The organism is Candidatus Competibacter denitrificans Run_A_D11, from assembly GCF_001051235.1.
Taxonomy (GTDB): domain Bacteria; phylum Pseudomonadota; class Gammaproteobacteria; order Competibacterales; family Competibacteraceae; genus Competibacter_A; species Competibacter_A denitrificans.
Map to the genome: position 1 here is coordinate 1 of NZ_CBTJ020000083.1, position 42,492 is coordinate 42,492.

At 57.0% G+C, this 42,492-nt stretch carries 37 protein-coding genes and 2 pseudogenes; 15 read left to right on the forward strand and 24 right to left on the reverse strand.

What is annotated here, in order from left to right:
- Positions 1-301: 301 nt before the first annotated feature.
- Genes BN873_RS14665 through BN873_RS14685 form a run of 5 tightly spaced genes read right to left on the reverse strand, consistent with a single transcriptional unit; the run spans position 302 to position 5,958 of the window.
- The gene (locus BN873_RS14665) at positions 302-814 is read right to left on the reverse strand and encodes a HyaD/HybD family hydrogenase maturation endopeptidase (protein WP_048675287.1); all 513 of its coding nucleotides are present in this window, start codon (positions 812-814) and stop codon (positions 302-304) included.
- Positions 814-2,520 carry a nickel-dependent hydrogenase large subunit gene (locus tag BN873_RS14670; protein WP_048675290.1) on the reverse strand — a complete coding sequence of 569 codons (1,707 nt, stop codon included), beginning with the start codon at positions 2,518-2,520 and terminating at the stop codon, positions 814-816. The genes BN873_RS14665 and BN873_RS14670 overlap by 1 nt, the downstream gene beginning before the upstream one ends.
- Positions 2,521-2,531: 11 nt before the next feature.
- Positions 2,532-3,698 carry a Ni/Fe-hydrogenase cytochrome b subunit gene (gene hybB / locus BN873_RS14675; protein WP_048675294.1) on the reverse strand — a complete coding sequence of 389 codons (1,167 nt, stop codon included), beginning with the start codon at positions 3,696-3,698 and terminating at the stop codon, positions 2,532-2,534.
- Positions 3,695-4,780 (reverse strand): hydrogenase 2 operon protein HybA, encoded by a 1,086-nt coding sequence (gene hybA, locus BN873_RS14680; protein ID WP_071244318.1) that lies wholly within the window; start codon positions 4,778-4,780, stop codon positions 3,695-3,697. The genes hybB and hybA overlap by 4 nt, the downstream gene beginning before the upstream one ends.
- An 11-nt stretch (positions 4,781-4,791) precedes the next feature.
- A complete protein-coding gene (locus BN873_RS14685) occupies positions 4,792-5,958 on the reverse strand; it encodes a hydrogenase small subunit (RefSeq protein ID WP_048675401.1) in 1,167 nt (388 codons plus the stop codon).
- Positions 5,959-6,547: 589 nt separating this feature from the next.
- On the opposite strand from BN873_RS14685, the gene BN873_RS14690 reads away from it, so the two are divergent.
- On the forward strand, positions 6,548-8,020 hold the full coding sequence (locus BN873_RS14690) for a sensor domain-containing diguanylate cyclase (RefSeq protein WP_048675297.1): 1,473 nt from the start codon (positions 6,548-6,550) through the stop codon (positions 8,018-8,020).
- A 260-nt stretch (positions 8,021-8,280) separates the two neighbouring features.
- Here the strand turns inward: BN873_RS14690 and BN873_RS14695 are convergent, their stop codons facing one another.
- A complete protein-coding gene (locus BN873_RS14695) occupies positions 8,281-9,012 on the reverse strand; it encodes a Crp/Fnr family transcriptional regulator (RefSeq protein WP_048675300.1) in 732 nt (243 codons plus the stop codon).
- A 128-nt stretch (positions 9,013-9,140) separates the two neighbouring features.
- Between BN873_RS14695 and BN873_RS14700 the strand changes: the two genes are divergently transcribed.
- The 5 genes from BN873_RS14700 to hypF are packed head-to-tail and all read left to right on the forward strand — an operon-like array spanning position 9,141 to position 13,838.
- Positions 9,141-9,593 carry a c-type cytochrome gene (locus tag BN873_RS14700; RefSeq protein WP_048675303.1) on the forward strand — a complete coding sequence of 151 codons (453 nt, stop codon included), beginning with the start codon at positions 9,141-9,143 and terminating at the stop codon, positions 9,591-9,593.
- Positions 9,594-9,649: 56 nt separating this feature from the next.
- Positions 9,650-10,237: a HupE/UreJ family protein gene (locus BN873_RS14705; protein WP_048675306.1), complete on the forward strand. Its 588-nt coding sequence runs from the start codon at positions 9,650-9,652 to the stop codon at positions 10,235-10,237.
- 45 nt (positions 10,238-10,282) lie between these two features.
- Complete coding sequence (gene hypA, locus BN873_RS14710; RefSeq protein ID WP_048675309.1) at positions 10,283-10,624, forward strand: hydrogenase maturation nickel metallochaperone HypA; 342 nt, start codon at positions 10,283-10,285, stop codon at positions 10,622-10,624.
- Complete coding sequence (gene hypB / locus BN873_RS14715; protein ID WP_048675311.1) at positions 10,625-11,509, forward strand: hydrogenase nickel incorporation protein HypB; 885 nt, start codon at positions 10,625-10,627, stop codon at positions 11,507-11,509.
- 19 nt (positions 11,510-11,528) lie between these two features.
- Positions 11,529-13,838, forward strand: a complete 2,310-nt coding sequence (gene hypF, locus BN873_RS14720; protein ID WP_048675315.1) for a carbamoyltransferase HypF — start codon at positions 11,529-11,531, stop codon at positions 13,836-13,838.
- Between the two features lie 7 nt (positions 13,839-13,845).
- On the opposite strand, the gene BN873_RS19660 is transcribed toward hypF, so the two are convergent.
- Positions 13,846-14,370 (reverse strand): hypothetical protein, encoded by a 525-nt coding sequence (locus BN873_RS19660; protein WP_071244322.1) that lies wholly within the window; start codon positions 14,368-14,370, stop codon positions 13,846-13,848.
- A gap of 64 nt (positions 14,371-14,434) precedes the next feature.
- Positions 14,435-14,869, reverse strand: coding sequence for a DUF1877 family protein (locus BN873_RS14730; RefSeq protein WP_171820496.1), 435 nt, complete (start codon positions 14,867-14,869; stop codon positions 14,435-14,437).
- A 310-nt stretch (positions 14,870-15,179) separates the two neighbouring features.
- On the opposite strand from BN873_RS14730, the gene BN873_RS14735 reads away from it, so the two are divergent.
- From BN873_RS14735 to hypE, 3 genes are read left to right on the forward strand one after another with little or no spacing between them, the layout of a single operon-like run.
- Positions 15,180-15,419 (forward strand): HypC/HybG/HupF family hydrogenase formation chaperone, encoded by a 240-nt coding sequence (locus BN873_RS14735; RefSeq protein WP_048675321.1) that lies wholly within the window; start codon positions 15,180-15,182, stop codon positions 15,417-15,419.
- A complete protein-coding gene (hypD, locus tag BN873_RS14740) occupies positions 15,403-16,515 on the forward strand; it encodes a hydrogenase formation protein HypD (protein ID WP_048675324.1) in 1,113 nt (370 codons plus the stop codon). Before BN873_RS14735 ends, hypD begins: the two co-directional genes overlap by 17 nt.
- Positions 16,512-17,558, forward strand: a complete 1,047-nt coding sequence (gene hypE, locus BN873_RS14745) for a hydrogenase expression/formation protein HypE (protein ID WP_048675327.1) — start codon at positions 16,512-16,514, stop codon at positions 17,556-17,558. Before hypD ends, hypE begins: the two co-directional genes overlap by 4 nt.
- Positions 17,559-17,588: 30 nt before the next feature.
- Here the strand turns inward: hypE and pyk are convergent, their stop codons facing one another.
- The gene (pyk, locus tag BN873_RS14750) at positions 17,589-19,064 is read right to left on the reverse strand and encodes a pyruvate kinase (RefSeq protein WP_048675331.1); all 1,476 of its coding nucleotides are present in this window, start codon (positions 19,062-19,064) and stop codon (positions 17,589-17,591) included.
- Positions 19,065-19,436: 372 nt separating this feature from the next.
- Here pyk and BN873_RS14755 point away from each other — a divergent pair, with 372 nt between their 5' ends.
- Positions 19,437-21,566 carry a polysaccharide deacetylase family protein gene (locus tag BN873_RS14755; protein WP_048675334.1) on the forward strand — a complete coding sequence of 710 codons (2,130 nt, stop codon included), beginning with the start codon at positions 19,437-19,439 and terminating at the stop codon, positions 21,564-21,566.
- Between the two features lie 68 nt (positions 21,567-21,634).
- On the opposite strand, the gene BN873_RS14760 is transcribed toward BN873_RS14755, so the two are convergent.
- From BN873_RS14760 to BN873_RS21025, 4 genes and pseudogenes are all read right to left on the reverse strand, one after another.
- Positions 21,635-22,693, reverse strand: coding sequence for an NAD(P)-dependent alcohol dehydrogenase (locus BN873_RS14760; protein ID WP_048675339.1), 1,059 nt, complete (start codon positions 22,691-22,693; stop codon positions 21,635-21,637).
- 81 nt (positions 22,694-22,774) lie between these two features.
- Positions 22,775-23,014: pseudogene (locus BN873_RS21020) on the reverse strand (cupin domain-containing protein); the annotation flags it as partial.
- 37 nt (positions 23,015-23,051) lie between these two features.
- The gene (locus BN873_RS14770; protein ID WP_048675343.1) at positions 23,052-23,990 is read right to left on the reverse strand and encodes a nucleoside recognition domain-containing protein; all 939 of its coding nucleotides are present in this window, start codon (positions 23,988-23,990) and stop codon (positions 23,052-23,054) included.
- Positions 23,991-24,272: 282 nt separating this feature from the next.
- Positions 24,273-24,494 (reverse strand): annotated as a pseudogene (locus tag BN873_RS21025) (aldo/keto reductase); the annotation flags it as partial.
- A gap of 171 nt (positions 24,495-24,665) precedes the next feature.
- Here BN873_RS21025 and alaC point away from each other — a divergent pair.
- Genes alaC through recJ form a run of 4 tightly spaced genes read left to right on the forward strand, consistent with a single transcriptional unit; the run spans position 24,666 to position 30,035 of the window.
- Positions 24,666-25,886: an alanine transaminase gene (alaC, locus tag BN873_RS14780; RefSeq protein WP_048675350.1), complete on the forward strand. Its 1,221-nt coding sequence runs from the start codon at positions 24,666-24,668 to the stop codon at positions 25,884-25,886.
- Entirely contained in the window at positions 25,886-27,217 is a 1,332-nt protein-coding gene (locus tag BN873_RS14785; protein WP_048675353.1) for a homoserine dehydrogenase, read from the forward strand. The genes alaC and BN873_RS14785 overlap by 1 nt, the downstream gene beginning before the upstream one ends.
- Before the next feature lie 32 nt (positions 27,218-27,249).
- Positions 27,250-28,284 carry a hypothetical protein gene (locus BN873_RS14790; protein ID WP_048675356.1) on the forward strand — a complete coding sequence of 345 codons (1,035 nt, stop codon included), beginning with the start codon at positions 27,250-27,252 and terminating at the stop codon, positions 28,282-28,284.
- 32 nt (positions 28,285-28,316) lie between these two features.
- A complete protein-coding gene (recJ, locus tag BN873_RS14795) occupies positions 28,317-30,035 on the forward strand; it encodes a single-stranded-DNA-specific exonuclease RecJ (RefSeq protein ID WP_048675362.1) in 1,719 nt (572 codons plus the stop codon).
- Here the strand turns inward: recJ and BN873_RS18890 are convergent.
- The 11 genes from BN873_RS18890 to BN873_RS14850 all read right to left on the reverse strand — a co-directional run bounded on the left by BN873_RS18890 (position 30,032) and on the right by BN873_RS14850 (position 41,422).
- Entirely contained in the window at positions 30,032-31,987 is a 1,956-nt protein-coding gene (locus BN873_RS18890; RefSeq protein ID WP_053085395.1) for a diguanylate cyclase domain-containing protein, read from the reverse strand. The genes recJ and BN873_RS18890 overlap by 4 nt on opposite strands.
- A gap of 81 nt (positions 31,988-32,068) precedes the next feature.
- Entirely contained in the window at positions 32,069-32,887 is an 819-nt protein-coding gene (locus BN873_RS14805; protein WP_048675367.1) for an N-formylglutamate amidohydrolase, read from the reverse strand.
- A 62-nt stretch (positions 32,888-32,949) separates the two neighbouring features.
- Positions 32,950-33,822, reverse strand: coding sequence for a phosphoribulokinase (locus BN873_RS14810; RefSeq protein WP_048675370.1), 873 nt, complete (start codon positions 33,820-33,822; stop codon positions 32,950-32,952).
- Positions 33,823-33,941: 119 nt separating this feature from the next.
- Complete coding sequence (locus BN873_RS14815; protein WP_082161321.1) at positions 33,942-34,583, reverse strand: ABC-type transport auxiliary lipoprotein family protein; 642 nt, start codon at positions 34,581-34,583, stop codon at positions 33,942-33,944.
- Between the two features lie 73 nt (positions 34,584-34,656).
- Positions 34,657-35,643 carry an MlaD family protein gene (locus tag BN873_RS14820; RefSeq protein WP_048675376.1) on the reverse strand — a complete coding sequence of 329 codons (987 nt, stop codon included), beginning with the start codon at positions 35,641-35,643 and terminating at the stop codon, positions 34,657-34,659.
- Positions 35,633-36,421, reverse strand: coding sequence for an ABC transporter ATP-binding protein (locus BN873_RS14825; RefSeq protein WP_048675378.1), 789 nt, complete (start codon positions 36,419-36,421; stop codon positions 35,633-35,635). The genes BN873_RS14820 and BN873_RS14825 overlap by 11 nt, the downstream gene beginning before the upstream one ends.
- Positions 36,418-37,542, reverse strand: coding sequence for an ABC transporter permease (locus tag BN873_RS14830; protein WP_242434446.1), 1,125 nt, complete (start codon positions 37,540-37,542; stop codon positions 36,418-36,420). The genes BN873_RS14825 and BN873_RS14830 overlap by 4 nt, the downstream gene beginning before the upstream one ends.
- A gap of 23 nt (positions 37,543-37,565) precedes the next feature.
- Positions 37,566-38,159, reverse strand: a complete 594-nt coding sequence (locus BN873_RS14835; RefSeq protein WP_048675385.1) for a thermonuclease family protein — start codon at positions 38,157-38,159, stop codon at positions 37,566-37,568.
- Positions 38,156-38,986, reverse strand: coding sequence for an S-formylglutathione hydrolase (gene fghA / locus BN873_RS14840; protein WP_048675387.1), 831 nt, complete (start codon positions 38,984-38,986; stop codon positions 38,156-38,158). Before fghA ends, BN873_RS14835 begins: the two co-directional genes overlap by 4 nt.
- Before the next feature lie 12 nt (positions 38,987-38,998).
- Complete coding sequence (locus BN873_RS14845) at positions 38,999-40,108, reverse strand: S-(hydroxymethyl)glutathione dehydrogenase/class III alcohol dehydrogenase (RefSeq protein ID WP_048675389.1); 1,110 nt, start codon at positions 40,106-40,108, stop codon at positions 38,999-39,001.
- A 39-nt stretch (positions 40,109-40,147) separates the two neighbouring features.
- Positions 40,148-41,422, reverse strand: a complete 1,275-nt coding sequence (locus BN873_RS14850) for a bifunctional O-acetylhomoserine aminocarboxypropyltransferase/cysteine synthase (protein WP_048675392.1) — start codon at positions 41,420-41,422, stop codon at positions 40,148-40,150.
- A gap of 455 nt (positions 41,423-41,877) precedes the next feature.
- Between BN873_RS14850 and BN873_RS14855 the strand changes: the two genes are divergently transcribed.
- On the forward strand, positions 41,878-42,267 hold the full coding sequence (locus BN873_RS14855) for a hypothetical protein (protein ID WP_048675395.1): 390 nt from the start codon (positions 41,878-41,880) through the stop codon (positions 42,265-42,267).
- Positions 42,268-42,492 lie beyond the last annotated feature (225 nt).

Here is a 42,492-nt window from a genome sequence, read left to right on the forward strand (position 1 = left end):
GCTGGTTTGAGGCGAAACTCGCTATCATCCGCCCCGCCATCCGCACCTATCTGACTAATCCACTTTACAGGCTACCGGCAACTGCGTAACTCCTAAATCAATCACTTAGAATTTCAACTGCGTAACTCCTATATAAATAACCTTATGTTCTAAGGGCTAACAAGTGATTATATAGTTTCTACCTATCCACAGAATTTCTCACCACACAAAAGACAAGCAGCTAATTCCAATGAACTTTATCAACTTCATATCTTTACATGAAGCCACTTTCAAAGCCGATAAGCAGGCTCCAAATTCTACCCTACCCTCCACTACTCAGCGCAACAACCCCCGCCGGGCTGCTCCGCTCAAACCCACAACCCAACCCCCGCAACACTGCCACCATGTCTTCCACCGCCTTCCCCACCACTGCCCCCACTTCCGGCGACAATTCAATCCCCAATTCCATATCCAGCGGCACCACACCAATCAAGGTCACGCTACCCGGCGCTTCATCGGTCAAAGTCAGCGTGGCCAATACATCCGCCAAACCGAGTTGATGTGGTGAATAGCGGGTCTGAAAGAAGGTGGGAATTTCAGCATCAACCAGTTTAATCACCGTCCCTGGCGGCGCATCCTCCTTTACCGCATCGCAAATCAATAAATGATCGCAACTGGCGATGACGTTCAACAACTCCATCCCGGCGGTGCCACCGTCCACAACTTCAACCTCCGGCGGCAAGATATAACGCTCCGCCAGCGCCTCAATCACCCGCACCCCGACACCTTCGTCGCGCAACAGGATATTGCCGAGGCCCAGCACCACCACCCGCATCAGAGCGCCTTGACCTGCACAATAGGCCGTTTCTTGGCGTCCACCAGATGAATGGCGCAGGCCAGACACGGATCAAAGGAATGCACCGTCCGCAACACTTCCAACGGCAATTCGGTGTTGGCGATGGGATTATCCATCAGCGAGGCTTCATAGGGGCCGGGCACGTCGTTATCGTCACGCGGCCCGGCGTTCCAGGTGCTCGGCACTACGGCTTGATAATTCTTGATCTTGCCCTTTTCGATCACCGCCCAATGCGACAATACCCCGCGCGGCGCTTCGTGATAGCCAAAACCGCGAATCTCGCCCTTGGGAAATACCGGCCGATTGAAGGTATCAAAATCACCCTTGGCGATGTTATCAATCAGCAATTGCCATTGATTTTGCAGAGATTCCAGCAACACCGCGCAGCGAATCGCACGGGCGGCGATGCGGCCGATGGTCGAATGCAGGGCCGTGACCGGAATCGGGGTCTTGGCAATCGCACTGGCCACTTCCAGCACGCGGTTGACATGGCGCTTGGTCGGCTCGTGACCGGCGGCCACCATCCCTAGCACATTCGCCAGTGGCCCCACTTGCACCCGCTGGTCATAAAAGGTCGGCGCTTTGACCCAGGAATATTTGCCGTTGTCCTCAAAACCGGTATGCAGCGGCCGGGTCTGGCCGTCGTAGGGATGACGCGCTTTGTCATCGCCCTTGTACTCATACCAAGCGTGTTTGACGCTTTCCTTGACGCCATCCCGGAAGAAGCCGTCCTGATAGCTGGTAATCGGCTTGAAGGTGCTCAAATCGCCCTTGGCGATGAAACCGCCGGGCAGTTCAAAGCGGGTGCCTTTGGTGTCCAGCGGCAGATCGGGCACCGACAGATAATCGGTGATGCCCGCCCCGTATTTGGTCCAGTCAGCATACAGCGCCCCCACCGCCGCCACATCGTGCAGCATCGCCTTGTTGACGAATTCGCCCAGTTTGTCGATTTCGGCCTTGATGGCAAACAGCCGCTCCAGAGTCAGTGTCGATTGACTATCGGGATTGATCGGGTTGGCGACGCCGCCGACCGCGAGATTTTGGATGTGCGGCGTTTTCGAGCCGAGAATGGCGACGATGCGGTTGGCGATCCGCTGATATTCCAGTGCCTGCAAATAATGGGTCGCGGCCAGCAGATTGACATCGGGCGGCAACTTCATCGCCGGATGGCCCCAGTAGCCGCTGGCGAACACGCCCAATTGGCCGGTGCCGACAAAGGCTTTCAGCTTTTCCTGAACTTGGCGGATTTCCTGGACGCCATTGCGCCGGTAGTCGGACAGTGTGCCGCCCAGCTTGGACGCCCCTTCGGGACTGCCCGACAAGGCGGAGACGATATCGACCCAATCGAGCGCCGCCAATTGGTAGAAATGCACGATGTGATCGTGAATGCCGTGCGCCGCCACGATCATATTGCGGATGTACTGGGCATTGAGCGGCACTTCCAGATTCAGCGCGTTTTCAATCGCCCGCACCGAAACGATGGCGTGGACCGTGGTGCACACCCCGCAGATGCGCTGGGCGTAAATCCAGGCGTCACGCGGGTCGCGGCCTTGCAGGATGATCTCGATGCCGCGCCACATCTGGCCCGACGACCAAGCGTTGGTGACTTTGCCGTTGTTGACTTCGCAGTCGATGCGTAAATGGCCTTCGATGCGGGTAATGGGATCGATGGTGATGCGAGTCATGACGGCCTCTCCTAAGCTTTGGCGGTGCCGCCAGGCAACACCGGCAGCGTCTTGATGAACAGCAGGTACAGCATGATTTCCAGGCAGACGATACCGATGGTGATGAGCAGTTCCGGCGCGGACGGGAAATAGGTCCAGCCGTTGCCGGGTTGCAGGGTAATGAGATAAGAATCAAGACGATACAGCGAACCGGCGGCCAGAATGCACACCGCACCGAGGAACTGCCAGCGTTGGCTCCAGCGGCGCTCCGAGAGCAGGATAAACACCGGGGCGAGGAACAACACGGTTTCGAGCAGGAACAGATTGCCGTTCAAATCCCCGGCGAAGGCCAAATCAAGCTGGCCGCGAACCATCACATCGGCCCAGCGCAGCACCGAAAAGCCGATCAGCAAGCCAGCGGCGACTCTCGACAGCCGGGCGAACAGCCTCACTTCGGACGGCGTATTGAAGGCCCGGTTGACCAGCGTCGCTTCCAGCATCACCACCCCATAGCCCATCGCCAGCGCCGAACTCAGAAACAGCAAGGGCAGCCATTGGGTGTTCCACAGCGGCGGCAGCTTGTGGCCGAGAATCAGCAGCACCGTGCCGAGCGAAGATTGATGCATGGTCGGCAGCAGCACGCCGAGTGCGACCAGCACGTACATGTAGCGCTTCAGAAACGCCTGCAATTTGTCCAAACCGAACCGCCGCTTAAAGCCGAGCGGCATCCGCTCCAAAAAGGCCGGCCAGAACTCCAGCCACAGCACGGTGATGTAGGCCATCACGCACAAGCCGACTTCCAGAATCACCGAGTTCGGCTGCGCATACCAGGGCATGAGCAGATGAAAAGCGTGCCAGTAACGGCCCAGATCGACCATCACCGCCAAACCGCCCAGGGTGTAACCAAACACCCCGCCCAGCAGCGCCGGGCGCATCAACGGATGATAGGTGTGGCGGTTGAAAATATAGATCAGCAAGGCCATAGCGAAGCCGCCGCAACCGAACGCCGTGCCGATCACCACATCCAGCACCACCCAGGTGCCGATGGGGAAACCGTTGTTCATGTTGGACACGTCGCCCATGCCGAACAGAAAGCGGCGGATGATGAAATACGCGGAGATCAACACGAACAAGCCGAGAATGAGAAAAGGCTTGGTGACGATTTTGCCGCCGAGCGGCCGATGGATGATGGCGCTCATGATGACGACTCCTCCTCATGCGGGCCTTTCTCCTCGCCCTTGATGCTGCGCCGGGCCAACATCACCAAACCGCCCAGCAAGGCAATCGGCGCGATCATGCCTTTATAAAGGGTGTGCTGCACCCCTTCGGTGACGGCGGCCGAGGAATGATTGGGCAACACCGGCAAGCCCAATTTTTCGTGCGGCACGCCCGTCAAATAGCGCACCTGAGTCCCACCGGATTCCTTTTCGCCATAGATATGCGGCTTGTAGGCGCCGACCGGGGCGGTATTGGGCGCGCGGTCGCCACCGAGCAAGCCGCGCGGAAAGTCGTACATTTCGCCCGGCTTGAGCGCCATGCGCCGCTCCGCCTCGGCTTGCAAATCGTTGACCCAGCCAAACAGTGACGCGCCGGTCGGGCAGACATCGCAACAGGCCGGAATCCGGCTGTTTTTCCACAGTTCAGTCGCCGAGGTACCCGCTTGCGCCAGCGCCGCCTCGTTGTCGGTAAACAGCGGATTGTCCTGCAACAAATGCTGGCAAAACTGACACTTGGAAATCTGGCCGAGCGCCTCGTCAAACTGATAATGCGGCACGTTGAACGGACAGCCCAGCACGCAGTAACGACAGCCGATGCAGGCGTCGGGATCGTGGGTGACAACGCCGGTGAGCGGATTTTTTTGCATCGCGCTGACCGGACACACCGACACGCAGGACGGGTCGAGACAATGCAGGCAATGGCGTTTGACGAAGGCATAGCCATTCACCTCGTGGTCTTTCTCGGCCATCGTGCCGTGCTGATAGACCCGGATCACGTTCAGGGTCTTGCCGGACAAATCCTCGGCGGTGTCCCAAGTACCCTCGTTCCAACCTGCCAGGGCTTGCGGCTGTTCGACTGGCATCCCGTTGGCGTCCTTACAGGCGCTGACGCAGGCTTTGCAGCCGATGCACTGGGTCGAGTCATACAGCATCCCGATGGCTTTGGGCGGCAGCGGTTTGTTTTCGCGCGGCGCAAACGGCGCGGCGGCCTCCGCGACTGAAGCGGCGGCGGTGGCGACGGCCCCGGCCGCACCGCGTAAAAATTGTCGGCGGCTCAGACTCATGGCGCACCTCCTTAGCGTTTCTCGCTGGAATCGTCTTCGGACTTTGACGCGCCATCCATGCCGCGCAGGGCCATTGCCCCCGCTCCGACCGCCAAGCCCGCAACCCCGCCCAGCACGGCGGCCGCGCCGGGCGTCATGCCCTCACCCTTTGGCGAACCGACGGCCGGGAACGCGGTCGGCGGCGCATAGGTTTGCACGGTGGCCAGCGCGTGAATCGGCTTGGTGAAGCCGATGCCTTTTTCGGTGCAGCCGAAGCAGGGATGACCGATGCCGACCGGCCAGTTGCCCTCGCCGACATCGCCAAAACCGATGGACGGGCAATTGGCGTAAGTCTCCGGCCCCTTGCAGCCGAGTTTATAAAGACAGAAGCCCTGCCGATGGCCGTAATCGCCAAACTCCAGGGCAAAACGACCGGCGTCGAAGTGCGGACGCCGCTCGCAGTTCTCATGAATCAAGCGGCCGTAAGCAAATTTTGGCCGGTTCTTCGTATCCAGCGCGGGCGGTTTGCCCAAGGTCAGCAGATAGAGCACGGTGGACAGAAAGTTATAGGGATTGGGCGGACAACCGGGGATGTTGATGACGGTCTTGCCGGTCAGAATTTCATGCACCGGCTTGGCGTGGGTCGGGTTGGGATCGCTGGACGGGATGCCGCCCCACGAGGCGCAAGAACCGATGGCGATGATCGCCGCCGCCCCTTCCGCCGCTTCCTTGACCGCTTCCAGAATCGGCTTGCCCGCCACCATGCAATACACCCCGCCGTCCTTGGTGGGAATCGAACCGTCCACCACCAGGACGAACTTGCCCCAGTTCGCCTTCATCGACTTGGCTTTATAGGCTTCCGCCTGATGGCCCGCGCCCGCGCACAACGCCTCGTGATAATCCAGCGAGATCATATCGAGGATCAGCGTATCGAGCGTCGGGTGATAGGCGCGCAGCAGCGACTCAGTGCAGCCGGTGCATTCCTGCGCCGACAGCCAGATCACCGGCGGCCGGGTTTTGGCGGTGGCCGCTTCGGCGATGCGGATGCCCATCAGCGCGGACAAGCCCAGAGTCGCCGCGACCCCAGTGCAGTATTTGAGAAACTCGCGGCGGGTCAGCCCCCCCAACGCGCCTTCGTAACTATCGGGATTTTGGATCTCGTAAGTTTCAAGATCGACGATTTCGTTGACATCATGCATGACCATCTGCCCCTCGCTACCGCAGCAACTCTTAAAAAGCTAGTAAGGCATGAGGCCGATGCTTTGATAATCGTCAATTTTTTGGGGATTTTTTGTTAGGAGCAAATAAAGGCGATGGCGGTTTGGCATCTTCCCCACCCTCAATAACGGGGAGTTCTGACATCGCCATCAGGATTTTCTGTTTCACCGAGGCCGCCTATAGGGGCATCGGGCTTGGTTTTCGTACTTCACCACGCAGCGGGTTCTATGCGTGTTCCGCACTCAACCGCATTCCCACGGGGCCGACGCTTCTCTACAGTTATGGACGTTGTCAGCGTAAAAGCGGGTTGGATTTCAATCAAGCACTTATCATCGAAGGAAAACTGTAAAACACAATTTTTTTATAAAAGCAACAATGATCTTTATCAAGTATAGCATCTCATTTATCATTAATAATTAGCTCCCTCTATTTTACACAAGCATAATAACTTCAGAGGCTTTAAAAAACCTGATTAGCGGTTATTGCTACAGGCTTTTCTAAGCATGGCCATGTATGATATTTTGTAAACCGTTAGTGCTATTTTTCAGAAGATAAACCAGTGGAGATCCTATGGTCGATATCAATCGGCATCAACGCCATCTCTTTATCTTATTAACCTTGATTTTGACTATAGCCTTTATAACCACGATTAGCCTCTCTTATATTGTGGCCCGCAACAATATTCGGATAAATATTATTGAAAATGAATTACCGTTGACAGGTGACAGTATTTATTCAGAGATACAGCGGGATTTAATTAAACCTGTTTTTATAGCAGATCAGATGGCACACAATACTTTTTTACGTGATTGGATTGCCAGGGGTGAGCAAGATACCAGCGCAGTGATTCGCTATCTGGCTGAAATCAAGGTGCGCTATAATGCCTTTACCACATTTTATGCTTCTGAATATACGCGACGCTATTTCACTGCAAATGATATTTTAAGGCAAATTGACGAAAAGGATACCTGGTTTTTTCGGGTACGCTCGATGAAGGAGCCTTATGAAATCAATATTGACAGAGATGAGCGCAACGGTAATTGGCTCACCGTATTTATCAATTTTCGGATCGTTGATGATTTTGGCCGCTTCCTCGGTGTAACCGGTGTTAGCCTGTCCAGTGATGCTATCGTTAATTTAGTTGCTAATTATAATCGCAAGTTTAACCGGGAAATTGCATTCTACGATATGGCCGGTCATAATTCCCTTTATGATCCGATCAGTAATTCACGCCCTACACCACTCAATGAACTAACCGGCTTAAGCTCACTGACTCAAAGTATATTAAATCACTCTCCAATACAAACAAAGTTATCGTATCGAAATGAGGGTCACCATTCGCTGACCCATGTTAATTCCCGTTTTATTCCAGAATTAAAATGGTATCTCGTAATATCACAAGATGAACATGAATCCTTAAAGCCGCTTGGCCGGGTCTTATTCCTCAATTTGGTGATTGGACTCATTGCGACACTCGCGGTGCTGGTCCTCACCCTGTGGGTAGTCGCTCGTTATCAGCGGCGGTTATGGCATGTTGCCGTTACCGATAAGCTGACAGGCGTTGCCAATCGTTCGTCTGGAGACAACAAGTTTTTGCAAGTGCGTAACCATGCCCACGAGACAGCAGAACCGTTTTCAGTTATGGTGATCGACTGCGATAAATTCAAGCAAGTCAATGACGAATATGGGCATTTGGTTGGTGACCAGGTGATTGCCGGGTTGGCACAATTGATTCGCAACAACATCCGCAGCACCGACTGCGTGGCTCGTTGGGGCGGCGAGGAATTTATGGTGCTCATGCCGCAGGCGAATTGCGCCGGAGCTAAGATAAGGGCGGAAGCTTTACGGGTGGCAGTCGAACAGCATGTCTTTAACATCGGCACGCAAAGCTTCACCAAAACAGTCAGCATTGGCGTCGCGGAGTGGAACGGTACTGAAACCAATGAAATGCTATTTGCCCGCGCTGATCAGGCGCTCATGCAATCTAAACGCACGGGTAGGAATCGTGTGACTGTCAGCGAGGCCACAGCATCAAATCCTTGAGAACACTGCCTGAACCCATCTGATTATCCATATTTTTTACTTTATGACAATCAATCAGTTGATTAAATATTTGAGCTTCTAAGCAGGAGATTTGGTGAACATCGGTATCCAGCGATCAGGCACTTACGATAGTTTTTACTGATTTCAAAAAGACGAAGACGAATGCAATTGCTGGAAGCATAAATGATTGGGTACCCTCCAAAAAAGGCTGAATCTCTTCGCCGCGCCGCCGCCACCGGATAAAGCCAAGTCAATAAACCTCATTCCAACACTACCGGCCTGATCTCCTCCAACAAGGAATGCGGCTGCTTTACATGCACGGTTCGCCCCGAAAAACGGGCGATGCCATCTTCTTCAAGTCGGCTGATAATCCGCGACACGGTTTCATGGCGCGTACCGATCATTGAGGCCATATCACGGCGTGACAGCGGCAATTGCATGACTCGGCTGCCATCATTCGTCATCCGGCCATGCCGATTCATCAAGACCAATAATAAATGCAAGAATTTGGTACGGTTGGAAAAGGTGGCGTTTTCTACCAGCTTGGTATAGGCATTATCCAGATCGGTGGTCACACGCCGCAGAAACTGCAAACCCAGAGCCGGATTCTTATCCAACAGCGTATTCACCGCCTGCTTGTCGATAAAGCAAATCTTACTGGGGCCAAGCGCTTCTGCGCTGGAATTGCGATTTTCCCCCAACAGCAAGCCGCGATAACCTAAGGTATCCCCCGGATAACCCAATTGCACCAATACCGGATTACCGATGTTATCGATCTTGCGAATGGCCACCGTGCCGGATTTGACGCAATAAATTCCATAGCTGGGTTCACCTTCAGCAAACACTACCTCACCGGCATGATATGAACGGCATTTCTGGCTACGGGCGAGAAAATTCACTTCCTCTTCCCTCAACACCTGCCATTCATTACTCTGGCGCATCCGGCACTCGGTACAGTCACCACCCGGTATCGATCTGCGTTGCTCGACCATTCGCCTCCTCCTGCCATCCCACCTGATTTTTAATGCCGTGAATTTCACCTACTCCCGCTACGGGATTGAAATTCTTGGCTATAATTTTTATCAACTATAGTTCAGGAATGATCGAAGGGGGATACAGCATGACAAAGTACCCGTGGCAACCGCTATTAGGTCTTGCAATCGGCCTGCTGGTCTTGGTGGGAGTCTTATGGGTGGTCAGCCCGACCGCTGGCCCGTTCGCCCTGACGGAAGCTGATTCCGCTGAAGTACCCTATCGTTATGCAGCGACACCGGTCGGCCTGGATGGGCCTGCCGGACAATGTGTGGTTTGTCACAGCATCGAAAAAGGCGGCCCGCTGCGCTCGGCCCCGAATCTCTGGGGGGTGGTCGGCGCACCGAAAGGACGGGCCAAAGGTTATGGCTATTCGGTGGCGCTGGCCTCCGCCAGTGGGGTCTGGACGGAGAAGGAGCTAAATGATTATCTGACTGATCCGATCAAATTCATGCCGGGCACCAAGAAAACCCTGATCGGTCTGCCGAATGCGGATGAACGCGCCAAACTCATCAGCTTTCTGGCAACACTCAAAAACTGATCAAGCTATTAATTATATTATATTTTTTACCTCTTAAAACCATTGGGAGATTGATCATGCGATTCTACCTGTCTGATAAGCGCTGGTTACTGGGTTTGCTGCTGCTAGGGCTGGGAAACAGCGTTCAGGCCCATACTGGCGTCTCTCATAGCGATTTCTTTGCTGGACTCAGCCACCCTGTCAGCGGCCTGGATCATGTATTGGCCATGATCGCGGTCGGCTTATGGGCGACGCAATTGGGTAACCGGGCGCTTTGGTGCGCACCGCTAGCCTTCGTAGCGACGATGGCCTTAGGCGGCCTGCTCGGCTTGACGGGCATCCCATTACCGCTGGTGGAGCTGGGTATCGCCGGTTCGGTGCTGATTCTCGGCGGGCTGATCGCATTCGCTTCACGCCTGCCACTGGCGGCAAGCATGGTCTTGGTTGGGGTGTTCGCCCTGTTCCACGGCTACGCTCATGGCGCGGAAAGGGTGGCGGGATCGACCACTCTGTGGTACAGCGTCGGCTTCATGCTGACGACCGCACTGCTGCATGGCGCGGGTATCGGCAGCGGTCTGCTGGCGCAACGGGGGGTGTCCGCGCGTCTGTTACGGCTGGGCGGCGCGGCTATCGCGGCCAGCGGGATGTTGCTGTTGGTCGGCTAGCCGGATGGCGTTCTGAGCCTGATGTCGCCCGGTCATAGCTAGCTCATGCACGAGTTTTCGCTGGGCGAAAGCATCATCGAAACCATCACCAGCCAAGCCCGCCAACAGGGTTTTCACCATATCCGGCGGGTGTGGCTGGAAATCGGCGCGCTGGCGAATGTCGAATTGGAAGCGCTGCGTTTCGCTTTTGAAGCCGTGCGGGAGAATACGGTGGCGGCGCAGGCCGAATTGGAGATCATTACCCTGCCGGGACGCGCCTGGTGCCTGGATTGCGCCCAATCGGTAGAGATCAATCAATTATTCGATCCGTGCCCGCGCTGTGGCGGTTACCAATGGCGCTTGACCGGCGGTAATGAATTACGGATCAAAGAGATGGAGGTCGATTAAATGTGCGCTAATTGCGGCTGCGGCGAAACCGAAGCGGTCATTCATTCTCACGACCCTGACCACGATCAGGGACATCGCCATGAGCACCCGGCTGATCATCATCATGACGGTCTCCCGCACAGCCACACCCACGATGAAAAGCGGCGAGTCAGTCTTGAACAGGATATTTTGGCGAAGAATGCGGGATTCGCCGCCAGCAACCGGCATCTCTTTCTGGAATTGGGCGTTTTTGTCCTGAATCTGGTTTCCAGCCCCGGCTCCGGCAAGACCTCGCTACTGATCCGCACCGCGCAGCTATTGCGTGATGAATTTCCGGTGGCGGTCATCAGCGGCGATCAACAGACCGCCAACGATGCGGAGCGGATTAAGGCCGCTGGCGTACCGGCCTTGCAGATCAACACCGGCAAGGGTTGTCATCTGGATGCCCACGGTATCGGCCATGCGCTGGAACGGTTGCCGCTCCCGAAAGGCGGCGTGCTGTTCATCGAAAACGTCGGCAATCTGGTGTGTCCGGCCGATTTTGATCTGGGCGAGGCGGCGAAAGTCGTCATTCTGTCCGTGACGGAAGGCGAGGATAAGCCGCTGAAATATCCCAACATGTTCGCAGCCGCCAAGCTGATGTTGCTCAACAAAACCGATCTATTGCCCCATGTCGATTTTGATGTCGCCCAGTGTCTAGATAACGCGCGCCGGGTCAATCATCAACTGGACATCCTCCAGCTCTCCGCCCGCAGCGGCGAAGGACTGGAGGCATGGCTAGACTGGGTGCGGCAGGGTCGCCATGCGGCGTTGGCGGCGCAGATTGACCAGTTGGAAACCGAACTGGCGGCGGCGCGGGCGCATCTGATCCACGGTGGCGGCACCATTCGCCGCAGCGTCATTTAGCGGGTCTTTAGCCTGGCGCATGGCCGCGCTGCAACGCCACGCGATTCAGATTCGCGGCCAGGTGCAAGGGGTAGGCTTTCGGCCTTTCGTATACCGGCTGGCGGTGCGGCATGGCTTAAGCGGTTTTGTCCGCAATGATGGCGCGGGCGTCACTATTGAGGTACAAGGCCCGGCCCAAGCGGTGGCTGATTTTCTAAGTGACTTGCGCCAGCCGCCGCCGCTGGCGCGGATCGATACGCTGCTGATCGATGCCCTGCCGCCGGGTTCAACCGAGCCACCGTGCTCATTCCAGATCGCCGCAACCAGCGGCGGTGCAACCACTGCCGACATTACTCCCGATACCGCGATCTGTGCGGCTTGTTTAAGCGAGTTATTCGCTCCCCATGATCGCCGCTACCGTTATCCGTTCCTCAACTGCACCGATTGCGGCCCGCGCTACACCATCACCGCCCAACTGCCTTACGACCGCCCCAATACCAGCATGGCCGGTTTCGCGCTGTGTCCGGCGTGTGAGCGAGAATACCGCGATCCCGCCGACCGCCGCTTTCATGCTCAGCCCAATGCTTGCCCTGTCTGCGGGCCTCGCTTGCAACTGCTCGATGCCGCCGGTCAACCGCGCAACGTCGATGAAGTCATCGCCGCTGCCCTGGCGCGACTGCTGGCGGGCGAGATTCTGGCCATCAAGGGCTTAGGCGGTTTTCATCTGGTCTGTGATGCGCAAAACACGGCTACAGTGGCCCGCTTACGGCAGCGCAAACAGCGCGACGCCAAGCCATTCGCGCTGATGGTCGCCAACCTGGCGTCACTGACAGGCTGGGTTGAAAGCAGCGCTATCGAGCAACAGCTTTTGCAATCGCCACAGCGGCCTATTGTGTTGCTGCGCCAGTCGGCCGCCAGTATGCAAAATTTGGCCGATATCGCGCCCGGCCTGGCGCATCTGGGTGTGATGCTGCCCTATACGCCATTGCAGTATCTGCTGTTTCATGAAGCGGCGGGTCGGCCTGCCGGAACGGCCTGGCTGGGCCAACCGCACCCCCTGCGCTTGGTGATGACCAGCGCCAATCCCGGTGGCGAGCCTTTGGTGATGGGCGATGCCGAGGCCGTGCAGCGCTTGCAGGGCATTGCCGATGGCTTCGTCACCCATGATCGCGCAATTCTGGCCCGCTGCGACGATAGCGTGCTCGCGCTTGGCGCTGATAAGCCGTTTTTCATCCGCCGTGCACGGGGTTACACGCCGCAAGCCATCCGCCTACCCCACGCTGGGCCTTCGGTCGTGGCGCTGGGCGGGTTTCTCAAAAATACTGTGTGCCTGACCCGTGGGGATCGGGCTTACCTCTCGCCGCATATTGGCAGTCTCGACAATGCTGAAACCTGTCGAGCGCTGGAGGAGGCGGTGGCGCATTTGCAGGATATTCTGCACATCACGCCCGAACGGGTTGCCTGTGACCTGCATCCTGATTTTCCCAGTAGCCGCTTGGCGGCCGCCTATGCCGCAGAACGGCGTTTGCCCTGTATCGCCGTTCAGCATCATCATGCCCATATCGCGGCGGTGATGGCAGAGCATGGCTTGCAGGAGCCAATGTTAGGATTAGCGTTGGATGGCGTTGGCCTCGGTGCAGACGGCGGCATCTGGGGTGGGGAATTGTTGCAGGTCGATGGCGCGCATTGCCAGCGCCTGGGCCATTTACGGCCGTTGCCTCTGCCGGGCGGTGATCGCGCGGCGCGCGAACCGTGGCGGCTGGCGGCAGCGGCACTCCATCGCTTGGGGCGGCACGATGCCATGATTCAGCGCTTCGGTCCTAAAGCGGCATTGATCCGGCAAATGCTGGAACAAGGGATCAATACGCCCGAAACCAGCAGCGCAGGCCGCTGGTTTGATGCCACCGCCGCGCTGCTCGGTGTGCGCGAGATCACTGCTTATGAAGGCCAGGCAGCGATGGAACTGGAAGCCTTGGCGCATCAGCACGGCCCGATAACGCCACTGACAACGGGTTTTCTGCTCAGCGAGGCGGGCGTATTAGACCTTTTTCCTCTGCTCGATAGATTGAGTCAGGGAATAGCCGCCGCCGCGGGTGCCGCTTACTTTCATGCTACGCTCTCGCTTGCTTTAAGCGAATGGGTACATTGGGCGGGTGAACAATCAGGGATTCGGCAAATCGCGCTCGGCGGTGGCTGCTTTCTCAATCGGCTCTTGCTAACGCAGCTTCGCGCCCATTTAGAACAAAGCGGCTGGCAAGTCTTTAGCGCCCAACAAGCGCCACCGAATGATGGTGGTCTCAGTTTGGGACAAGCGTGGGTGGCAAGCCAGATTTCTACCGCTGAGGAATGAACAAGCATCAAGCGGGGCTTGTTTCTGGTTGCGCCATAAAAAACGCTACCAAATCGGCAACCGTTGTAATCCTGCTAAAATATGGATTGTGTTCAGCATTGCACAAAGACCGCCCTGCTCGAAAGGCGATATCCTCGGCAATCAGATCCAGATCTTCTGAATCCAGCTTCAGCCCATCATCGGAAAAAAGCGTGTCAGCGGCCCGCAAAGGAAAGAGGCGGTCTTTTGTACCGAGAAATCGACCCACTTCTTCATAAACTGCCCGAATAATTCGGGTATCGGTTTTTCGGTAGTCGAACGAACGGGCAAACTGACAAATACTCTCACCAGCCCGCCACTCGATCATTCGTTGCTTACGCCAAGAATCAAAAACTACTGAAGCTACAAGCAGCAGAATCCATAAACAGATGATGACCGGATAATTCCAGGCTGATAAAGCAAATGCCGTTAATAAAACCGCAAAGAAAAACCAAGCCAGAGGAGGCAGTTTACGGGTTGGCGCTGGCGGCATGTGTCGTGAAAATTTACGCATGGAGCACCTCTATAGCGGTTTCTTTGCCACGCACTGGGTTGCACCCGTTTCAGAAAACCCCACATCAGGCCACATAATGCAAAATCCCAAATCCATTTTTAGAGCACTCACTATAGAACTTCACCAGTTTATCAAATTCATTCAATAAACTTTGCTCATCCTCTTTGTAGCTATCTAATCGATACAAATCCGCACCCTCATCTAAATTCTGCAAATTCTCAATAATTTCCTCATGTGTCCAATTCGCCAAGTTTTCAGCTTGCTCGGCTGCATCCTCTGGAGAAACCAGGAAACAGCCCATGCTCAACGCATCTTCGATATGCTCCCCGACGTGAAAGCCATCACCATCCAGCACTTCGGCAAGCACATGCCAGGCATTTTCAACATCGGTCTCAAGCAGATACTTTTCTTCTTCAAAAATCCATTGATCAATCAGGCTATGATCTTCTGCCATCGCACTGAGTTGATCAGCATTAAACGCCTTAAAAAAACCACTCATGCTCATTGCAAAACTCCCATTTTTTAGTTCGATGCAAAATCAGTTGGCCTGGCAAATCACCGCGCACCGGGTGGAATCCCCGCATCGCCCAATCTACGCTTTAGGCTGTTGTGACCTCAGCACGGAGCATGGGGACCGGCGGTTACCGCCTTTACAATTTAGGAGTTACGCAGTTGAAATTCTAAGTGATTGATTAATGGAAAATTTCGGTTGTCTACCGCACAAGTCGATTTCTTTTAAAATCAGAGTGTTAGAGATCCAACTGCGTAACTCCTAACAATTATTATCGCCTTTCAGAGGATTGTTGCCCATGTGCCTTGCTATCCCCGCTCAAGTCATCGAAATTCTGGAATACGACCAGGCGATTGTGGACATGGGCGGGGTGCGCAAGCCCATCTCCACCGCCTTGCTGGAGGAAGTCGCGGTCGGTGATTACGTTATCGTCCATGTCGGTTATGCACTCAACCGGCTCGACCCGGACGAAGCGGCGGAAACCTTGCGGCTGTTTGCGGAAATGGCGGAGGTGATCGGCAATGAAATATCTCGATGAATTCCGCGATGGTCAATTGGCGCAAGGTCTCGCCGCCCACATTCGCCAGGCGGTCGCGCCGAATCGCCATTATGCCTTGATGGAATTCTGCGGCGGGCACACCCACGCCATCTGTCGTTACGGCATCGAAGATCTCTTGCCGGACACCATTCGGCTGATTCACGGCCCCGGTTGCCCAGTGTGCGTACTGCCGAGCGGTCGTCTGCAAGCCGCTATTGAACTGGTGGAGCGGGAACGGCTGATTCTGTGCAGCTACGGCGATCTGCTGCGGGTGCCGGGCGCACACGGCGACACCCTGCTAAAAGCCAAGGCGCGCGGTGCGGATATCCGCATGGTGTACTCGATCAGCGACGCGCTGGAGATCGCCCGCGCCCACCCGGAACGGTCGGTGGTGTTTTTCGCTATCGGCTTTGAAACCACCACCCCACCAACGGCGGTTGTGATCCGGCAAGCGCAACAGGAAGGCTTGCGTAATTTCAGCGTGTACTGCAACCATGTCCTCACGCCGCCCGCCCTGCGTGCCTTGCTGGCCGCCGGTGGCGAAGTCGATGGCTTTATCGGCCCGGCCCATGTCAGCACCATCATCGGCAGCCAACCTTATGAATTCGTTGCCCGTGATCATCAGCGGCCGCTGGTGATCGCCGGCTTCGAGCCACTGGACATGCTCCGCGCCATCGCCATGTTGATCCGCCAGATCAATGCGGGCGAAGCGATTGTAGAAAACGAATATACCCGTGCAGTCAGTGCAGCAGGCAATCGCAAAGCCCAGGGCTTGATGGAAGAGATGTTCAGGGTGCGGCCCACCTTTGAATGGCGCGGCCTGGGCTGGCTGCCGGACAGTGCCTTGGCCATCCGGCCAGAATTCGCCGAATGGGACGCCGAACAGCGGTTCGAGATGCCGCCCATTCAAGCGGCCGATCATAAAGCGTGCGCCTGCGGTGAGGTGCTACGTGGCGTCAAACACCCACAGGATTGCACGGTGTTCGGCACGGCTTGTACGCCTGAGCATCCCCTGGGTTCCTGCATGGTGTCCGCTGAGGGTGCTTGTGCGGCCTACTATCACTACGGTCGCTTTCGGCAGGCGGCAGCGTCATGAGCCGTCGCGATTTATTTCCCCGCCGCCTGGATATCGCGCACGGTTGCATCGAAATGACCCACGGCGGCGGCGGCCGAGCGATGGCGCAATTGATCGAAGAATTGTTCCTCACCGCTTTCGATAATGAATGGCTGCGCACTCAGGATGATTGCGCCCAGTTTGCCATTCCGGCCAGTCGGTTGGTAATGGCCACCGATAGCCATGTCGTCTCGCCGCTGTTCTTTCCCGGCGGCGATATCGGTTGCCTGTCGGTGCATGGCACGATCAATGATGTGGCGATGGCTGGCGCACGACCGCTTTATCTCGCCGCCAGCTTTATTCTGGAAGAAGGCTTTCCACTAGCCGACCTCAAACGCATTGTCGAGTCGATGGCGCAAGCGGCGCGACAGGCTGGAGTCGCCATCGTCACCGGTGATACTAAAGTGGTCGAGCGCGGTAAGGGCGATGGCGTGTTCATCACCACCACCGGCATCGGCATCGTAGCGGCAGGTGTGACGATTTCCGCCAGCCGGGCGCAACCAGGCGACGCCATTCTCCTCAGCGGCGCCATCGGCGAACACGGCATGGCGGTGCTATCCCAGCGGGAAAACTTGAGCTTTGATACGCCGATTCAATCAGATACGGCCGCGCTGCATGAATTGGTTGCAGCGATGGTCACGGCGGTTCCCGATATTCACTGTCTGCGCGACCCAACCCGTGGTGGTCTGGCCACGGCTTTGAACGAGATCGCCCAGCAAGCCGGGGTAGGAATGCGCTTGCAGGAGGCAGCGATTCCGTTACGTGAGCCGGTACGCGCCCTGGGCGAATTTCTCGGCCTTGATCCTTTGTATATCGCCAATGAGGGTAAATTGCTGGCAATCTGTCCGGCGGCGGCGGCCGATAAACTGCTGGCGGCGATGCGCGATCATCCGCTGGGCCAAGAGGCGGCGATCATCGGCCAGGTCGTCGCCGATGATCACCATTTTGTTGAGATGAAAACCGTGTTTGGCGGTAGTCGCCTGGTGGATTGGCTCAGTGGCGAGCAGTTACCGAGGATTTGTTAGCCTGCGCCATGGCCAATGATGTGCGCTTGCTCAATCCTCCCGCTTCACCCTCTCCACTTTGATCATATTGGTTCCACCGGACACGCCAACCGGCACGCCGGCACTGAACACCACGATTTCATCTTCCTGAATCAAGCCCTTGTTCAAGAGAAACTCGGTCGCGGCGGTTAATAGATCATTGACCGAAGTGACTACGCTACCGAGTTGCAGCGGTGTCACACCCCACACTAACGCCAACTTGCGCAGAGTACCCAGCTTTGAGCTGAATGCGATCAGCGGTGCCACCGGCCGGAATTTGGCCAAACCCAGCACGCTGGCGCCGCTGTTGGTAAACCCCACCAGATAAGTCGCCCGTACCTTCTCGACTAAATCCACCGTGGCGAAATGCACCGCATCCTCGACCCGTAAAGCCACCTTGCTCATCAATTCCTCGTGAGTCAGCACGCTCTTATGCATGAGAGTCTTAAACACATCGCTGGCTTCGACACTGAGGGCGATATTCTTCATCATCCGTACCGCCGCCACCGGGTATTGACCTGCGGCGGTTTCCCCGGACAGCATCACCGCATCGGTGCCATCCAGAATGGCGTTAGCCACATCATTGGCTTCAGCGCGCGTCGGGCGGGGATTATTGATCATCGATTCCAGCATTTGGGTGGCGGTAATCACCGGCTTGCCCGCCAGGTTGCACAACCGAATGATGGTTTTCTGCATCAGCGGTACATCTTGCGGCGAGGTTTCCACACCCAAATCCCCACGGGCCACCATGATCGCGTCAACCACATTGATAATGCCATCGATATGCTGAAAGGCTTCCGGCTTCTCGATCTTGGCAATGATCGGAATCTTGCGCCCGTAGTTCGTTAGCATGAAATCAATCAGTTCCTTGACATCCTCAGCATCGCGCACAAACGACAGCGCGACGTAATCCAGGCCGTGATCATAGGCAAACTGCAAATCAGCCCGGTCCTTTTCGGTGACCGCCGAAATCTTCAGCTTGATGTTGGGCAAATTGACGCCCTTGCGCGGCTTCAAGCGGCCACCATTGACCACCTGCGTGAAAATCTCGTGGCCCTCAATCCGCTCGACGGTCAATTCGAACAGCCCGTCGTCGATCAGTATCCGATCACCCGGTTTGACTTCTTCGTGCAGGGTGCGATGGTCGATAGCAATTTTTTTAACGTTATCGTAGAGACCGCCGACCAGATCATCAGTGGTCAGCACCAGCCTCTCGCCAGTCGCCACCTCCAGAAATTCCCCTTGTATCTGGCCAAGCCGAATCTTCGGCCCCTGTAAATCCTGAAAAATGGCGATATAGCGATGGAGTTTTTGTGCGGCTTCCCGCACTAGCCGCACCGACAGTGCATGATCGTCGTGGGTACCGTGAGAAAAATTCAACCGGATGACATCGGCGCCTTCCTGCAACAAACCTTCCACCACGTCCGGATTACGGGAATTAGGCCCTAATGTCGCCACAATCTTGGTGAATTTGACAATTTTTGCCATGCTCGCTGTCGCTCCGGCCAGAACAGAGTTAAAAGTAAATTAATCAGGTGGTTATTTTTCTAATCGTCAGGCAGTTTTAGGAGTTACGCAGTTGGATCTCTAACACTCTGATTTTAAAAGAAATCGACTTGTGCGGTAGACAACCGAAATTTTCCATTAATCAATCACTTAGAATTTCAACTGCGTAACTCCTAAGTTTATTAAGAATGCGATAGTTTCGCTCAAAATTGATGACAGTGACACGGCGTTTTTCCAGTTGGCAGCAGTAATTCCTCCGAACCGCATTAAACTCATGCCCATGACGATGAAATCCATACTGCCCTCCTTCGCCCCCAGGGCAGACGGACGGGAGAACCCACTTGAGGATTGGCAATGACCGACGTGTTTAGCTGTATTTTGAAAGTTGACGTACCTGAAACGCTGCAATGCGATGATTCGGGTAAGAATCCAGCCTTCAGTATCCGCTTTACCACTGATGGACAGGTTCCCTTTCCCCAAATCATTTTGCACACGCCCGATGGGCAACGGCTGTTTAAAGCCGATGCCCTCCAGGTCAGCCAGGGCGGGGGGCGCGAATACCACTACACCCTCGACGTACCAGCCGGTCTGCTGCGACCCGGTGAGATCAATGTACAGGTGGAGGGTTGCCGCAAGGCCGATATTCACCATGCCGGTGGCGGCGATTGGCTGAAGGAATTCCGCCGCTTGCAATTAATACCAGGGGCCAGGGCAAAACCCGTCATCCGGGTAGCGACCGGTTCCGATGATACGCCGGTCAAACTGTACTTCGGCATTCACAAGCACATGCACCAGCCCTACTACAACGCTACTGACCGGTTGTACTGGGATGGCGAGAAAGATTCGATCTTTGGCGCACGCGGTGGCCCCTACACGCATTACATTCCCACCGCCGTGCGTCAGTATGCGGGGGCTGGTTTGCCTCATGCCGGGTTATCGACCAGTTGGAGCGGTTCATTGATCGAGCAGCTCAATCGTTGTGCTGCGGATGGGCTGTGCGGTGGCCGCTTCGGCGGTTGGAATAATGAACTGCGCGCCGTCGCTCAGGAAAAAACCGCCTTGGGCCATCCACGGGTGGATTTTTCCGCCTTTGGTTTTTTCCATCCGCTGATGGCGCTGATTCCGGGACGCAATATTGTCAAGCAAGTAGAATGGCATCGGGAAATCGTTCGCTCCACCTTCGGCATCGAAGCCTCCAGCGTGATGTTCCCACCGGAAACGGCATTCCATATCCGTATGATCCCAGCGCTCAATCAGGCGGGCATTCGGGCGGTGATTTACGATTCGATCCACCGCTTCCGGGCCTGCCGGGATTATCCTTATGCTGGGATCAATGAGGGGATGCTGCCGCCAAATCCCGCCGAACAGGTCAATCCGCCGGTCGATGACTGGCTGCAATTGCGCAATATCTGGGCCGGATCGAAGATCGCGCCAAGCCTGCTCAAGCCGGAATATGTGCAGTACGAAGACCCCGACGGCCAGATTCACAAAATTATTGCTGTGCCCGCCGAGCGCTATATCGGCAACGAAGACGCCCGTGGTGGCTTCGGCGCACTGCAATATCCCGATGTGCTGGGCCAGGTCTATAACCAGATTGTCGATACCGGCGCATTTGATCCGCAGCATCCGCCATTTTTCCTGTTGCACTCCGATGGTGACAACCACGGCGGCGGCGCGGACAGTTACTACAACCACAACACCGGTCAACTGGTGCAGTGGTTACAGGGCGACCCGCGTTTTGAATTGACCACCGTTCACGACTATCTGGATCGTTTCCCACCGGACCCCAATCAAGCAGCCCACATCGAACCGGGTTCCTGGAGTGGCGCGGATAACGGCGATCCGCAGTTTATGAAGTGGTTCAGCCGCTACGATCAGCCCTATTCGCCCGATCTCAATTCCTGGGCCGTGCTGACCGCGTTTCAGAACGTGGTCCACGCTATGGAAGACGCCTATCCCGGCAAGCCGTGGCTGGAGGATGTCAGCCGCCTGTTGCTGACCGCCGAAACCAGTTGTTACTGGTACTGGACTGGCCAACATATCTGGGATCAACAGGTGACCAATGCGGCCAATGTCGGCTATGAAAAGGTCAAAAGCGCAGTCGATGCAGTGTTGGCGGCGGGCCGCGATCAAACCGGCCCGACCATTTTCGCACCGTGGATCACGCCGGAAAATCCAGGCGGCAAGCGCTGGGGGCAGGGTTGTCTACTCGATGCGCCGCGCGAAGGTACGGTGCATACCTTCATCTACGACATTACCGGGTTGAAGCGGGTCATACTGGTGCTGCGCGCCGCTACCGGCGAAAGCCGCATTGAGATGCGTGATAACGGCGCTTATCCGTCGCAAACGGGCGCGGTCATTACGGCGCATTATTTTACCGCTCAACTACCGGTCGGGGCCGGTGATGTGCGCTATTACATCGAGGCGGAGGACAGCAAGGGCAACGTCTCACGCGGGGCGCTGGAGCGGGTGTATTTGGCGTAAGTCGTACTGAAGGGGCTGAAATCTGGAGAACTTAAATTTCAGCCCCTTGCCCATCAGAAAAGGTGTTTTTATGCAGCCTGCAACGACACCATATCAATCACAAAGCGATATTTCACATCGCTTTTCAGCATCCGTTCGTAGGCTTCGTTGATCGCCTGAATCGTGATCACTTCAATATCGGAAGTAATGCCGTGCTGGCCGCAGAAATCGAGCATCTCCTGGGTTTCAGCGATGCCGCCGATCAGGGAACCGGCCACCGATTTGCGACCCATGATCAACGGGATGGTGTTCAGCATCGGGTCGAGATCGCCAAGGTAACCGACCAGCACGAGGGTGCCGTTCAACGCCAGGCTGGGCAGATAGGGATTGAGATCGTGGATATATGGCACAGTGTCGATGATCAGATCGAACCGATTGTTGGCGGCCTCCATTTGCTCGGCATCGGTGGAAATCACGATGTGATCCGCGCCCAAGCGCCGCGCATCGGCCTCCTTACCCGGCGAGCGGCTGAACAGCGTGACCTCCGCCTGCAAGGCTTTGGCGAGTTTCAGCGCCATGTGACCCAATCCGCCCAGGCCGATAACCGCCACTCGGCTGCCCTTGCCGACTTTCCAGTGGCGTAGCGGCGACCAGGTGGTGATTCCAGCGCACAGTAGCGGTGCAGCGCCCGCCAAATCCAAACCATCGGGGACTTTCAGCACGAACTGGTCGGAGACGACGATCTTTTGCGAGTAGCCGCCGAAGGTGGTCATCTGATCGTGCGGATCGACAGAGTTGTAGGTCAGAATCGGGAAGGCTTCGCAATACTGTTCCAGCCCTTGCTCGCACGCCGCACAATGCTGGCAGGAATCCACCATACAGCCGACACCAACCTGATCGCCGACTTTGAAGCGGGTCGCAGCCGCACCAGCGCTGACCACGCGACCGATGATTTCATGACCTGGCACCACCGGATAGGTTGTGTTCTGCCAGTCATTGCGGGCGGTATGCAAGTCGGAGTGACAGACGCCGCAATACAGAATTTCGATCACCACATCATTGGCGCGCGGTTCACGGCGCTCAAAGTGAAAAGGCGCGAGAGCGTCGGTGGGTGAATGAGCAGCGTATCCCAGTACATTCATCGTCATGCTGTTCTCCAAGGTTATGCGCGGGTAAATCAACAGAATAGACCGTCTGATTTGTGAAGGAATCGGCAGGGTTGGGGAATTTTAATGGCCGCTGTATTGCTCTTCGGTGACTTTTTCCAGCCATTCGACATTTTTGCCGTCCCTGATTCCGGTTCGACCCACTCCGGCGGTCACAATCAGATACTGCCCGGTCGGATGAATGTGCCAAGCGGAACGCGCGCCCGACTCGAAGGTGACATACGCACCAGAAAAAGGCGCCCATTCCCTATCCGAGAACAAAGGATAGATACGGACATCGCCGGTAAAAAATTCAGCAGGCCCTTTGTTTCAGAGTCACATTTTGCATCGCTTAGCTCCTTCATGATGACGAAAACACCAGCAGGCGGGTAAAACCGTTGACCAGAATGCCGATCACCGCGCCCAAAGCGGCGGGCTTCCACACCTGCGCGACCCGAGGACCCGCCGAAACCAGAATCGCCACGCCCGGCAAATCCAACGGGTTAATCAGAAATCCGGCGCTCTGATTTAACAGCGTCGTCGTGAATTGGCCCTGGCGCAACAACTCGTCCAGGGCGCCCAACAGCGCGGTGCCACCGGCCAGGTATTTGACCACCGTCGGCAAAATAAGCGCCGGATCGATGCCCAGCACGTCCAATAATGGCGTCAAGCCACGGGTAAGCGCGTCCACCGCGCCCGCATGGCGCAGGGCGGTCACCAACACCAGCGACAAGACCAACAGTGGAATCGCGCCGATAGCGATTTTGAACGCTTCAGCCCCGGCGCGGTTGATGGTGTCCAGAACGCCTTTTGCCCCTTCGGCGCTGGCGTGGTGAAGCGTGTCGTCGGTTAAATGCTCCTCGCTGGACAAATTCCGACCCACGCCATAGTAAACCACCGACGCCGCCACCAGGCCGCCAAGCAAGGAAAACAGCAGGGTCGGCCCCAAATGCAAACCCAAGGCGGCCAGCGGCAGGCTGGTGTTGGCTTGCGACATGGCGAACACCATCGCCAGCGTGGCCGCCAGATGCCGATTGGACGCGCCTCGTTGCTCCATCATGGTCAGGGTAGCAATCGGTGCAGCAAAGCCGACAAAGCTGATTTGCAAGGCCGCAAAGCTGCTCAATCCGGTGAGTCCGAAGGGCCTAAAAATCGGGGCCAGGCCGCCCACTAGCCAGTCCAGGACGCCTTTAGCCTCCAGCAGGCGCATCAGGCACAGCATGAACACCATCACCGGCAACAACACGAACAACGCCAGTTCAACGGCCGCGCGGCCGCCCGTAAGAATAATTTCCATCATCCGGCACTATCCCCTGATGGCTATGGAAATTAAAGCATTTTACAGCAGCGGCAAGTGTTTAGCGCCTGGCTCAAGGATTCTCGTTGACGATCCTGAGCGCGTTCAAGGTGCTTGCATCATCAGCCGGGTGCTGATGTCGAGCACAGCGTGTTCCAGCACCTCATCAAAGGCCCAATTGTCGAAAATCTCGATCAATTCGGGATCGGTGATTTTCAGCGCCGATGCGTGATTCGGAAACAATTGGTCGTGATGGCGCTGGGCCGCTTCAGTGATGGCCATGTCGCGCGCCTCGGCGGCAAAGCGCGGTACGATGTTGCGAAAATCGTCTTTAGTGAATTCGGTCTTGTCGTCGATCTTGCCGGTCAGAAAGCCTTTACCGAGCGGACTGAACGGCACGAAGCCGACGCCAAGTTCTTCAAGCGTCGGCAAAATCTCCTGCTCCGGCTCGCGCTACCACAGCGAATATTCGCTTTGCAGAGCGGCGACCGGCTGCACGGCGTCAACCGTCTTTATAACAACAAGCCAGCTTTTAGTTGAACCCCGCCCTTCCCGTCGGTAGACTGCTTAGTTCACCTAACGAGCGCCCTTTTTATCCCGATCCAACCGCTTAGCGTCAATCCAAGCGCAGATCGCCGCGATAGAAACCTCTTTGACCCAGCCTTTGGTAACGCCACCGTGAACGCCGATTTCCAACGCATCAAACGCCTGCCACCCTATGTCTTCAACATCGTCAACGATTTGAAGGCTCAGGCTCGCGCCCGAGGCGAGGACATCATCGACTTCGGCATGGGCAATCCCGACCAGCCAACCCCGGCGCATATCGTGGAAAAGCTGGTGGAAACCGCCCGCCGTGGCGATACTCACCGCTATTCGGTCTCGCGCGGGATTCCGCGTTTGCGCCGTGCGATCTGCAACTGGTATCAAAACCGTTATGCGGTCGCGCTTGATCCAGAATCCGAAGCGATTGTCACCATCGGTTCCAAGGAAGGCTTGGCCCATCTGGCGCTGGCCACTTTAGGCCCAGGTGATGCCGTGCTGGTACCCAATCCGGCTTATCCGATCCACCCCTATGGCTTCGTCATCGCCGGGGCCGATATCCGCCATGTGCCGCTGGTGCCGGGCGTCGATTTCTTCGCGGAACTGGAAAAAGCCATCAAGGATTCCTGGCCCAAGCCGAAAATGCTGGTGCTGAATTTTCCGGCCAATCCCACCACCCAGTGCGTGGAACTGGCGTTTTTTGAAAAGGTGGTGGCTATCGCCCGCGAGCATGAAATCTGGGTAGTTCATGATCTGGCTTACACCGATCTGGTGTTCGATGGCTATGTCGCGCCGTCCATCCTGCAAGTGCCGGGAGCCAAGGACATCGCAGTCGAATCGTTCACCCTCTCCAAGAGCTACAACATGCCCGGCTGGCGGGTAGGCTTCATGTGCGGCAATCCGACCTTGATCGGCGCGCTGGCCCGGATGAAGTCTTATCTGGATTACGGCATGTTCACACCGATTCAAGTGGCCGCTATCGCCGCGCTGGAAGGCCCGCAAGAATGCGTCGGTGCGATTCGTGACCTGTACCAAAAGCGCCGCGATGTGCTGTGCGACGGCCTGAACGCGCTCGGCTGGAAAATCGAGAAACCCAAGGCCACTATGTTCGTTTGGGCACCAATCCCCGCGCAATACCGGCCGCTCGGCTCGCTGGAATTTTGCAAAAAACTGCTGACCGATGCCAAAGTCGCCGTTTCACCGGGCATCGGCTTTGGCGAATATGGCGACGATCATGTGCGCTTTGGCCTGATTGAGAACGAACACCGCACCCGGCAGGCACTACGCGGCATCCGCGAGATGTTTCGCAAGGATAGCCGGGACACCACTCCCTTAGTCGCCACCCCGGCAACCGTCTGATGAATACCGTAAGCTCCTATCCACCCATTAAAGTCGGCATCCTCGGCCTCGGTACGGTCGGCGGTGGCGTTACCCGCGTGCTGGCTCGTAACGCCAGTGAAATCAGTCGCCGCGCCGGCCGGGATATCCTCATCACCCACGCCGCCGCCCGTAATCTCGATAGCACGACGGCCAACACCACCGGCATCAAACTGACTCAGGAAGGCTTGGAGGTGGTGGATGATCCTGAGGTTTCGATCATCATTGAGCTGATGGGCGGCTATGAACCGGCCCGCAGCTTGGTGCTGCGCGCTCTGGCCAACGGCAAGCATGTGGTGACCGCTAACAAGGCGCTGATCGCCAATCACGGTAACGAAATCTTCGCCGCCGCCCGCGATGCAGGAATGATGGTCGGCTTTGAAGCAGCGGTGGCCGGCGGTATCCCCATCATCAAAGCCATCCGCGAAGGCTTGGCCGGCAATCACCTGGAATGGGTGATGGGCATTATCAATGGCACCGCAAATTTTATCTTGAGCGAAATGCGCGGCAAGGGTCGCAACTTCCCCGACGTACTGGCCGAAGCGCAAAAGCTGGGCTATGCCGAAGCCGACCCAACCTTGGATATCGAGGGCATCGATGCTGCCCACAAGCTGACGATCCTCGCGTCCATCGCCTTCGGCATCCCGCTGCAATTCGACAAGGTTTACATCGAAGGCATCAGTCGGATCACTCGTGATGACGTGGCGAACGCTACCAAGCTCGGTTACCGGATCAAACACCTCGGTATCGCTCGGCGCGACGAACACGGCGTGCAACTGCGGGTCCATCCGACGCTGATCCCGCAGCGGCAACTGCTAGCCCACGTCAACGGCGTGATGAATGCGGTGTTGGTCAAAGGCGATGCGGTCGGCCAAAATCTGTTTTACGGCGCGGGCGCGGGTGCGGAACCGACCGCCTCGGCAGTGGTTGCCGACATCATTGATGTGGTGCGCACCCTGACCACCGATCCAGAAAATCGCGTTCCGCATCTGGCGTTCCAGCCGGATGCCTTGTCCGATTTGCCAGTGGTGCCGATGGACGAGATCGAAACCGCCTGCTATCTGCGGCTGTTGGCGCTGGATCGGCCCGGTGTGCTGGCCGATATCACCCGCATCCTGGCGGACTGTGGCATCGGTATCGAAGCCTTTATGCAAAAGGAAGCTCCCGCCACCGCGAGCGTCGTGCCGGTGGTGCTATTGACCAATCCCGTCAAGGAGCAACGAATGAATCAGGCCATCGCCGCCCTTGAGGCACTGGATAGCATCCGGGCGCCGGTGATGCGCATTCGGCTGGATTATCTCGAATCGGATTAAGCGAATTTTAGCGATACCGACAAACGCTGACCGTGACCGCTACCCTGCATCTGGTAATCCCCGGCCTGTTGGATGCTGGGCCGCTGCTCCGAACCGATCCGGCTTTTCGCCAACTGAACGCACCCGCCCTGGAATGGTTGCTGGCGCGTGTCACGGCAACCCCCGCCCCCGTCGCCACGGATGCCGTTCTCTTGGAATTGTTTGGCGTACCGCCGCCGACGGCTGGGGATTTACCAGTCGCGGCTCTCTCCCGTCTCGCCGATGGGGGCACCGCCGATGATCGCTGGTGGTGGCGGGCTGATCCAGTGCATTTTCGCCCGGATTTGCGCAGCGTGTTTCTCGCTGATGCACGGCTACTGGCCATCGAACCGGCGGAAGCCCAGGCGCTGGCGGCGGCGTTCAACCAAACCTTCGCCGCCGATGGCTTGCAGTTGGAAGCTTTGCGGCCCGACCGCTGGTATCTGCCATTTTCCAGCCCTCCCCAGGTACAGACCCAGCCGCTGACGCTGGCGACCGGCCGCGATCTCCGCACCTTGCTGCCTGATGGGCCGGACAAAAGCCACTGGCACAAATTTTTGACTGAAGTGCAAATGTTGTTTCACACCCACCCGGTCAACCGCTTGCGCGAGGAACACGGTCAACCGCTGATCAGCGGCATCTGGCTCTGGGGGGGTGGTCGCCTACCGGCCAGCGCCCGTGCGCCCGCTGCCGGGTTGTACACGGACGATCCGCTGTGCCGAGGTTTAGCACGGCTGGCTGGCGCTGCATCGAGTCCAGTGCCGGTTGATGCCAATGATTGGCTAGCGGCTGCGGAGGGTGAGCGGGACAGCTTAATCGTCCTGGAAACGACCCGTCATGATGCGGCGGAGGGTGAGCCTGCTGTCTGGGTGGAGCATCTCGGTGGGTTGGAACAGCAATGGTTCGCCCCTTGTCAGCGCCGGCTACAACGGGGCCAACTGGAGATGCTGTACCTTTATCCCGGCAATGGCCGCCGCTATACCGTGACCAAGGCCGCCCGCTGGCATATTTGGCGTTATCGGAAAGCTTTGGCCTTCTATCTGAGCTGACTCACGCTGCCACGCGGCGTCACCATCAATCCATGCCTAAATTCATCGTCCGCCGCTCGATAGATCCGTCCAACAGCGATCTCTCGGTCGATCCTCTCCTCCAGCGGATTTACAGCGCCCGCAACATCCGTTCCAGCGCCGAATTGAGCAAGGAACTGCGATGCCTGGCCGCGCCAGCCACATTGCGCGATATTGAGCGCGCGACGGAGTTGCTCTACACCGCGCTGCGTGAATGCTGGCGCATCGTGATCATCGCGGATTTTGATGCCGATGGCGCCACCAGTTGCGCATTGGCGATCCGGGCACTGCGTGCATTCGGTGCGGCTTGGGTCGGCTACCGCGTCCCCAATCGCTTCGAGCACAACTACGGCCTGACCCCGGAAATCGTCGCGGTCGCCGCGCAAGATCAACCTGACTTGCTGATCACCGTCGATAACGGCATTTCCAGTCACGAAGGCGTCAAAGCGGCCCAAAATCTGGGAATGCGGGTGTTAGTCACCGATCACCATTTACCGGGGCGAGAACTGCCCTCGGCCGATGTGATCATCAACCCCAATCAGCCGGATGACGGCTTTCCGAGCAAATGTTTAGCCGGCGTTGGGGTGATTTTTTACGTGATGTCGGCGTTGCGCGCGCGGCTGCGGGAAGCGGGTTGGTTTACCGCGCGCGGCTTGGCGGAACCAAACATGGCGCAATTTCTGGATCTGGTCGCTTTCGGGACGGTGGCCGATGTGGTGCCGCTGGATCACCACAACCGGATTTTGGTCGATCAGGGGGTGCGCCGTATCCGGCAAGGCCGTTGCGTGGCCGGCATTACCGCGCTCTGCGCCGTGGCCGGGCGGGATCAACCCCGCTTACACGCCAGCGACATCGGGTTTTATCTGGCTCCACGCTTGAACGCTGCCGGTCGCCTGGAGGATATGAGCCAAGGGATTGAATGCCTGCTCGCTGATGACCCACAAACTGCGCGAGCCATTGCCAGCCGGCTTGATATGATCAACCGCCAGCGCAATGAAATCACCACGCAGATGCAAACGGAGGCGCTGGCCCATTTGGATCAGGTGGGACTTGATGGCGGAGAACTCGCCTTTGGCCTTTGCCTGTTTGATCCAGACTGGCATTCGGGTGTAGTCGGCATCATCGCCGGCCGTCTGAAAGATCGTTTGCACCGGCCGGTCATCGTGTTCGCGCCGGATCGTGGTGGCAAGATGAAAGGTTCAGGTCGCTCAGTGGAGGGGGTTCATCTGCGGGATGCCCTGGCAACCATAGCTGCTACTACACCGGGATTGATCGATCATTTTGGCGGTCATGCGATGGCGGTTGGCCTGACGTTGGCGGTCGAATCCTTTGCAGCCTTCCGCCAAGCCTTCGACATCGAAATCCGCCGCTGGCTGCACGCCGAGGACCTGCACGGTCGGCTGTTAAGCGATGGAGAATTGGCACCTGCTCACTTTTGCCTGGAAACGGCTGAGCACTTGAGCGAGGCGGGACCGTGGGGCCAGGGTTTCCCTGAGCCGCTGTTTGATGGGGTTTTCACCATCGTCTCGCATCGCGTGCTGAAAGAGCAGCACTTGAAACTGTGGTTGCGCCCAGAAGGCGGCGCGGTCGAGTTGGAAGCCATTGCCTTCAATCGCGCCCGTGATTTCAGTCCCGTCACGGGTCGGGCACGTATCGCTTACCGCCTGGACGCCAACGAATGGCGCGGTACGCGGCGCTTGCAGCTACGGGTTGAATACCTGGAAACCGTTTAACTATCGCCTGGTTGCTCAGCAAATCGCCAACCGTTCTTGCCGCCTCGTTTGGCGGCATACATGGCGCTGTCGGCCTGACGAAGTAGGTTCATGGCGACTTCCAAAGTTGCCGGAGACTCCGGCCGATAAATGGCGATACCGATGCTGGCGCTCACACTAACGGTCGTCGTACCCAAGGAGACCGGTTCAGCAACGCAGGTGATTATCTTTTCCGCGACAGTCACCGCCATTTCCGGGCGCTCTAAATCAGGCAGCAGTAAGATAAATTCATCACCGCCCAGCCGCGCTGGCGTATCGCTCGCCCGGATGCTGTTCCGTAACCGCACGGCGACCTGACGCAACAGCTCATCACCGGCATCGTGCCCATGCATATCGTTGACCTGCTTGAAACCATCCAGATCAACCAACAGGACCGCCAGCAACCGCCATTGACGCCGGGACTGCTGCAACCCCTTGCGTAAGTGCTCGAACAGTAAGTTGCGGTTGGCGAGTCCAGTCAGCGTGTCGTAGTTCGCCAAGCGCCAATTACGCAAACTGGCCTCAGCCAACGCTCGGGTACGTTCCTCGACTTTGGCTTCAATCTTTGCTTCCAGCGTCTGGTTATAATCCTGCAACAACGCTTCGGTCTTTTTTTGGAGAGTCTGGGTTGTTTTGTGGTCGCTGATATCCGTCGTGGTGCCTCGATAACCCAAAAACTCGCCCGCAACACCGAACATGGGTAAACCGCTATTACGAGTCCAGATCGGTTGATCCCTACCGGGCAGTGCCATCAGTAATACCTGTTGGCGAAATGGCTGTCGCTGCGAAAGGGCCTGTCGAACCGCCACCCAATCAGTATCTTGCTCCTGTTCGACGATGAATCGCAGCCAATTGGCACTGGCCGTACCTGCATGGAGGCGGATGGTTGCCGCCAATTGCCCGCGCAGGGTCCGCAGCGCACCGTCCGCGTCGAACTCCCACAGCAAGTCATTGGAGATCTCAGCCAGATCATGAAACAGCACGGTGTTGTAGGCCTGCTCGTGAAAGAAGGCAGCGGTGATCAGCCCTAAGATCGCCACCGCGGTCATCACCAAATGGTACTGCCAAATCAGTGCCGGCGGGCCGAATACCAGCAGAACCCCGATGATCGTCAACTCAAAGCAAAGGACTGCCAGGACCGCCCCGCGCACCCCATGCGTGACCACAATCCAAACCAGAATGGGTAACCACAACAGCGCGATAAAGGGTTGCGGCTGAGTCTGCGAAAAGTGACTCGGTAGCCAAAACAGCAGTACCACCACGCCGACCGACAGAGCCAGTTGAAAAGACAGATGGCCTGAGCAAAGACGAACGATTGCGCGCCAAGAAGATCGCTTTGGCAGTGAAACCTGGCGTAGGCGTTGTACCCACGGTACCCCGTAAACCAGCAATAGCGGCGCAATGGTCGCTACCCCGACAAACTCCCCAATCCACCAGCCAAGGACGACCGCCCAAACTGAAGATTGGGCGGGCAATAGGCCAGCCGTCTCGAACAAGTACGTGCTCACCAGCGCCGCAAAGAAGGCCGCACCCGCAGATGCGCCGAGAAATGCGGCTACCCGATGTAAATCCTTGAAGCGTGTCGGTCCGTGCCCACCGGAATAAGATCGGAGGATCAGAGCCGCGCCGAGATAACCGAGTGGCGGCAACACGCTCGCTGCCAGATAAGAGGGCCAAGCGGTCAACGGCCAAATCGATCCATTGGCCATCAGGGACACCAGCACCGGCAACGCCAAGGCCCATCCTCCACATTCGAGCAAAATGGCGAAGGTCAAGCCAGCAGCCGGAAACCACGCGCTGATTCCGACCACCAAGTTTAACTGGTACGAGGCGAACCATAGAGCGAGCCAAGCAGTGCCATAGCCGAGGGCCAACACCACCTGCCATGTCCGGCCGGGTGCAAGCGCAGCGTCTGCGGCGCAGCGTTTTTGCATCTCGTACCTCAAAATCCTAAAACTCGCCAAAAACCGTCATCACCACCTCGCTTGGCCAGGGCCGACCACGGTCATAGCCAATTAATAATGGCAAACGTGATAGAGCGCATCATCAGCCAAAATCGCCGCCAGAACATCACCCACCACCGTCGCCCACCGCTGGCAGCCGGTCATATCCGCCAGTAAATCCTGCCGAATTTCGATTTCGACATGCGGTAAGCCGGCCGCCGCCGCGTGTGTCTCCATAGTAAAACCGACTTCCCGGCCGGAATAAGGTTCGTTATCGCCCACACAGAGTTCAGGATCGGCGCGAAATCGGGCCAATGCCGGTAATGCCAGGCGAGGATCTCGATTCCATAGTACGCCGATATGCCATGGCCGACGAAACCCGTTCATGACCGGCGTGAAGCTGTGCAGGGCGATCAATGCCGGCACTCGCCCGCTACCGTGTCGCCAACGGTGTACCAGCGCTCCGGTAATCGCATGATGGTAAGGCCAGAATACGTTGTCGAGGCGGGATTCGGCGGCGGCATCGCCCAGATTTTGATTGCCAGTGATGACCACGCCATCGCTGATTTCGGCGATAGACGTGGGATCGCCAGGCGAACGATTACAATCGATCACCAGCCGTGAATAGCCAGCTAACACGGCCGGTGCGTTCAAGCGCGCCGCCAGCAGCCGGGTAACCTCCGCCGCTCCGATATCCCACGCGATGTGGCGGGACAACTCCGCTGCTCCCAGCCCTAAATCATTGAGGCATGCGGGTACTCGGTTGCTGGCATGATCGCACACCAAGACGACTGCGGATTGGCCGTCTGGGTTGAGCACGGTAAACGGCGCTGGATCATCGGCCCCAAGCAGGGACAGCTTGAGCGGTGAATAGCCGAAATCAGGAGTCATGGAAAACGCAATGCGGTTAAGGCCAGGCCAAATCGACGGGCCTGAAGGATTGGATGGGGTGATTATAGAACTCTTCGATGCACCAGACGCTCAATCAAGGGTTGCAAAATAATCTCCATGGCGAAACCGATCTTGCCTCCTGGTACGACGATAGTATTGCAACGTGACATAAACGAATCATGAATCATGTGTAACAGATTAACAAAATCCGGCTTCGTCTTGTGGACATCCTTAAAACGAATCACCACAAAGCTTTCGTCGAGGGTAGGAATATCGCGGGCGATAAACGGGTTGGACGTATCCACCGTTGGTACTCGCTGAAAATTGATGTCGGTGCGCGAGAATTGCGGCACGATATAGTGGGTGTAGTCGTACATCCGCCGTAAGATGGTGTCCGTTACCGCTTCGGCGCTATAGCCGCGTTCGGCCGTATCTCGATGGATCTTTTGAATCCATTCCAAATTGATGATCGGCACCACGCCGATCAGTAAATCGACATAACAGGCCACGTTGATCCGGTCGGTGACCACGCCGCCGTGTAGCCCTTCATAAAACAACAGATCGGTTTCAGTCGGCAGTTGCTGCCAAGGCGTAAAGCTACCAGGCTCCTGGGCCAAGCGCTCCGCTTCCTGCCGGTCGTGGACATAGTGACGGCGTAAGCCGGTTCCATGCTCGCTGTATTCCATGAACAAAGCTTCCAGCCGGTCGAACAGATTGCCCTCTGGGCCAAAATGACTCAGATAACGGCCTTGGGCGTAGGCTTGCTCCGCCTGCTGCTGCATTTCGAGCCGGTCATAGCGGTGAAAGCTGTCACCTTCGACCAGGGCGGCGTTAATCCCATCCCGAAAGAAGATGTGCTCCATCGCGACGCGAACCGTCGAGGTGCCGGCTCCCGACGAACCGGTAATCGCAATAATCGGGTGCTGCTTCGACATGACGGCCCCACAGAGTGAATTTCAAGCGGGACCGATTATAGCCAAGTTTATATTGCAATGCAGCAAAACGACTTGCCAAACTGGCAAACTCCCTACGGATGGCGTGCGGCCCGCCCGTGCTAACCGAAATGACGCAGAGCAAAAGGCACCATATCATTCAATAATTTCTGAAGCGCCCTATTGGCTGCCTGGGCTGCGCCATAGGCATCTTCAGTAGGCGCTGGCTCAATCGCTTCGAACACTTGGGTTGCCAATACATGGCCACTTTTCATATTCAAGACTTTGATGCGCGTCATCAGTCGCACCCGGCTTGGTTGTGAAGCGACAAATTCTTGTTGCAAACGCATGACATCGACATCCACCCGCAAATCCGCCATCGTCGGTGCCGGCGGCGAGACCACCGCCTTAAAAGCACCGGTGCCTTCGAAGGCGCGTACTAAAACCGGCAATAACATCTTCGCCGGCGTATCGCTCCAGATATTGTTGCTGTAGTAATCCAATTTCAGCGGCTCTTTGGTATAGGCGATTCGGTTGGAGTCGAATCCCGGAGCGGCCTTCGGCACCGTGACCAGCAGCGTCTTCCCATTCGAGCGCCGTGCCGTCGGTGGCGAGAAATTCCCCCCATCCAGTAGATAAGACTGTGGCGGCTCGGATCTGTCTTGCGGTAGCGAGCAGCCAACGAGCGTGGCCAGACACAGCAACGCCCATACAAAGCGATTAGTTTTGATCTTTAATCGGCTTTCTGAGCCGTTCACCATCATTCTTCTCCCTTAAGAGGCATTGACAAAAAAACCTGAATTCTCTGACTGCACAGGGTGATCATGAGGCGATGACTCACTTCTCACCCGGACCCGGCCGCCCCGTGGGTTTGCCCAGCAATAGAGCGCGCGGATGTTGTTCCAATAGCTCGGCCAACCGTCGTAACGTCTCGACCAGATCGTTCGCTTGCACCAAGATTTCATTGACCGATGGCCCGATTTCCCCCAGACGCCGCAATTCCTGCCGACCGACCTGCGCCACACCACTCACATCCTGGCCGGTTTGATTGAACGTATCGGCTGTCTTACGCACCGATTGTGCTGCCGCCCGGAAATCAGTGAGGGTCGCGCGTGCTTGGCCGACCAGATCACCGCCAGCTTCCAAATCGGTCGCCAAGCGATCCAAGACCTTGCCCAACCGGTCGGTGCGCTTGGCCAATTCGCCGGTGAACCCTTCAACATTTTTCACAATGCGATCCACACTATCAGCCCGGCCGGCTATCGTGCCGGTGATCGTGCTGCCATGGCGTAAAATCTCGGCAATGGCTTTCTGGTTATCATCACTCAGCAACTGTTCTAAACGGTTTGAGAAATTATTGACGTTAGTCAGGATGTTATTGAACGCATCGTCCAGCCGCGCGACCAACGACGGCCCGGCCCGAATCACCGGCAAATCTTGATTGGCTTGCTTTTCGAGGGGCGGCGAACCGGCCCCGCCACCGCTCAGTTCCACCGACGCGACACCGGTTAAGCCGCGCGTCGATAAGGTTGCGATGGTATCGCGCCGGATCGGCGTGCCGCGCTCGATATCCAGGATGACAGCGACCTGATCAGGGTTAGCTGGATTAAGCTGAATCGATTCGACTTGACCGACTTGAACCCCCCGATAACGCACCGTCGCTTTTAAGTTCAGGCCAGCCACTGATTCCTGAAAATACACCCGATAGCGGTCGTAAACTTTGGCATCACCGCCCACGGTAAGCCAGAACACGACACCCAGCAGGGCCGCTCCCAGCAGCACGACGAACAAACCGACCAGCGTATAGTTGACTTTACTCAGCACGCCGATTCTCGGCGGCGCGACCGCGCGGCCCCTCAAAATAAGCCCGAATCAAGGGGTGCTCGGAACGGGTTAATTCTGCCATCGGCGCATAGCCAATCACCCGCTTTTCTCCGAGAAACGCCACCCGGTCAGTGGTTTGCCACAAAGTATCCAGATCATGCGTCACCATTACCACGGTCAGCCCCAACGATTTTTTAAGTTGTGCCACCAGTTCATCAAAAGCACCGGCGCTCACCGGATCAAGTCCGGCGGTGGGTTCGTCTAGAAACAGCAACGCCGGGTCCAACGCCAGGGCGCGGGCCAAGGCTGCTCGCTTGAGCATCCCGCCGCTCAATTCGCGCGGCAACTTGCCACCCGCGTCGGCCGGCAAGCCAGCGAGTGCAATCTTCAAATCGGCGATCTCCGCGATATCCTTGGTTGATAGGGATGTATGTTCCCGCAATGGCACCCCCACATTCTCCCGCACCGTCAATGAGCTGAACAGCGCACCTTGCTGGAATAGCATCCCGAACCGGCGCCGCAATTGAAACGCCGCCTGCTCATCGATCCCGACGATTTCCTGACCGAACAGTTTGATCGAACCGCTGATCGGCTGGAGCAACATGATGATCGACCGCAACAGCGTGGTCTTGCCTGAACCACTGCCGCCGACCAGCGCCACGACTTCACCGCGATGGATATCCAAATCCAGCTTCTCGTGGATGATCACCGAGCCAAAGCCGTTGCGCAGATTGCGAATGGCGATAACCGAGGGTTTAGCCTGAGAGGGCACGCTCATAGCCCTATCCCGCCGAGCACGACCGAAAATAAAGCATCGGCGGCGATCACCAAAAAGATCGACTGCACTACGCTGACGGTGGTTTGCCGGCCTACGCTATCAGCGCCACCACGGACGTGGAAGCCCTGATAGCATCCGACCAGCGCGATGATAGCGGCGAATACCGGTGCCTTGCCCACTCCCAACAAGAAGGAGGTCAAGGTCACCACGCGCGGCACACGCTCCAGAAAATCGGTGAAGCTCACATCCAGCAGCGCCTGAGCCATGACCATTCCACCGAACAGGCTGAGCGCATCGGCGAACACCGTTAACAGCGGCAGCGCGATAACCAGCGCCAAGAGCTTAGGCAGTACCAGCAAATCCATTGGCGCAATGCCGATGGTGCGCAGTGCATCCACCTCCTCCGTGATTTGCATGGTGCCGATCTGAGCGGTATAGGCCGAACCGGTGCGACCGGCAACGATGATAGCGGTGATGAGCGGTGCCAGCTCGCGCAACATGGTCAGCGAAATCAGCTCGACGATGAAGATGTTGGCACCATAAATCTTGAGCTGCTGGCCCCCTTGATAGGCGATGACAATACCCAGCATGAAGGCGAGCAAGGCGATGATCGGCAGTGCTCTAACCCCGGCATCTTCAATATTGCCAAACAACGCCCGCCAGCGTAATCGATCAGGACGCCACAGCGCGTGAACCAAGGAGACCGCCGCCTCGCCGACAAAGCCCAGAAATTGCAATCCAGCCTGCGCATGGGATACGAACGCTCGGCCCAGTCTCTCCAGTGGATTGGAACGGGTCAGCGGCGGCGCTGAAACCCCCGCATCGGCACGGCGCTCCCGCACCAGGTCCAGCAAGGCTCGCTGCTCCGGGCGCAACCCGATAAGCGTGACCGGGTGGCCGGCTCGCTCCAGCTCAGCGACAAGATTGAGCAGTCGCAATGCGCCGGTGGTGTCGATGGCTCCGATCCCGGAGCCGTCCAATTGGAGGTCTTTATTAGGCCAATTCACCCCCGCCAACCGCGAATCCAAGTCCTCGATTCCGGCCAGCGTCCAGTCACCCCGGCAAAAATAATGAGCGCCTTCAGGTTGCACCAGCGCTGGCTTGCCTGGTTCAGGGAACACGCGGCTATCCGCCATCATCAAGCTCAGCGCAGGTTTAGCCGCCGCCAGGTGGCGGGATCTTGTTGGCTGCCCGGTTTCGCCCAAATGCCGCGCCGGGCTTGCTTGGCTTCTGTCTGGGCTTGGCGGTAAACGGGTGAGTGATTGTATTGCGCATAGACGACCGCGTGGCCCTGCCGGACCATTTCCAACCCGACATCACGGTCGCCGGCCAAGACTTGGGCGACCGTGCGCCCATAGCGGTCCTGATCCATGATGTACAGGCTGACGGACCCGAAACGAGGCAGCAAGCCACGCAACGATTCCCGTGAGCGATCTCCCCAAGGTTCTTGCTTCATCTCCGGTGCATCGATACCGAATACACGCACCTTCACTTCACCAGCCGGACAACTGGCAACCAAGGTGTCACCGTCATAGACCGCCTTGACGCTGCATATCAATTCAGCTCCCTTGGCTGTGGTGGAAGGTGGAGCCTTCGGCTCATGCAAGATATAACTGATTGCAATGATGGCTATGATCAAGCCGCCCATCACCCACACCGAGCGATTTCTGCGTCGGCGGGTGCGATTCAGTTCACCACGTAACGCCCTTTCCAGCCATTTCAACAGTTCCTGGTTCACCGCAGATGATCGGCGTGATAAGCCAGATGCTCGCCGATGAAGCTCGCAATGAAGTGATAACTGTGATCGTAACCCTCTTGCCAGCGCAAGGTCAGCGGGAATTTCCGCGCCGCGCAAATCCGCTCCAGTGAGGTTGGATGGAGTTGCTGGGCCAGGAATTCGTCGTCCGTGCCCTGATCGATCAGCAAAGGAATGGCCGCTGCCCCGTCCTCAATCAGGCGGGTGGCGTCGTAAGCGGCCCACGTTTCCCGCTCCTTGCCCAGATATGCGCCAAAACAACCCTGGCCCCAGCCGCAGGCCATCGGGTGACAAATCGGTGCGAAGGCAGAAACGGAACGATAGCGGCCCGGCTCTTTCAAGGCGCAGATGAGGGCGCCGTGACCACCCATCGAATGGCCGGTGATGGCACGGGCGTCAGTCAGCGGCAGATTTGCCTCGACTAGCGCCGGTAACTCGCGGGTGACGTAATCATACATCTGGTAATGGGTTGCCCATGGCGCCTGGGTGGCGTTGACATAGAAACCCGCACCCTGGCCAAGATCGTAGCGTTCCGGCACATCCGGCACATCCGCACCACGCGGGCTGGTGTCGGGGATGACCAGCACCAGCCCCAGTTCCGCTGCGTAGCGCTGCGCCCCGGCCTTGACCCGGAAATTGTCATCGGTGCAGGTCAGGCCGGACAGCCAGTAGACCGCCGGGACTTTTGCCGTAGCTGCCGCCGGTGGCAGATACACTGAAAAGGTCATATCGCAATGGCAAAGCTGCGAGCGGTGGCGATAGCGATTGAGCCAGCCGCCGAATTCCTTGATCGCTTCGATGTGCTCCACCGGCAAATGCTCCTAAAACAGAATCACGGAACGGATGCTCTTACCTTCGTGCATCAGGTCAAAAGCGGTGTTGATCTCTTCCAGAGGCATCGTGTGTGTCACCATGCTGTCCAGTTCGATTTGGCCATTGAGGTAGTTTTCCACGTAACCGGGTAACTGGGTGCGGCCCTTGACCCCGCCAAACGCGGTGCCTTTCCAGGTGCGGCCGGTGACCAGTTGGAACGGGCGAGTGCGGATTTCCTGACCGGCCCCGGCTACGCCGATGATGGTGGACACGCCCCAACCCATGTGGCAACACTCCAACGCCTGGCGCATCACGTTGACGTTGCCGATGCACTCGAAGGAATAATCGACGCCGCCGTTGGTCATCTCTTTAATCGCCTCAACCAGATCGCCGCTGAGTTCCTTGGGATTGAGAGTATCTGTCGCTCCCAAGGAGGTCGCCATGGCAAATTTATCGGAATTGAGATCGACGGCAATAATTCGCCCCGCCTTGGCCATCACCGCGCCCTGAATCACCGACAGGCCGATGCCGCCGAGGCCGAATACCGCGACCGTCGAACCTGGCTCGACTTTGGCCGTATTCAGCACTGCGCCGATGCCGGTGGTGACGCCGCAACCGAGCAGGCACACTTTATCCAGCGGTGCAGCGGGATTGATCTTGGCCAGCGCGATTTCCGGCACCACGGTATATTCGGCGAAGGTCGAGCAACCCATATAGTGAAACAGCGGCTGACCCTTGCAGGAAAAGCGGCGGGTGTGATCGGGCATATAACCCGTCCACACCGTGGCGGCGATGGATTGGCACAGGTTCGATTTCGTCGAACGGCAATACGCGCATTCGCCACATTCCGGGATATAGAGCGGAATGACATGATCGCCGGGTTTCAGGCCCTTGACGCCGGGGCCACATTCGACCACTTCACAGCCGCCTTCATGGCCCAGAATGCAGGGAAAGGCACCTTCCGGGTCATCACCCGACAAGGTGAAGGCGTCGGTATGACAGACCCCAGTCGCCACCACTTTGAGTAAAACCTCGCCTTCCTTTGGCCCTTCGACTTCAACCTGCTCAATTACCAGCGGTTTTTTTGGCTCCCAGGCCACAGCGGCGCGTGCTTTCATAGTATCGATCTCCTCAAAAGTTATCCGCTACCGGAGCCACTACTTCGCCGCTGCCAGCGCCTGTTCCAGATCGGCCAGAATATCGTCGATGTGCTCGATGCCGATGGACAGCCGCACCAAATCCTCACTGACCCCGGCTCTAGCTAATTCCTCTGGCGATAGTTGGCGGTGAGTGGTGGTGGCGGGATGGCAGGCCAGTGACTTGGCGTCACCGATATTAACGAGTCGTACAATGAGTTGCAGCGCGTCGATGAATTTGGCCCCGGCCTCGCGTCCCCCCTTGATGCCGAAGCTGAGGATGCTGGAACCACGTCCGCCCATGTACTTATCGACCAGCGGCTTGGCGGGACTATCGGGCAGGGCCGGATAGTTGACCCAGGCCACTTGCGGATGACCTTGCAAATAGGTGGCAGCCTTGAGCGCATTCTCGCAATGGCGATCCATCCGCACTGGTAGCGTCTCGATGCCTTGCAGAATCAGGAAGCTGTTGAACGGCGAAATGGCTGCGCCAGTGTTGCGCAATGGCACGACCCGCGCCCGCCCGATGAAGGCCGCTGGCCCCAGCGCCTCGACATAGACCACGCCGTGATAGGAGGGATCGGGTTCATTCAGCCGGATAAAGCGGGCTTTGTGCTCAGTCCACGGAAAGCGACCGGAATCGACGATGACGCCGCCAATGCTGGTGCCGTGACCGCCCATGTATTTGGTCAGCGCATGGACGATGATGTCCGCACCATGCTCAAAGGGTCGGCACAGATAGGGGGTCGGCACGGTATTATCCACAATCAGCGGCACCCCGTGCGCGTGCGCCACCTCCGCCAATGCGCCCATATCCACCACATTGGCCGCCGGATTGCCGATGGATTCACAAAAAACCGCCTTGGTCTTGTCATCAATCAGCCGACCCATCGCGGCATGATCGCGGTAATCGGCGAACCGAACTTGAATGCCGTAGCGTGGCAAGGTATGGGCGAACAGGTTGTAGGTGCCGCCGTACAATGTTGAGGTGGTGACAATGTTATCGCCCGCCTCGGCAATCGTCATGATGGCGTAAGTCACTGCCGCCATGCCGGAAGCTACGCCCAGCGCCCCGACCCCGCCTTCCATCGCCGCCACTCGTTGTTCCAGCACCGCAGTGGTGGGATTCATAATGCGGGTATAGATATTTCCCGGTACTTTAAGATCGAATAAATCGGCCCCGTGCTGGGTATCGTCGAAGGCGTAGGAGGTGGTTTGATAAATCGGAACGGCAACGGCCTTGGTGGTGGATTCGGGCGTATAGCCGCCGTGGATGGCAAGGGTTTCAATTTTCATGGTCGAGTGTTCCGTCGGGCTGGGAAATAATGGATAAGTCTGGACGGAGAAGTCAGGAAATGTCCAGTAGAGCTATGCTGTGGGCGATATTTTGCAAGGCTCGCAGTCACAGGGTTGGCCGGGAGCCATGGATAACCTTTCACAAAAAGGCGAAATCGCCTACCGCTGTGACCAGCCTGAATCTTTATCAGGTGGCGGTGGCCGACCCTGATAACTGAGGTATTGAAGAACGGCGCCGATGAAGATGGCTAAGAGGGCAATCATAGCGAGATATTTCATAGCTTGAGCCTCGCTCCTGGGAGATGGAAACATGCCTGAAGTTTACACATGACAGGTTCTTCGAAATGGCCTTTTAGGGAGAGGATCGGCACAAGTCGGAATTTGCGGGCTAGGCAGGAGGAACCACAGAATCAACTGTCAGAGATTGGAACAGACAGTTATTTAGGAATACTTTCATGGTAAGTCGCCGTACTAAGAAATCCAAATCTGTACCCGCCCAGATGATGGAACTGGCGTTTGCTACCCCCCAAGTGGTCGCACACCGATTAGGCCGCATGGCGCGAGCTGGCTCGAAACCGTCAGCGCGCGATGCCAAAGAGTTTCAGCGCATGGGCACGGAAAAGGTCGCAGCATTTGCGGAATCTTGGTCCGCTATGGCCTTTGCAGCGTTTCACAACAGCCAAACGCTGACCCGTGCTTTGTTAACTCCCTCCGGAAAACGGGGCTTAAAAGCTCAAGTGTCTGCCGCCCGCCGGACGAGCGCAGGTGCCATGGATATCATGGAAAAAGGCTTGGCTCCTAATTCATCAACGAGCCGTAGCGAACGCAAAACGTTTAGCTCGTAGTAAGAGTAAATGATAATCCTAACCAAAGATAGATAAGAAGGTTGCAGAAAGGGCCGCGAAGGCGGCGGGGTGATCATGGAGATGATGGTAGAGGCGCAAGGAGAGATCCACCATTTCTTCGGTTTTAGCTAAGTACAGGACAAAAAACTAAGTCATTGACCTATAAGGATGTTCAAGGATGTCCTGGTCATCTCTCTCGCGCCACATGAATGAATCCGTTTTAGC

Bases quoted from the DNA above. Each gene is read 5' to 3' on its own strand.
- hybB (WP_048675294.1), bottom strand. From the start codon at position 3,698: ATGAGCGCCATCATCCATCGGCCGCTCGGCGGCAAAATCGTCACCAAG.
- BN873_RS14760 (WP_048675339.1), bottom strand. From the start codon at position 22,693: ATGACGATGAATGTACTGGGATACGCTGCTCATTCACCCACCGACGCT.
- hypD (WP_048675324.1), top strand. From the start codon at position 15,403: ATGAAATATCTCGATGAATTCCGCGATGGTCAATTGGCGCAAGGTCTC.
- hybA (WP_071244318.1), bottom strand. From the start codon at position 4,780: ATGAGTCTGAGCCGCCGACAATTTTTACGCGGTGCGGCCGGGGCCGTC.
- BN873_RS14670 (WP_048675290.1), bottom strand. From the start codon at position 2,520: ATGACTCGCATCACCATCGATCCCATTACCCGCATCGAAGGCCATTTA.
- BN873_RS14825 (WP_048675378.1), bottom strand. From the start codon at position 36,421: ATGAGCGTGCCCTCTCAGGCTAAACCCTCGGTTATCGCCATTCGCAAT.
- hypA (WP_048675309.1), top strand. From the start codon at position 10,283: ATGCACGAGTTTTCGCTGGGCGAAAGCATCATCGAAACCATCACCAGC.
- BN873_RS14815 (WP_082161321.1), bottom strand. From the start codon at position 34,583: ATGATGGTGAACGGCTCAGAAAGCCGATTAAAGATCAAAACTAATCGC.
- BN873_RS14850 (WP_048675392.1), bottom strand. From the start codon at position 41,422: ATGAAAATTGAAACCCTTGCCATCCACGGCGGCTATACGCCCGAATCC.
- BN873_RS14665 (WP_048675287.1), bottom strand. From the start codon at position 814: ATGCGGGTGGTGGTGCTGGGCCTCGGCAATATCCTGTTGCGCGACGAA.
- BN873_RS18890 (WP_053085395.1), bottom strand. From the start codon at position 31,987: ATGCAAAAACGCTGCGCCGCAGACGCTGCGCTTGCACCCGGCCGGACA.
- hypB (WP_048675311.1), top strand. From the start codon at position 10,625: ATGTGCGCTAATTGCGGCTGCGGCGAAACCGAAGCGGTCATTCATTCT.
- hypF (WP_048675315.1), top strand. From the start codon at position 11,529: ATGGCCGCGCTGCAACGCCACGCGATTCAGATTCGCGGCCAGGTGCAA.
- BN873_RS14730 (WP_171820496.1), bottom strand. From the start codon at position 14,869: ATGAGTGGTTTTTTTAAGGCGTTTAATGCTGATCAACTCAGTGCGATG.
- BN873_RS14705 (WP_048675306.1), top strand. From the start codon at position 9,650: ATGCGATTCTACCTGTCTGATAAGCGCTGGTTACTGGGTTTGCTGCTG.
- BN873_RS14805 (WP_048675367.1), bottom strand. From the start codon at position 32,887: ATGACTCCTGATTTCGGCTATTCACCGCTCAAGCTGTCCCTGCTTGGG.
- BN873_RS14855 (WP_048675395.1), top strand. From the start codon at position 41,878: ATGGTAAGTCGCCGTACTAAGAAATCCAAATCTGTACCCGCCCAGATG.
- BN873_RS19660 (WP_071244322.1), bottom strand. From the start codon at position 14,370: ATGCGTAAATTTTCACGACACATGCCGCCAGCGCCAACCCGTAAACTG.
- BN873_RS14690 (WP_048675297.1), top strand. From the start codon at position 6,548: ATGGTCGATATCAATCGGCATCAACGCCATCTCTTTATCTTATTAACC.
- BN873_RS14735 (WP_048675321.1), top strand. From the start codon at position 15,180: ATGTGCCTTGCTATCCCCGCTCAAGTCATCGAAATTCTGGAATACGAC.
- BN873_RS14700 (WP_048675303.1), top strand. From the start codon at position 9,141: ATGACAAAGTACCCGTGGCAACCGCTATTAGGTCTTGCAATCGGCCTG.
- pyk (WP_048675331.1), bottom strand. From the start codon at position 19,064: ATGGCAAAAATTGTCAAATTCACCAAGATTGTGGCGACATTAGGGCCT.
- hypE (WP_048675327.1), top strand. From the start codon at position 16,512: ATGAGCCGTCGCGATTTATTTCCCCGCCGCCTGGATATCGCGCACGGT.
- BN873_RS14755 (WP_048675334.1), top strand. From the start codon at position 19,437: ATGACCGACGTGTTTAGCTGTATTTTGAAAGTTGACGTACCTGAAACG.
- BN873_RS14810 (WP_048675370.1), bottom strand. From the start codon at position 33,822: ATGTCGAAGCAGCACCCGATTATTGCGATTACCGGTTCGTCGGGAGCC.
- recJ (WP_048675362.1), top strand. From the start codon at position 28,317: ATGCCTAAATTCATCGTCCGCCGCTCGATAGATCCGTCCAACAGCGAT.
- BN873_RS14685 (WP_048675401.1), bottom strand. From the start codon at position 5,958: ATGCATGATGTCAACGAAATCGTCGATCTTGAAACTTACGAGATCCAA.
- BN873_RS14785 (WP_048675353.1), top strand. From the start codon at position 25,886: ATGAATACCGTAAGCTCCTATCCACCCATTAAAGTCGGCATCCTCGGC.
- BN873_RS14695 (WP_048675300.1), bottom strand. From the start codon at position 9,012: ATGGTCGAGCAACGCAGATCGATACCGGGTGGTGACTGTACCGAGTGC.
- BN873_RS14770 (WP_048675343.1), bottom strand. From the start codon at position 23,990: ATGATGGAAATTATTCTTACGGGCGGCCGCGCGGCCGTTGAACTGGCG.
- BN873_RS14845 (WP_048675389.1), bottom strand. From the start codon at position 40,108: ATGAAAGCACGCGCCGCTGTGGCCTGGGAGCCAAAAAAACCGCTGGTA.